Origin of the sequence: Prosthecodimorpha staleyi (assembly GCF_018729455.1) — a bacterium.
Taxonomy (GTDB): domain Bacteria; phylum Pseudomonadota; class Alphaproteobacteria; order Rhizobiales; family Ancalomicrobiaceae; genus Prosthecodimorpha; species Prosthecodimorpha staleyi.
In genome coordinates, this window is record NZ_JAHHZF010000015.1 from 57,672 (window position 1) to 114,481 (window position 56,810).

A 56,810-nucleotide genomic window follows, 5' to 3' on the forward strand; every position below is an offset into this window, starting at 1 on the left:
CCTGACGGATAGGGTGCGGCGCTTGCCGCGGGAAGGTTTCACAAGATGACAACAAGCTGTCATTCGATGACAGGAAGCTGACCAAGTGTGACGAATAGCTGACAGCTTGCGTGCATCGGCGGATCTGGAACATGAAATGCCAGAACCAGCCAGTAAACCGTTTGCGACCGACTGCCCGATCGGCTACCGGTTGATCGAGGTCGACGTCCCCATTCCCGATCGCCCACGGCCCAGCCGGGGCGGTTCGGAGTGGGGAATCCGACCGCAACCAGCCGATCCCGACGCCCCGTTCCCGGACGGGCGCGCGAGGGTTTCGCGCAACCCCATCCTGCGGCTCAAGGATCGCCCATGTTCCAGGACTTCTATCCCGAGCTGATCGCGCTCGCCAACGTCATCTTCATCAACGTCGTGCTTTCGGGCGACAACGCCATCGTGGTCGGCATGGCCGCGGCGGCGGTGCATCCGTCGATCCGCAAGAAGGTCATCCTGTGGGGCATCGGCGGTGCCGTCGTCCTGCGCATCATCTTCGCCCTGGTCGCCACCAAGCTGATGTCGATCGTCGGTCTGACGCTCGCCGGCGGCATCCTGCTGCTCTGGGTCTGCTGGAAGATGTACCGGGAGATCACCGAGACGGTGGAGGAAGAAGAGGCCGCAGTCACAATGGCCGAGCAGTCGCTGTCCGGGACCGAGGGTGCCGAGATCGCGACCGCAGTCGGCGGTGCGGCCGCGGCCGGTGCGGTGGCGACGGAGGTGGCGGGCCAGGGCGCCAGCTTCATGGACGCGATGGTCCAGATCGTCGTCGCCGACGTGTCGATGTCGCTCGACAATGTGCTCGCCGTGGTCGGCGCCGCAGGCGAACATGTCTGGGTGCTGGTGGTCGGCCTCCTGCTCTCGGTTGCCCTGATGGGCGCCGCCGCCACCCTGATCGCGCATCTGCTGACCCGCTATCGCTGGATCGCCTGGCTCGGCTTCTTCGTCATCTTCTATGTCGCCCTCAAGATGGTCTGGATGGGCGCCTACGAGGTCGCCTGCCACGGCAACACCGCGGCCGCCTGCGGCCAGGGCATGGGCCACTATCTGAAGGCCACCATTTTCGGCGGCTGACGCCCGGCCCCGGCGGGCCGGCATCGGAAGACCGGCAGATATCCAACAAGGCCGCGATCGGGCTCCGATCGCGGCCTTTGTCGTTCTGAGCGTACAGTCAGGGCGGGTATGTCCTGCGGTAGACACGCGGTTCCGAGGCCCAGTAATTCCTCGGACATATGACAAGATTCAGACTTCCCAAACATGCCGACCCGCGCATAAACTCGGAGGAATAGGCGTTGCGACGACCCCGGCCGAGCCGAGGCGATCTCAACCCATCCGAGGAGACGGCCGTCGGGGAGGAAGCGATGGCGTTGCTCGAGCTGAGCGGGATTTCGAAAAGTTTCGGTCCGATCAAGGCGCTATCCGACATCGACTTCGCCGTCGGGCGTGGCGAGATCGTCGGCCTGATGGGCGACAACGGCGCCGGCAAGTCGACCATGGTCAAGCTGATCGCCGGCAATTTCCCGCCGAGCGCCGGCCGGATCGTGCTCGACGGCGAGGCGGTGCAGTTCCACCGCCCGGTCGAGGCCCGAGAGAAGGGCATCGAGGTCGTCTACCAGGACCTCGCCATCTGCAACAACCTGACCGCAGCCGCCAATGTCTTCCTCGGCCGGGAGCTCAAGCGTCAGGTCGGCCCGTTCCGCTTCCTCGACCACCGCGCCATGACGCGGCGGGCGGCGGAGCTGTTCGCGGACCTGAAATCCGAGACCCGGCCCGGCGATCTCGTGCACAAGATGTCCGGCGGCCAGCGCCAGGCGGTCGCCATCGCGCGGACCCGGCTCGCCGCCGCCAAGATCGTGCTGATGGACGAGCCGACCGCCGCCATCTCGATCCGGCAGGTCTCCGAGGTGCTCGACCTGATCCGGCGCCTGCGCGACCAGGGCATCGCCGTCATCCTGATCTCGCACCGCATGCCGGACGTGTTCTCGGTCTGCGACCGCGTCGTCGTGCTCCGGCGCGGCCGCAAGGTCGCCGACAAGCCGATCGCCCGCTCGACGCCCGAGGAAGTCACCGCCCTGATCACCGGCGCCAAGGAGACGGCGTGATGGCTGAAACCGGACGCCTTCCCGGGCTCGATCTCGACAATGTCGGCCGCGCATCCTGGTGGCAGCGCGGGCTCTTCGCCTCGCAATCGGCCTATGTCAGCCTGGCGCTGGTCGCGGTCGTGATCGGGATGTCGCTGGCCAGCCAGAACTTCCTGACCGCCGGCAACATCTCCAACGTGGCACAGAACTTCTCGTTCATCGCCATCGCCACGCTCGGCATCACCCTGGTGATCATCACAGGCGGCATCGACCTTTCGGTCGGCTCCGTGATGTGCTTCTCGGCGATCATCTCGGCCATGACCATGACGGCGCTGTCCGACGGCTCGATCGCACCCTGGCTGATCACGACCGTCGACGGCAAGCCGGCCGCGGCGGTACCGGGGCTGATCTTCGCGCTGTCGATCCTGGCCGGCCTCGCCGTGTCGCTGGTGATCGGGCTGGCCAACGGCTTCGCCATCGCGCGGCTCGGCCTGTCGCCCTTCGTCACCACGCTCGGCATGCTGTCGATCGTGCGCGGGCTCTGCTACGTCGTCACCAACGGCCGCGGCAGCTTCCCGAGCGGCCCGGATGCCGATCTCTTCTACGCCGTCACCGCCGGCAAGGTCGGACCGCTGCCGATGCCCTTCGTCTATCTGGTCGGGCTAGCGATCGTCATGGCGATCGTGCTGCACCACACCGCCTGGGGCCGGCACGTCTTCGCGCTCGGTGGCAACGAAAAGGCGGCGGAGCTGACCGGCGTTCCGGTCGCCCGGGTCAAGATCCAAGTCTACGCCCTCTCGGCGCTGGCCGCGGGCCTCAACGGCATCATCGTGTCCGGCTGGCTCGGCTCGGCGCCGGCCAACATGGCCAACAGCTACGAGCTCAACATCATCGCCGCGGCGGTGATCGGCGGCGCCAACCTGGCCGGCGGCATCGGCGGCCCGCTCGGGGCGATCGTCGGCTGCGTCCTGCTCGAGGTCATCCGCAACGGCCTGGTCCTGGCCCAGGTCAGCTCCTACTGGCAGCAGACCCTGGTCGGCTGCATCATCGTTCTCGCCGTCCTGGTCGATCGCCTGCGCACCCGCGGGCCCTGACCGGTCGCGCTCCTCCTTTCCCATACCGGTCCGGCACCGCGCGCCCCGCGCCCGTCCGCAGCCGAGACCGGGTCGCAAGACCAGCGGACCCAAACCGGAGGAAATGCCATGCGGAAATGGATGTTGGCGGCGGCTGTCGCCGTCCTGGCGGCGCTCGGTCAACCGGCCGAGGCCCAGCAGAAGTACCGTTTCGCCGTCGTGCCGAAGGCGATGAACAACCCGTTCTTCGATCTCGCCCGGGACGGCTGCCTGAAGCGCGCCAAGGAACTCGGCAATATCGAATGCATCTATCGCGGCCCGGTCGAGCACGAGCCGGCCACCCAGGCGCAGCTGATCCAGGACTTCATCACCCAGAAGGTCGACGGCCTCGCCATCTCGGTCGCCGATGTCGCCTCCGCGACCCGCTCGATCAAGGCGGCGGTCGATGCCGGCATCCCGGTGATCACCTTCGACGCCGACGCGCCCGGCTCGGCCCGTTCGGCCTATATCGGCACCAACAACAAGGAATTCGGCCTCGCGCTCGGCAAGCAGCTGCTGGCGCTCAGGCCGGAGGGCGGCAAATACGCCATGGTGTCGGGCGGTCCCGGCGCCAAGAACCTGGCCGAGCGCGTGGACGGCGTGCGCGAGGCGCTGAAGGGCTCCAAATGGGTCGAGGTGTCCGGCTCGCCGACCTTCTGCAATGACGACGTGGCGCTCGCCGTGCAGCAGATGGCGGACCTGAAGAGCGCGACCCCGGATCTGGCCGCGATCGTCCCGATCGGCGGCTGGCCGATGTTCGCCCCGGAAGGTTTCAAGGCCTTCGTCAACAAGAACAAGAAGGAGATCGACGCCGGCAAGTTCACGCTGGTCGTCGCCGATACGCTCAAGATGCAGCTCGAGCTGCTGCGCGACGGTTATTCCAACGCCCTGACCGGGCAGCGGCCGTTCGAGATGGGCGAGAAGTCGATGGATGCCCTGCTGGCGCTGAAGAAGAAGGAGAAGATCCCGGAGATCATCTATACCGGGCTCGACACCGTCACCAAGGAAACGGTCGGCCAGTATCTGAAGTGACCGCCACCATGAGCCTCTGACCTCTCGCGACGGCGGCGCCGATGGCCCGCCGTCGCTTTCGTCCGACCGGGCGCCGGACGCATGCGACCTGCGATGGAAGCGTTTCCACCGGAGGCCGCGATGGGCTATGACGGCGGAAACCCGCACGGGAAACGATCCAGGGAGAACGACATGACGGACGCCGCGCGCAATTTCATCGCCGGGGAATGGGTCGCCGCCGGCGATGCCGCTCCGGACATCAATCCGTCCAACACCAACGACGTGGTCGGGCTCTATCCGCGCGCCGGCGCCGCCGATGCCGAGCGCGCGATCGCGGCTGCCCGCGCCGCCTTCCCGGGCTGGAGCCGGTCGACGCCGCAGGAGCGCTACGAGATCCTGAAGCGCATCTCCGACGAGATCCTCGCCCGCAAGGACGAGATCGGCCGCATGCTGTCGCGCGAGGAGGGCAAGACCCTGCCCGAGGGCGTTGGCGAGACCGTCCGCGCCGGCCAGATCTTCGCCTTCTTCGCCGGCGAATGCCTGCGCCTCTCCGGTGAGATCGTGCCCTCCGTGCGCCCCGGCGTCGGCGTCGAGATGACCCGCGAGGCGGTCGGCGTGGTCGGCCTGATCACGCCCTGGAACTTCCCCGTCGCGATTCCGGCCTGGAAGATCGCCCCGGCGCTGGCCTACGGCAATTGCGTGGTGTTCAAGCCGGCCGACCTGGTGCCCGGCACCGCGCATCTGCTCGGCGAGATCATCGCCAAGGCCGGCCTGCCGGCGGGCGTCTTCAACATGGTCATGGGCCGCGGCTCGGTGGTCGGCGAGACGCTGCTGCGCTCCCCCGGCATCGACGCGATCTCCTTCACCGGCTCGGTTTCGACCGGCCGCCGGGTCGCCGCCGCGGCGATCGAGGCGAGCCCGATGAAGAAGATCCAGCTGGAGATGGGCGGCAAGAACCCGCTCGTCGTGCTCGACGACGCCGATCTCAAGATCGCGGTCGAATGCGCGGTCAACGGCGCCTTCTTCTCGACAGGCCAGCGCTGCACCGCCTCCTCGCGCCTGATCGTCACCGAGGGCATCCACGACCGCTTCGTCGAGGCCGTCGCCGAACGCTTGAAGGGTCTCGTCGTCGATGATGCGCTCAAGGCCGGCACCCATATCGGCCCGGTCGTCGACCAGAGCCAGCTCGACCAGAACCTGAAATATGTCGCCATCGCCAAGGACGAGGGCGCGCGGCTGGTGATCGGCGGCGACCGCCTCAACCGCGAGACGCCCGGCTTCTACATGGCCCCGGCCTTGTTCGCCGATGTCGACAACCGCATGCGGGTCGCGCGCGAGGAAATCTTCGGGCCGGTCGGCGTGGTCATCCGCGCCAAGGGCTACGACGAGGCGCTGGCGATCGCCAACGACACCGAATTCGGCCTGTCGTCCGGCATCTGCACCACGAGCCTGAAGCATGCCCAGCACTTCAAGCGCAATGCCGAGGCCGGCATGGTGATGGTCAACCTGCCGACCGCCGGCGTCGACTATCACGTCCCCTTCGGCGGCAGGAAGGGCTCCTCCTACGGTCCGCGCGAACAGGGCGCCTACGCCAAGGAGTTCTACACCACGGTCAAGACCAGCTATACGCTGGCCTGAGGCCTCGGGGGGTTCTGTGGGCCGGGCGGAACGCAAGCCGCCCGCCCGGCGTTCCAGGATCCGGACCGATGGCCGCCGCCATGCGGCCACAGGAAAACGAGCCATGACGCAACCCCACCCGGCCGGCGCCACGCCGGACGGCTTCCGAGACAATGTCGAGCGTAACCGCTTCGAGCTGGAGGTCGACGGTCTCGTCGCCTTCGCCGACTATCGGCGCCGGGACGGGACGATCGTCGTGACCCATGTCGAAGCCCCCATCCCGTTGCGCGGCACCGGTACCGCCGACCGCCTGATGCGCGCCGTCGCCGAGACAGCGCGCGCGGAAGGGTCGTCGATCCGCCCGCTCTGCGGCTACGCGGCCGGCTGGCTGCGGGCTCATCGCGAATTCCGCGATCTCGCGGTGTGAAGGCAGACCGCCTTCCGCAGAGCCAAGCCCGTTCGATCGCACGCTTTTCGGGCCGGCGCCCGGCTATCGGCGCCGGCCCGCCTGCGCTACCGTTACCGAGCGGTCAGGCATGCGATGCGCCCGACTGGTGCAGCGGCACGCGGCAGAGTAAGCCGACAAAGAAGCAAGGACCGGCCACCAGAGCCGGCCGCCCCAAGAAAAGCCGCGCCGAGGCGGGGAGTTCGGACATGTGGAATCTGCCGCACGGCCCGCTTCATGCGGATATGTATGCCTATACGATGGCGCTCGCCCATTTCCGCAAGGGCGACCATGACACGCCGACCACCTACCACGCCTTCGTGCGCAAGAATCCGTTCGGCGGCAGCTACACGCTGGTCGCCGGCATCCACGATTTCCTGCGTTGGCTGCGCGATTTCCGCTTCACGGACTATCGCACCGACTATCTCGCCTCGCTGAAGACCATGAAGGGCAACCGGCTGTTCGACGACGCCTTCCTGAAGATGGTCGCCGAGACGCCGCTTTCCCTGACCATCGACGCCCTGCCGGAAGGCGAGCTGACCTTTCCGAACGTGCCGTTCGCCCGGGTCTCCGGCCCGCAATGGCAGTGCCTGATCGTCGAGGCGACGCTCCTCAACCTGATCAATGCGCAGTCGCTGGTCGCCACCGAGGCCTCGCGCTGCGTCCACGCGGCCGAGGGGACGCCGGTCATCGACGGCAGCCTCCGGCGCAGCATGGATGTCGGCGGCTATGCCTCCGCACGCGCCGCCTACATCGGCGGCTTCAGCGGCACCTCCAATGTCGCGGTCGCCCGGGCGCTCGGCCTGCCGGCGCGCGGCACCTTCGCGCATGCCTATGTCACCTTCCACAAGGAGGAGGAGACCGCCTTCCGCAACTATGCGGAGACGATGGACGACGTGGTCATGCTGCTCGACACCTACGACACGCTGACCGCGGCGCGGCTCGCCACGCGCATCTGCAAGGAGATCGGCAAGCCGCTGCTCGGCGTGCGGCTCGATTCCGGCGATCTCGGCTGGCTCAGCCTCGAGGTGCGCCGCATCCTGGACGAGGCCGGCTTCCGCGACACCTATGTGATGGCCTCCAACGACCTCAATCCGCGCACCATCGCCTCGCTGCGCGCCCAGCAGAAGGCCGGCGAGGCGGCGATCGACCGCTGGATGGTCGGCACCGACATCGGCGCCCCGCATGAGGGCGGCGCGCTCGGCGGCGTCTACAAGCTCGCCGAGGTCGCCGGCCGGCCGGTGATCAAGGTCGCCGAGCGCGGCGTCAGCGCCGCCGACACCAAGACGACCATTCCGGGCCCCTACGGCGTGGTGCGCATGCTGCGCGACAAGGACGGCCGCGAGCGGATCGCCGGCGACACGCTCCTGTCGCTCGATACGCTCGGCCGGGTGACGGGCTGGGGGGGCACCGACAAGCTGACCGGCCCCGACAATGGCCGCTTCCAGCTGACTTCGGACCTGGTCTCGGTCAATCTCGCCGATCCGGAGCGGCCGACCAAGTTCCGCACCGGCCAGCTCTGCTACGTGCCGCACCGGCGCATGATGACCCGCGGCGACATCGTCTATGAGATGCCCTCGCTCGACGAGATCCAGGCTTTCGCCCGCACCGGGCTCGACCGGCTCGATCCCGCGCACCGGCGTCTCGACCAGCCGCATATCTATGTCGCCGGCCTCGACGAGGGCCTCTACGAGATGCGCCGCCGCATGATCCGCGACATCCACCTGTCGCATCAGTGAGCGGCAGCGGCGGCCTTCCCTCCGCCGCTGCGGCAACGGCATCGTGCGCGGATGTGCCGGGCCCGGTTTCCGCCGCGCGCGCGACGGTGTAATGCTCGCACGAGGCCGGTCTCCGGTCCCGATCGGGCGTATGTCCGACAGATCGGGACCGGCTCCGGATCGCCATCCCCGCCTTGCGCGCCCGTCCTGGTCCAGCCCCAGAGGAACTCATGCCCGACCTGAAGATCACCGCCGGCCCGTTCACCTTCGATGCCGTCTTCGAGCACGCCAAGGCGCCGAAGACCGTCGCCGCCTTCAAGGCCCGCCTGCCCTTCATCAGCGAAGTGGTGCATGTGCGCTGGTCGGGCGAGGGCGTCTGGATGCCGCTCGGCGACTACCAGTTCGGCGTCGACTACGAGAACCACACCAGCCATCCGGCGCCGGGCCACATCATCCTGTATCCGGGCGGTCTCTCCGAGACCGAGATCCTGCTCGCCTATGGCGGCGTCAGCTTCTCCAGCAAGGTCGGCCAGCTCGCCGGCAACCACTTCATCACCATCGTGTCGGACCTCGACAAGGTCTACGAGCTCGGCCGCATGACCCTCTACAAGGGCGCCCAGCCGATCCGCTTCGACCTGGTCTGATCCGACCGGCGGCGCCCGGTTGCCGTCCTTGCCCCATGAAAGAGCGGGTCCGGCATGACCGGACCCGCTCTTTTAATGTCTGGACGGGGCGCGCGGAACCGGTCAGCCGGTGCCGCCGGGAACGTCCGGGAGCGGCGGCATGTTCGGCAGCACGTTCGGCGTCTGCGGCAGCGGCCGGTTTGGCGGCGGCGGATTGACCACGCGGTCGAGATTGGCCTTGGCGAGATCGATCTGGGTCGGATCGCCGCTCTTCAGGGCGACGATCAGATCGCGCGCCTCTTGGCTGCCGATGCCGCGGCCCTGGAAGATCTGGTGATTGGTCACCTGCGTCAGGGTCGGCCGCGTGCCGGGCACCGGCGCGAGCAACTGGTTCAGGAAGGTGTCGACCGACGGGTTACCGGAAGATTCGCGCAGCGCGCCCGGCGGCAACGTGCCGTCCGGAAGCTTCTGGGCGACCGCGACATTGTTCGGGTTTTTGCCGAAATCGGCCAGAGCATCCTGGGCATCGGACATGAAGCTGTACTGGCTGCCCCACATCTCGCCGGAGAACAGATCCGCCGCCACCATGCCGAGCGCCCAGACATTGACCGCGCCGCCGACCTGCAGGTTCGACTTCTCGCCCTTGATGCGCGCACTCTCCCGGGCTGTGTCGGGCGACAGGATGTTGCCGCCGATCGACATGGCCGTTCCCTTCTGCAATTTGGGGAACATTCCGTGCACGACGGAGCTCGTCCAGTCTTCGACCTTCTTCAGCAGCCCCATCGGCTTTTCCAACTCGCCGAGCTCGTTCTTGCCCTTCAGGATCTCGGGAGCCAGCCACATCGGATTGTCCGGCATGTCGACTTCGTTCAGCGTGACCGTGTTGCCGCGCCGCGCGGCGCCGAGGTCGATCACCTTGCCGACGCCGTTCTCGCCGATCATCGCGTTGGGAGACTTGAAGTCGAGGTCGATGACGCCGTTGGTGTCCTGGACATGCGCCATGCCTTCGGCGAGGTCCTGGACCAGCGTCAGGCGCAGCACGTCGGCGAGGCTCTTGTCGATCTTGCCCGGTCCGGTGCCGACCGCGCCGGCCAGTTCGCCCGCAAAGTCGAGCACGGTTCCGTGCGGCAGGATCTCCATGGCGAAGCCGAGCTGGCCGTCGCTGTTGCGCGTGGTGCCGAGCAGCTCGACCACGTTCTCGTGGCCATTGCCCTGCGCGGCCAGATGATTGAGCAGTTCCTCGCCGGACGCCTTGGTCTGGTTGTCGAGCACCTCCAGGCGGGCGGTTTCCGACTTGCCTTTCAGGCTGCCCGGTTCCGGGCGCTTGTAGGCGATCTCGTTGCCCTGGCCGCTGACCGGGGCATAGCGGAACACCCGGGCGAAGCCGCCTTCCGCGATATAGCCGACCGGCTTGTACTCCTGGCCGCCGATGCGGATGTTGGGCAGATCGTTGTTCTTGCTGCCGGGGCCGCGGATCGGGGTCGACGTGCCGGCGACCTCGCCGTCCGGCAGCATCTTGCCGGCCGCGCGGTTGAACGTCTTGGCGAGCGCCGTCTCGACCCGGTCGTCATGGGCGAAGGCAAGCCCCGCATCGCCGCCGATCAGGGTCTGCATCATGTCGCGGATTTCGTTGCGCAGGCCCTTGCCGTTCGAGGCGGCGAACAGCACACGTTCGTCCGGCGTGTCGTGGCCGGCGAGCCAGGCGGTCGCCAGCGCGTCGCCGAGGGCCTCCGCATAGGGCGTCAGGTCCTTGCCGGACGCCAACGCCTGCTGGAAATGACCGACGGCAACCTGGATCGTGCTGCCGAAATTGCCCAGATCGGCCAGCTTCGGGCCGCCCTGCACGGTCGCCGCCCGGCCGTGCTCGGCGGTCGATCGGTTCACATAGGCCGTCGCCAGACGCTCCATCTGGGCGCTGCGCATGGAATGCTTGCCGGTGCTTTCGCGCGCCGTGCCGATATTCTCGGCCAGGCCCTTCAGCGAGACCCGCGCATCCTTGCCGAGTGCGGCCATGTCCGACTTCACGGCCTCCTCAAGAAGCCGGTCGAAGGTCAGCTTCGCAGTCTCCTTGCGGCGCTCAGCCTTGCCCGAAATCGTATCACCGAGCGTGGTCTTGCCGCCGACATAGAGGATCGTGTTGCCGGTGGCCTTGTCGACCTTGCCGAGGATCTTGTCGCCCTGGGCGGTGTGGTCCTTCAGGTAGGACTGCAGTTCCGTGAGCGTGGTCTGGCTCGTGACGACCAGGTTTCCACCAACGATCGGCATGGCGCTCTCCTCAGATCCGGATCATGGAATCGACGGCCGGCGCCTGGGCCGGCGCGGCAATGCTGCCGGCATCGGCGGCGGCGGCCAGGAAGACGCGCCAGCTGCGCGTGTTGTCGGCCATGTTGACGACGACGTTGGTCAGCGTCGCGAGGTCGATCCGCGCGGCGTCCAGGTCGAACAGCTGCAGCACATCGCCGCCCGGCTCGGTCAGCGCCATGCGCATGCCGCCGGTCTGGCGCCAGAGGAAGCCGTAGCAGAGCAGCGCCTCCAGGACGGCCTCCCGGTTGCCGGCGAGCGTCGGCCCGATCACGGACGCGAAGACCAGCCGGTCGCGGCTCGCCTGATGCTCGATCTCGATATCGACATCGGCAAAGCGCACCAGCCAGGAATTCGGCGACGTGCGCAGCACGCCGGCGATGGCGTCGTCGCGGGTGCCGACCTCGGCGATCAGACTGGTCAGGAATTCGAGATCGGTCATCAGCCTGTCCCTGGTAGAGTGTGCATCATCGGCACGAGCCCGGATCGGCCCGGCAGGTGTCATTCTAGGGTCGAACCGTGGGCCGGCTGTCGCAAAAGGCACAGAATCCGTACCGAACGGTGCCCCCCGGATTCCGCCGGACTACCCAGATGGTCGGCGCCGGTGCACAAGAGGCTCGATGCTGCAGCGCAGCGAGCCGGACATCCGCTGGCGGTTCGGCAGGACGTCATCCGGTCGGCTGGCCCTGCACCATCCGGCAAGACGGCGGCGCGGCGCCGACAGCCTGCTTACCCGGGAAGGTTCCATGCAGCACGATGCCAACCACGTGAAATATCGACAGCTGATCGCGGCCGCCCAGGCGACCCGGCGGCTCGCCACCGCGGTGGTGCATCCGTGCGACGCGGTTTCGCTCGAAGCGGCCGTGGAGGCGGCCGGCATGGGGCTGATCGAGCCGATCCTGGTCGGACCGCGCGCCAAGATCGCCGCCGCCGCGACGGCGGCCGGGCTCGACATCGCGCCGTTCCGGCTGGAGGACACGCCGCACAGCCATGCCGCCGCCGACCGCGCCGTGGCGCTGGTGCTGGCCGGCGAGGCCGACGCCCTGATGAAGGGCAGCCTGCACACCGACGAACTGATGTCGGCGGTGGTCGCCGCGACCGGCGGCCTGCGCACGGCCCGCCGGGTCAGTCATTGCTTCCTGATGGACGTGCCAGGCCATGACGAGCCTCTGATCATCACCGATGCGGCGATCAACATCGCCCCGGATCTGGCCGCCAAGGCCGACATCGTCCAGAACGCGATCGACCTCGCCCATGCGCTGCACTTCCCCGAGGTGCGGGTGGCGATCCTGTCGGCCATGGAGACCATCAACCCGAAGGTGCCCTCGACCATCGAGGCGGCCGCCTTGTGCAAGATGGCCGATCGCGGCCAGATCACCGGCGCGCTGATCGACGGCCCGCTGGCGCTCGACAATGCGGTCGATCTCGGCGCGGCGGCGCTGAAGCATATCGTCTCGCCGGTGGCCGGACGCGCCAACGTGCTGGTCGTGCCCGACCTTGAGGCCGGCAATATGCTGGCCAAGAGTCTGTCCTTCCTGGCCGGTGCCGATGCCGCCGGCATCGTGCTCGGCGCCAGGGTGCCGATCATCCTGACCAGCCGGGCCGATTCCCGCCTGACGCGGCTCGCCTCCTGCGCGGTCGCCTGCATGCTCGCCGAGGCCCGCCGCAAGACCGCCGCCGTCCCGGCCTGAGCGCCGTCGATCCGCCCTGGGCGGGGGTGATCCCGCCTGTCTCCGGTTCGTCCGGACCGCCCATTCTCTCGGGTCGATCTCTCGGGTCGATTCGGGCGACCGCTTCGCCGGCGAAACGCCCCCGCCGTTCCGACGGTCGTGCCACGCGGACGCCATGGTCCCGAAAAGCCTCGGCTTTCCGGGATTCCGGCGCGGTCGCCGGCCCAGTCATCCACAGGCCCGTGCGGGATGGAAAAATGGGTGTTGCAATGCCCGGCGCCATGGTGCATAGAACCGCCGTCCGGCGCTGCCGGGCGCCGAAACCGGATGCGGGTGTAGCTCAGGGGTAGAGCACAACCTTGCCAAGGTTGGGGTCGAGGGTTCGAATCCCTTCGCCCGCTCCAGTTTCGCTTCAGCCCATGACGAGATGCAACGCCCCCTTTGGGGCGTTTTGCTTTTGGGGCCTACCACGATCCCCGCAATCGTTTCGTGGCCGCAAGTCGGCGGTCGCGATCACGCGCCCCCGCCCGACCGTGCCGCCTCCCGCATCGCCCGTGCCAGCGCGTCGTCCAATTGGGGGTCGGCGCATTGGGTGACGTTGAAGCGCAGGAAGGCGGCGGCCGAATTCGAGACGCTGAAGACGTTGCCGGGGGCGAGGACATGGCCCTCCGCGAGCGCCAAGCGGGCGATCGCAGCGCTGTCCAGGCCGTCGGGCAGGCGGCACCACAGATAGAAGCCGCCGCGCGGCATCAGGACGGGGACGAGGCCGAGCCGGCCGAGGCGCTGCGCCGTCGCGCGGCGGGCACCCGACAGGCGCCGGCGGACCTCGTCGAGATGCTTGCGGTAGCCGCCGCCGGCGAGCACCGCGGCGACCAGATCGGTGGCGACCGGGCTCGGGCCGCCGAAGGCCGTCGCCACCTGCAGGTCGACCAGGCCCTCGATCCAGTCGCCCCGCGCCGCGACATAGCCGCAGCGTACCGAGGCCGACAGGGTCTTGGAGAAGCTGCCGATGCGCACGACCCGCTCAAGCCCGTCGAGCGCGGCATAGCGCGGCGAGGGATCGGGCTCGAAATCGGCGAAGATGTCGTCCTCGACGATCGTCACCCCGTGGGCCGCCGCCAGATTCAGGAGCCGGTGCGCGGTCGCCGGCGCGATGGTCGCGCCGGTCGGATTGTGCAGCGCCGAATTGGTGATGTAGAGCCGCGGCCGCGCCGCCGCGACGATCGCCTCGAAGGCGGCCGGGTCCGGGCCGGCCGGGCCGTAGGGCAGCCCGACGACATCGACCCGGTGGGCCTCCAAGAGGGCGCGGAAATTGAAATAGCCCGGATCGTCGACCAGCACCGTGTCGCCGGGCCGGAGCAGGAAGCGGCAGACCAGGTCGATCGCCTGGGTGCCCGAACCGGTCAGCAGGATCTGATCGGGGCCAACCGCCAGCCCCTCCTCGGCGAAGCGGCCGGCGAGCAGACGGCGCAGGGCCGGCGATCCGTGCGTGCCGCCATAGTCGGTCAACAGCGCATCGGACCCGCGCGCCAGCCCGCGCAACGCCCGGCGCAGCGCGTCGACCGGCATCCAGTCCGCCGGCAGCCAGCCACAGCCGGGCTTGGACGCCGCGGCTTCGGTGTCGAGCGACTGGCGCGAAACCCAGAAGGGATCGACCGCCCGGTCGCGCGCGGCTTCCGCAGCGGCAAGGCGGAACGGTGCCGGCTCGGCCGTTGCGACATGGAAGCCGGAACCGCGCCGGGCCCGGATCACGCCCTCGGCCACCAGCCGGTCATAGGCCTCGACCACGGTCGACGGCGACACCGCCATGCCGGCCGCCAAGGCGCGGATCGACGGCAGGCGGTCGCCCGGGCCGAGGCCACGCGCCGCGATGCGGGTCCGGATCGCCGCCATCACGGCCGCCACGCGCGTCGTCACTTCGCGATCCCCCAAAACTGTACGGTCACCGTTGTCCATACAGTTTGGTGAAATTGTACCAGACTGTGCCTGTCCGGGCCAGCCGGCCGGGGATAGTCCGGTGAACGCACGACCGGGACGGCGGCGCAGTATCGGACCGTCGCGGCGGCATCGGCCGCCAGCGCGGCATCGGCCGCCAGCGCGGCATCGGCCGCCAAGGTGGCGTCGGATTGGGAGACAGGCATGAAGGCGTCGACGGCCGGATGGACCAACGGGCTCCTGGGGGTGCTGATCTTTTCCGGCTCACTGCCGGCGACGCGGGTCGCGGTCGCGGGCTTCTCGCCCCTGTTCCTGACCGCCGCGCGGGCCGCGATCGCGGCGGCCCTGGGCGCGGTCCTGCTCGCGGCCCTGCGCCAGAGCCTGCCGGCGCGGCGTGATCTTGCCTCGCTCGCCATCGTCGCCTTCGGGGTGGTGGCCGGCTTCCCGCTCCTGACCGCGCTCGCGCTGACGCAGGTCACCGCCGCCCATTCGATCGTGTTCATCGCGCTTCTGCCGCTGGCGACCGCCGGGTTCGGCGTGCTGCGCGGCGGTGAGCGGCCCGCTCCGGCCTTCTGGCTGTTCTCGATGCTCGGCAGCGCGGTGGTGGCCGGCTTCGCGCTCGCCAACGATGCCACAGCGAACCTCGGCGGCGATCTCGCCATGCTGGCCGCAATCGTGGTCTGCGGGCTCGGCTATGCGGAGGGCGCGGCCCTGTCGCGCCGTCTCGGCGGCTGGCAGGTGATCTCCTGGGCGCTGCTGCTGGCCGCCCCGGCCATGCTGGCCCTGGCCGCCGTCACCTGGCCGGCCGACTGGTCGCGGGTTGCCCTGCCGGCCTGGCTCGGCCTCGGCTATGTCTCGGTCTTCTCCATGCTGGTCGGCTTCGTGTTCTGGTATCGCGGCCTTGCGCTCGGCGGCATCGCCGGCGTCGGCCAACTGCAGCTGCTGCAGCCGTTCTTCGGCCTGGTTCTGGCCGGTTGGCTGCTCGGCGAGCCGATCGCGGCGAGCATGATTGCCGCCACCGGGGCCGTCGTCCTTTGCGTCACGCTCGCCCGGCGCTACGCCTGAGCGGCGCCGGGCCGGTGGGATGCGGGCGAACGGGCGGCGCGGCATCCGCCGCCGTCCTCGCCGCCTCGGCTCACGGAGCGATCGAGCGCCCCTCCTCGTCGGCCGCCTTCTCGGGGAAGGTCGGGTAGACGCCCTTGACGCGGCCCATCTGCTGGACGAGGGCGAGCACGCTGTCGATGAAGGGCGTCTCCAGGTCGACCAGCCGGCCCATTTCCTGGACGGCGGTCAAAAGCGCATCGATCTCCAGCGGGCGCCCCTTGTCGAGGTCCTGCAGCATCGAGGTGCGGTGCGCGCCGACCTTGGCGGCGCCGTTGATGCGGCGGTCGACATCGACGCGGAAATGCACGCCGAGCCGGGCGCCGATGCGCTGGGCCTCCAGCATCATGTTGCGCGCCAGCGTGCGCGTGCCCGGGTCGGTCGCGACGATGTCGAGGGTGGCGTGGGTCAGCGCCGAGATCGGGTTGAAGCAGAGATTGCCCCACAGCTTCAGCCAGATGTCATTGCGGATGTCGGGATAGATCTTGGCCTTCAGCCCGCCGGCATTGATCGCGTCGGCGAGCTTCTGGACGCGCGGGGTGATCTGCTTGTTCGGCTCGCCGAGGCCGAACTGGTCGCCGTAGATATGCTTGATGACGCCCGGCTCGACGATCTCGGTCGCCGGATAGACGGTGCAGCCGATGACGCGCTGAGGCCCGATCGCATCCCACTGCCGATTGTCGGGATCGACGCTGAGCAGGCGGAGATCGGAATACTGGCCCTCGATGCCGTGGAAATACCACCAAGGCACGCCGTTCTGGGCGGTCACCACGGCCGTGTCGGGCCCGAGCAGGGGCTTCATCGCTTCGGCCGATTCCCAGGCCTGATGGGCCTTCAGGGCGATGATCACATAGTCCTGGTGGCCGAGTTCGGCCGGGTCCTTGGCGGCCGGCATGCGCTCGGTGATCTCCTCGCCGGCCATGCGCAGCGTCAGGCCGTTGGCCTTGATCGCCTCCAGATGGGCGCCGCGCGCGACGAGCGAAACGTCGACGCCGCCGCGCTTCATCATCACGGCCATGTAGCCGCCGATCGCGCCGGCGCCGTAGATGCAAACCTTCATCGCTTCCCCCGATGGTCCGTCGCACGCGGCAGGCTGCCGGCGACCCTGTTGGTATCCCAGATGTGGCCCATGCCGGCCGGCCCGCAAACGCGACCCGCTGCCGCGCCCACGCCGACTGCGCCGCGGACCCGTGATGGCCGCGCGAGCCGCCCGCCGTCACGAGCTCCGTCTTCAGCGAGCCGCCGTCACCGCGCCGCGGCGCCGAGCACCTGGCGCACCGTCTCGCCGACCCGGTGGGCACCGGAGACGACGGTGACGCCGGCCGCCCTGAGCGCCGCCGTCTTGGCGACCACGTCGCCGCGGCCGTGCAGCGTGATCGTGCCGGCATGGCCCATGCGCCGCTCCGGCGGGGCATGGCGGCCGGCCAGATAGGCGATGACGGGCTTCTTCAGCCCGGTCGACTGCAGGAATTCGGCCGCCTCCTGCTCCTCCGTGCCGCCGAGTTCGCCGATCAGGACGACGGCCTCGGTGTCCGGATCGGCGAAGAACAGGTCCAGGCACTCGGCCATGCCGATGCCGTGGATCGGATCGCCGCCGACACCGACCGTGGTCGACTGGCCGAGCCCTGCGCGGGTGATCTGGTCGACAATCTCGGTCGTCAGCGAGGCCGAACGCGACACGATGCCGACGGAACCCGGACGCTCAGAGCCGGTGCCCATGACGCCGATCTTGGCGAGGCCGGGCGCCAGGATGCCCTGCGAATTCGGCCCGACCAGCCGCGTGCCGCTGCCCTTCAGGGCCGCGCGAACGCGCACCATATCCATCACCGGCACGCGCTCGGTGACCGCCACGACCAGCCCGACCCCGGCCTCGATCGCCTCGATCATGGCCGCGGCGGCCTGGGCGGGCGGCACGAAGATCATGCTGGCATTGGCGCCGGTTTCGGCGACGGCCGGCGCGACCCGGTCGAACACGGGCACGTTCAGGTGATGGCGACCGCCCTTGCCGGGCGTGACGCCGGCGACCACGCGGGTGCCGTAGTCCATCATCAACGCCGTGTGGTGCGTGCCGGCCCAGCCGGTCATGCCCTGACAGAGGACGCGGGTGTCGGCATCGACCAGTATCGCCATGATCACCTCCCGTGCCGGGCAATGGCGACCGCGCGCGTCGCGGCCGTCCACATGTCGGGGCATTCCACGATCGGCAGGCCGAAATTGACGAAGCGCGAGCGGGCGAAATCGGCGTTGTTGCCGGCCAGCCGGGCGACGATCGGGATTTTCCGGCCGGAGCGGCGCGCCGCCATGCCGAGCCCTTCCACCACCGTGTCGCAGGGCTGCATGCCGCCGCCATGGATGTTGACCAGGATCGCCTTGACGGCCGGATTGTCGAACAGGAGCCCGAAGCCGTAGGCGATGTGCTGGCTCTTGGCCGTCGTCCGGATGTCCATGAAATTGGCCGGCCGTCCCTGCGCCTCGCGCAGGAGATCGAGCGTGGCGAGGCCGAGGCCGGCGCCGTTGACGACGAGGCCGATATCGCCGTCGAGGCGGACATAGTTCAGCTGATGGTGCTGGGCTTGGACCTCGATCGGGTCGGCCTCCTCGTCGTCGCGCAAGGCCGCGAGTTCCGGCTGGCGGAACAGGGCATTGTCGTCGATCACCATCTTGGCGTCGAAGGCGACCAGCCGGCCGTCCTCGGTCAGCGCCAGGGGGTTGATCTCGATCAGGCTGGCGTCGAGTTCGACGAAGGCCCGGCGCAGGCCGTCGACGATGCCGGCGAGCGCCACGGCCGCGTCGCCGGTCAGGCCGAGCCGCGCGGCGAAGGCAAGTGCCTCGTCGTGGCGCGGCGTCGCGCCGGTGCCGAGCGGCAGCCGCTCGAGCTTCAATTCGCCCTTCAGCGCCCGCTCCTCCAGGTCCTCGCCGCCCTCCGGGCTGCCGAGCACGACCAGTTCGCCCAGGGTACGGTCGACCAGAACGGCCAGATTCAGGTCGCGTTGCGAGGCAAGCCCGGTCTCGACGAAGACGCGGCGGACGATGCGGCCTTCCGGCCCGGTCTGTGCCGTGACCAGCTTGCGCCCGAGCATCTCGGCGGCGGCCTCGCGGGCGGCGTGGGGCGAGGTGACCAGCCGGACGCCGCCGGCCTTGCCGCGGCCGCCGGCATGGACCTGGGCCTTGACGGCGATCATCGGCGAACCGAGGCGCCGAGCCACAGCTTCGGCCTCTTCAGGCGTGATCGCGACCGCCCCGCCCGGCGAGACCAGGCCGTAGCGGGCGAGAATGTCCTTCGCCTGGAATTCATGGAGATTCATGGCGTCGCCTCCCGAACCTGCAGACCGCCGCCCGCGCATCTGACGGCGCGGGTCTCGTGACGGGGCCTTCAGGGTCCGACGGCCCGCGACCGGACCGTTCTGGCATACAAGATACCACTTCGGCTCCCCTTGGCAAGGCGACGTGCTGACGCGGTCGATCGCCTCCAAGACGACCGCTTCCGACACCGCCACCCCCCGTCTACGGCGCGATCGCCTCGACGGTTTGAATTGTCTTCGAGGATCGGCACTATGTCACCCGGATCGGCCACCCTATCGGCATCCGGGCCGCAGGCAGGAGGAAAGCGATGCGCTATCGACGGGCGATCCGGGGCGGGCTGGCAGCCTGCGCTACCGGCATCGCGGCGATTTCGGCCGCATTTTCGCCGGTCCAGGCCGGCGAGCGCGACGGCCTCTATGTCATGACGCGGGTGTGGGGTTCATCGGTGGAACTGGCGGTCTGGTATTTCGCCGGCGACCGATTCGTTCGGGAGCCGAAGACCGCGATCCGCGATTTCGACTTCGCCGGTGCCGACCCCAAATGGTCGGGCACCGTGCTGGTGGAGGGCAGCCGCTGGACCCTGCGCTTCGGCGACGGCCGCGTGCAGGCTGCGGATTTCCGCGCCGCCCAGCCGGCCGGCCAGTGCTTCAACTGGAATGCCGGGCTGTTCTGCCGGGTCAAGACGTTCCAGCCCGGCCAGATGCTCGCCGGCAGCTTCACCGGTGGGCTCGGCAACACCAATGTCGGCAGCACGCGCACCTACCGCTTCGCGCCCGACGGCACCTACCAGATCGACACCAGTTCCTCGCTGTCGTCCTCCGGGGTCCTGTCCGGGGCGACCGTCGGCATCAGCCGCGGTCAGAGTGGCCGCTACAGCCTGGGCGAGAACACCATCACGCTGACCAGCAGCGACGGAACGGTCACGGTGATGACCGCCTTTCCGTACGAGACGACCGCCGATCCGACCCGCCCGGACCGCGTCTATATCGGCGGCTTCATGATGAAGCGCATCTGACCGGCCGACCCGTCCGGCGCCCCTTCCGGAGACCCTCATGGATCCCTTCTCCGCCGTCCTTGCCTTCTCGGTCGCCGCGGCGCTGCTCACCCTGACGCCCGGCCTCGACACCGCGTTGGTGCTACGCACGGCGACCGTCGAAGGCGCGCGTCCGGCCATGGCGGCCGGGATCGGGATCAGCGCCGGCTGCCTGGCCTGGGGGCTCGCCGCCGCGGTCGGGCTCGGGGCCGTGCTGGCCGTTTCGGAAATCGCCTTTCGGGTCCTGCAGATGGCGGGCGCGGCCTATCTGGTCTGGCTCGGCGCCGGCATGCTGTGGGCGGCGATCCGCCCGGGCGATGCGGCCGGCCGGCTGGCGGCGCCGGAAGGCGGGGCGGCCGGCAGCGGCGGCTGGTTCGCGCGCGGGCTGATGACCAACCTGCTCAACCCCAAGGTCGGCGTCTTCTATGTCAGCTTCCTGCCGCAGTTCATTCCCGACGGCGTGCCGGTCGTCGCCTTCAGCGTCGGGCTCGCCGCCATCCACGCCGCCATGGGCATCGCCTGGTTCGCGGCCCTGACCGCGGCGACCCGGCCGATTGCCGCGCTGCTGCGCCGGCCCGCCGTGCTGCGCGGTATCGACGGCATCACCGGCACAGTGCTGATCGGCTTCGGCCTCAGGCTCGCGCTCGACCGGCGGGGCTGAGGCCGGGAAGCACCGTCAGAGCGACGCTGGGCGTCAGAGAGACGCGGTGATACCGCCGTCGACATAGAGGACATGGCCGTTGACGAAGGCCGAGGCGTCGGAGGCCAGGAAGATGCAGGCGCCGACCAGTTCCTCGACCTTGCCCCAACGTCCCGCCGGGGTGCGCTTCTCGAGCCAGGCCGAGAAGGCCGGATCGGCGACCAGGGCGGCATTGAGCGGGGTGTCGAAATAGCCCGGCGCGATGGCGTTGACCTGCAGCCCGTGGCGCGCCCAGTCGGTCGCCATGCCCTTGGTCAGGTTGCCGACCGCGCCCTTGGTCGCCGTATAGGGGGCGATCGAGGGCCGGGCGAGCGCGGTCTGCACCGAGGCGATGTTGATGATCTTGCCGGCACCGCGGGCGATCATATGCCGGGCGCAGGCCTGGCCGACATTGAACACCGACGCGATATTGGTCTGCAGCAGGCGCTGGAAGGCCTCCTCGGGGAAATCCTCGAGCGGGGCGCGATACTGCATGCCGGCATTGTTGACCAGGATATCGATCGGCCCGGTCTCGGCCTCGAAGCGGTCGACGGCGGCGCGCGCCGCGGCATGGTCGGTCGCGTCGAAGGACAGGATGCGGGCGCCCGGGATGGTGTCGGCAGCCACCGCCAGCTTGGCCGTGTCGCGGCCGTTGAGCACCACCTCGGCATGGGCCGCGGCGAGGCCCTTGGCCAGCGCGAGGCCGATGCCCTGCGACGAGCCGGTGACCAGCGCGCGCTTGCCCTTGAGATCGAACAGTTCCAATGCCACCCGGTCCGTCCTCGTATCGTTGGGCGACGGGCGGGCCTTCACGGTGCAGGTGAGGCCCGCCGGCCGGTCAGTCCTCGCTCGCCTTGAAGCGGTTCAGGTTGCGCATCACGAAAGGTGCGATCAGGCACAGGGCCGCGATGCCGAGCAGGGTGGCGGAGCCCGGATTCTCCAGGAACACCATCGGGTCGCCGAGCGAGAGCTGCAGCGAACGCCGCAGTTGGGCCTCCGCCATCGGCCCGAGGATCAGGCCGACCACCATCGGGGCGATCGGGTAGTCCCAACGCCGCATCAGGAGACCGATGAAGCCGAACACGAACAGCATGCCGATCTCGACCACCGACGGCTTGGCGGCGACGGTGCCCATGGCGGCGAAGACCAGGATGCCGGCATAGAGCCAGGGCTGCGGGATGGCGAGCAGGCGGACCCAGAGCCCGATCAGCGGCAGGTTGAGCACCAGGAGCATCGCATTGGCGATGAACAGCGAGGCCACCAGGCCCCAGACCAGGCCCGGATTTTCGGCGAACAGCAGCGGACCCGGATTGAGGCCATATTGCTGGAAGCCGGCCAGCATGATGGCGGCGGTCGCCGAGGTCGGCAGGCCGAGGGTCAGGAGCGGCACCAGCGTGCCCGCCGCCGAGGCGTTGTTGGCGGCTTCCGGCCCGGCAACGCCCTCGATGGCGCCCTGGCCGAATTCTTCCGGGTGCTTGGAGAGCTTGCGCTCGGTGACATAGGACAGGAAGGTCGGGATCTCGGCGCCGCCGGCCGGCAGTGCGCCGATCGGAAAGCCGTAGAATGTGCCGCGCAGCCAGGGGCCCCACGACCGCTTCCAGTCCTCCTTGGTCATCCAGAGCGAGCCGCGGATCGGCACGACCTCTTCCGGGTCGTGCTTGTAGCGGGAGGCGACGTAGAGCGCCTCGCCGACCGCGAACAGGCCGACCGCGAGCGTGGTCACCTCGACGCCGTCGAGCAATTCGGGCACGCCGAAGGTCAGGCGCGACTGGCCGGTCAGCTTGTCGATGCCGATCAGGCCGAGTGCCAGCCCCATGGTCAGGCTGGTCAGGCCGCGCAATGGGCTGTCGCCGAAGGTCGCCGAGACTGTGACGAAGGCGAGCACCATCAGCCCGAAATAGTCCCAGGGTCCGAAATTGACGGCGATCTGCACCAGCCAGGGCGCCAGGAAGGCGAGCCCGGCGGTGGCGATCGTGCCGGCCACGAAGGAGCCGATCGCCGCGGTCGCCAGCGCCGGGCCGCCGCGGCCGGCCTTGGCCATCTTGTTGCCCTCGATGGCGGTTGCCACCGAGGCGCTTTCGCCCGGCGCGTTGATCAGGATGGCGGTCGTCGAGCCGCCATACATGCCGCCATAATAGATGCCGGCGAACATGATCAGCGACCCGGTCGGATCGAGCTTGAAGGTGACCGGCAGCAAGAGCGCGACGGTCAGTGCCGGGCCGATGCCGGGCAGCACACCGACGGCGGTGCCGAGCAGCACGCCGATGGCGGCGAACATCAGCTTGGTCGGCTCCAGCGCGACCGCGAAGCCGTGGGCGAGAGAGGCGAGCGCGTCCATGGGCGATCCTTCAGAACAGGCGCTCGATCGGCCCGGCCGGCAAGGAGAGGGTGAGGATCTTCGCAAACAGAAGATGGATGGCGACACCGAGGGCAAGGCCGATCGCCAGGTCGGCGATCAAGGCGCGCCGCCCGAAGGCCCGTGCCGTCAGCGCGAAAAGCAGGGTCGTCGCCAGGATGAAGCCGCCGCCGAAGGCGATGCAGCCGAGCAGGCTGGCGAGCCCGAGGGCGATCCAGCCAACCGCGATCGGATCGCCCTCTTCGGGCACCGGCAGGCCCCCAAGAACGGCCGTGACCAGATGACCGACGCCGAGTACGGCCAGCATGGCCGAAACGACGTGCGGCATGGCGGCGGGGCCCATCCCGTAGGTGGCGGTGATCGTCTGCTGGCCGGCATCGCGCTCGATCAGTGCGGCAATGGCGATCAGACCGATTCCGACACTCAGCGCACGCCAATCCGGGCGCCCGCGCAAGGCTTGCGGTTTCATGGGGCCATATCCTGGAGGGGAAGAATGGACCGGAGGGCCGCGGGGACCCTCCGGACGGATTTGAGTCACAGATTGCCGGGTACGATCAGGACTTGACCAGACCGACCGAGCGCAGGATGTCGCCAACCCGCGACTGCTCGCTCTTCAGGTAGGCGTCGAAGGTGTCTCCGGCCATGAAGTAGTCGTCCCAGCCGCGCGCCTTCAGCACCTCGGCCCATTCCTTGGACTTGGTCATCTTCTCGATCATGTCGGTGACCGACTTGCGCTGCTCGGCCGTGAGGCCGGGAGGCGCCATGACGGCACGCCAGTTGACCATTTCGACGTCGATGCCGGACTCCTTCAGGGTCGGCACGTCGACGCCCTCGATGCGCTTGGGCGAGGACACCGCCAGGGCGCGCAGCTTGCCGGTCTTGATCTGGCTCTCGAACTCGCCATAGCCGGAGATGCCGGCCGTCACGCGTCCGCCGAGCATCGCGGCCAGCGCCTCGCCGCCGCCCGAGAAGGCGACATAGTTGACCTTGGCGGCCTCGGCGCCCGCAGCCTTCGTGAACAGGGCCGCCAGGATATGGTCGGTACCGCCGGCCGAACCGCCGGCCCAGACGGCTTTGGCGACATCCGCCTTCACGGCCGCGGACAGATCCTGGATGGTCTTGTGCGGCGAGGAGGCCGGCACGACGATGACCAGGGCCTCACCGGTCAGCCGCGCGATCGGGGTGACCTGATCGAGCGTGACCGGCGACTTGTTGGTCAGGATCGCGCCGACCATGACGAAGCCGTTGACGATCAGCTGATTGGGATCGCCCTTGGCGCCGGTGATGAACTGTGCGAGGCCGACCGTACCGCCGGCGCCGGTGACGTTGGTCACCTGGACGCTCTTGGCAAGTCCGGTTTGCATCAGAGTCTGCTGGATCGACCGGGCGGTCGAGTCCCAGCCGCCGCCGGGCGCCGCCGGCGCCATGATCTTGATGTCCTGCTGGGCCAGTGCCGGGCCGGCCATCAGCGCGAGCCCCGCAAAGGCAAGACCTGCAAATACACGTCCGAATAGCTTCATGGTTTCCTCCCTGAACCTTGCGGTGGGCGCCGGAGACTTCGCGTCCTTGGCACCGCTTCCAGCGGACCATATCCCCCCGGACATGTCTGGATCCAGACAGGAAATGCCGTCGGGCCGGCGGAGAGCCCGAATTTTCCCCGATCCCGCCGGACTTTCGGCAGTCCCTTTCGCCGGCTGCGCCACGGCGCCGGTCCCGGACCGGGCGCAAACGCAGGGGCCAGCCGGCGACTGCCTGCGTTTCGACCTCGCATCGGAATCAGGCAATCGGCCTTCCGGCGCTCGACAGTTGGGGATATCTTTGCCCGAAAGTCGATCGAACTGAGAAAATCATACCTAAAATCGTCATAGGACACCGCCACACCGGCATGATTTGCCTGTCCCAAATAGTTTAATCTTCAACTATTCCGCGGTCGAGCGGGACGGTCATGGAGGACGGCATGGCGGTTCAGGGTGCTGCACTCAAGCCTTCGGCTCACACCGACACCTTCGCGCGGGACAATCTTCCCGACCCGGCCCTGTGGCCCCGGCTTCTGTTCGACCTGCCCGAACTGGCCTATCCGGACCGCCTCAATGCCGCCGTCGAGTTCGTCGACCGGCATGTCGCGGAAGGCCGCGGCGAGCGTCCGGCCATCCACCATGCGGGCGGCGTCTGGAGCTTCGCCGAACTCGCGCGCCGGATCGACCGGATCGCCCATGTGCTGGTCGACGAGATGGGCCTCGTCCCCGGCAACCGCGTTCTGCTGCGCGCCGCCAACACGCCCATGATGGTCGCCGTCTATCTGGCGGTGATCAAGGCGGGCGGCATCGTCGTCGCCACCATGCCGCTGCTGCGCGCCAAGGAACTCGCCATCATCGTCGACAAGGCGCGGATCGGCCTGGCCCTGGTCGACGCCCGGCTGGCCGACGACATCCTCAAGGTCCGCGACGGCTCCGACTGCCTCCGCGCCGTCCTGAAATTCGGCACCGACGCGCCGGACGGCCTCGAAGCCCTGATGGCCGGCAAGCCCGACCGCTTCGAGCCGGTCGACACCGCCGTCGACGATGTCTGCCTGATCGCCTTCACGTCCGGCACGACCGGCGTGCCCAAGGGCACGATGCATTTCCATCGCGACCTGCTGGCGATCTGCGACACCTACGCCAGGCATCTGCTGCGCGCCACACCCGACGACCGCTTCGTCGGTTCGCCGCCGCTCGCCTTCACCTTCGGGCTCGGCGGGCTGGTACTGTTCCCGTTCCGCATCGGTGCCTCGACCTGCCTGCCCGACAAGACGGCGCCGCTCGACCTGCTCGATGCCATCGAGCGCTATCGGCCGACCGTGATCTTCACCGCGCCGACCGCCTACCGGGCGATGCTGAATGCCCTGCCGGGCCGCGATATCGGCTCGCTGCGCCTGTGCGTCTCGGCCGGCGAGGCCCTGCCCAAGGCGACCTTCGAGGCCTGGAAGACCGCGACCGGGATCGTCCTGACCGAGGGCATCGGTGCCACCGAAATGCTGCACATCTTCATCGGCTCGACACCCGAGGACGTGACGCCCGGCGCGACCGGCCGGCCCGTGCCCGGTTACCGCGCCAAGGTGATCGGTCCCGACGGCGCCGAGGTGCCGGACGGCGTGCCCGGCCGGCTGGCGGTGATCGGCCCGACCGGCTGCCGCTATCTCGCCGACGAACGGCAGACGGTCTATGTCCAGGACGGATGGAACGTCACCGGCGATACCTATATCCGCGACGCCGAGGGCCGGTTCTGGTACCAGGCGCGCTCAGACGACATGATCGTCTCGGCCGGCTACAACATCGCCGGGCCGGAGGTGGAAGGCGTGCTGCTGACCCATCCGGCGGTCGCCGAATGCGGCGTGGTCGGCGCCCCGGACGACGAGCGCGGCATGATCGTCAAGGCCTATATCGTGCCGAAGCCGGGCTTCGCGCCGTCCCCGGCGCTGGTCTCCGAGCTGCAGGCCTTCGTCAAGGCCGAGATCTCGCCCTACAAGTATCCGCGGGCGATCGAGTTCGTCGAGCGCCTGCCGCGCACCGAGACCGGCAAGCTGCAGCGCTTTGCGCTGCGCGAAATCGCCTCCGGCGCGACGGCCGACGGCGCCTCGGCGGCGGCCTGACCGGCGCGGCGCCGGCGGCCCGGATTGCTGCGCCGGCAAGGGCGCCGAGGCGTATTCCAGGACGCCGCGCAGGCGCCTCCGAAAGGTCGGATTTTCCGGGCATTTTTCCTCGCCCGATGCCCGTTTGGAGTCCCGCGCGCGCGGGGCTATAAGGGCGCGCATCCTGCGCTGAGGCGAGCAAACGAATCGATATGAGCGAAGACATCCCGAACGGCACGACGAGCAACGGATCGGCCGAGTACGGCGCCGATTCCATCAAGGTGCTGAAGGGCCTCGATGCCGTCCGCAAGCGGCCCGGCATGTATATCGGCGACACCGATGACGGCTCCGGCCTGCACCACATGGTCTACGAGGTGGTCGACAACGCCATCGACGAGGCGCTGGCCGGCTGGGCGACCGAGGTGCTGGTGCGGCTCAACGCCGACGGCTCGGTGACGGTGCGCGACGACGGTCGCGGCATCCCGACCGACATCCACGCCGGCGAGGGCGTCTCCGCCGCCGAAGTGATCATGACCCAGCTGCATGCGGGCGGTAAGTTCGACCAGAATTCCTACAAGGTCTCGGGCGGCCTGCACGGCGTCGGCGTCTCGGTCGTCAACGCGCTGTCGACCACGCTCGACCTGCGCGTCTGGCGGAACGGCCGGGAACACTACATGCGCTTCCGGCACGGCGATCCGGAGGCCCCGCTGGCGGTGGTCGGCGATGCCGGCGGCCGGCGCGGCACCGAGGTCACCTTCGTGCCGAGCCCGGAGACCTTCACCCGGATCGAGTTCGACTACGCCACCCTCGAGCACCGCCTGCGCGAACTCGCCTTCCTGAATTCCGGCGTCAACATCACGCTGGAGGACCGGCGCGGCGTCGAAGTTCGCGCCGAGACCATGTGCTACGAGGGCGGCCTGGAAGCCTTCGTGCGCTATCTCGATCGCGCCAAGCACCCGCTGCTGCCGCGGCCGGTGACCATGAAGGCGGAGAAGGACGGGATCACCGTCGAATGCGCGCTGTGGTGGAACGACAGCTACCATGAGCAGACGCTCTGCTTCACCAACAACATCCCGCAGCGCGACGGCGGCACCCATCTGGCCGGGTTCCGCGGCGCGCTGACCCGGCAGGTGGTCGGCTACGGCGATTCCTCCGGGCTGACCAAGAAGGAAAAGGTCGCCCTGTCCGGCGAGGATTGCCGCGAGGGCCTGACCTGCGTCCTCTCGGTCAAGGTGCCGGATCCGAAATTCTCCTCCCAGACCAAGGACAAGCTGGTCTCCTCCGAGGTCCGGCCGGTGGTCGAGAACCTAGTCGGCGAGGCGCTCGGCACCTGGTTCGAGGAACATCCCGCCGAGGCGAAGACGATCGTCGGCAAGGTGGTCGAGGCCGCGGCCGCCCGCGAGGCGGCCCGCAAGGCGCGCGAACTGACCCGCCGCAAGGGCGTGCTCGACGTGGCCTCGCTGCCCGGCAAGCTCGCCGACTGCCAGGAGAAGGATCCAGCCAAGTCGGAACTGTTCATCGTCGAGGGCGATTCCGCAGGCGGCTCGGCCAAGCAGGGCCGCAACCGCGAGAACCAGGCCGTGCTGCCGCTGCGCGGCAAGATCCTCAATGTCGAGCGCGCGCGCTTCGACAAGATGCTGTCGAGCGAGCAGATCGGCACGCTGATCACCGCGCTCGGCACCTCGATCGGCACCGACGAGTTCAATCTCGACAAGCTGCGCTACCACAAGATCATCATCATGACGGACGCCGACGTCGACGGCGCCCATATCCGCACGCTGCTTCTGACCTTCTTCTTCCGGCAGATGAAGGACCTGATCCGGCGCGGGCATCTCTACATCGCCCAGCCGCCGCTCTATAAAGTCGCGCGCGGCAAGTCCGAGCAGTATCTGAAGGACCAGAAGGCCTTCGAGGACTATCTGATCAACATGGGTCTGGAGGAGAGCGCGCTCCGGCTCGCCTCGGGCGAGGAGCGGGCCGGGCTCGATCTGCGCGCCGTGGTCGACGAGGCGCGTGCGGTCGCGGCGATCCTGGATGGGCTGCACCATCGCTACGACCGTGACGTGGTCGAGCAGGCGGCGATCGCCGGCGCGCTGACGCCCAGCGTCCTGAACGACGTCGAGAAGGGGCGCGAGGCGGCCGCCTATGTGGCCCGGCGGCTGGACATCCAGGCCGACGAATTCTCCAAGGGCTGGGTCGGCGATGCCAAGCCGGACGGCAGCCTGCTGTTCACCCGCACCCTGCGCGGCGTCACCGAGGAGCGCTGGGTCGACGCCGCCCTGCTCGCCTCCGCCGATGCGCGCAAGCTCGATGCCCATGCGGCTCATTTGCAGGAAATCTACGAGAAGGCGGCCGAGCTCAAGCGCAAGGATGTCGTGACCCAGATCCGCGGCCCGCGCGGCCTGCTCGAAGCCGTCTTCGCGCAGGGCCGCAAGGGCATCTCGATGCAGCGCTACAAAGGCCTCGGCGAGATGAATCCGGGCCAGCTGTGGGAGACCACGCTCGATCCGAACGCCCGTACGCTGCTGCAGGTCAGCCTGCGCGAGGCCGAGGACAACGATGAGATCTTCACCCGCCTGATGGGCGACGAGGTCGAGCCGCGCCGCGAGTTCATCCAGGAAAACGCGCTCTCGGCCAATCTCGACGCCTAGTCCATCCCATCCGCCGAGAGCACGCGCCGGCCGCCTCGACCGCTCAGGTCGACGTTCGGAGACCCGGCGCTCCCGGGCGCCGGCGGCGGGGCGGCACCGGACGATCCGTGGAACTCGCGGGAGGCGTTGGGGATTCCCAGCCCACCCACCCGAAATGACCGGTGCATCGTCGGCATAAATCATGGATGATCTCCGTTCGGGGAGCGCGGTTTCCCGAGACTCGCATCTGGCCGACGGGAGACCCGCAATATGAGCCTGAGCCGTCGCGTCGTGCTCCTGGCCGGCCTGACCCTGCTTCCTGTCGTGGCCCTGCAGGCGGTCAACGAGTTCGCCCTGCGCGGCGCGCGCGAGACCGAACTCAGAGCCAGCGTCGCACTCCAGGCCCAGCAGGTCGCGGCCGCGCAGGAACGCCTGACCGAAGGCGTCCGGCTGATGCTGACCGCGCTGAGCGAGTCCAAGGACATCCGCAACGCCGAGCCGACCGAGTGCACCGCGATCCTGCGCGCCCTGCGGACCGCGCATCCGGATTTCGAAGCGATCGGCGTTGCCGATCGCACCGGCAACGTCTTCTGCGCCGCCGACCGGCTCGACACGGCGGGACCGATGCCGCCGGTGGGCGACCGGTTCTACTTCCGGGAGGCGATGGCAACCGGCCGCTTCACGGTCGGGACCTACGCGGTCGGGCGGCGGACGGGCGTGCCGAGCTTCCACATGGCGATGCCGTACCGCAACCCTCAGGGCGAAACCGCCGGCGTCATCTTCGTCAGCATCGGCCTCGCGCGGCTCGCCGCCGAGCTGAACGGTCCGCAATGGTCGCTCAACCGCGTCATGACCGTCGCCGATCGGGACGGCACCATCCTGCTTCGCCTTCCCGAGGCGGCGCGGTTCGTCGGCCAGCCCTTTCCGGAGGACATCTGGCGCGAGACTGCGCGGGCCAGCGCCCCCGGGACCATCGACGTCACGTCGCCGCTCGACGGCGTGCGCCGCATCGTCGGCTACATTCCGCCTGCGACCAGTCCGGGCGGGCTCTATATCGGGGTGGGTCTCGGCCGCGCGGAGGCGTTCGGCCCGCTCGACAGCGCCACGATGCGCGGGATCGTCGGGATCGTCGCCGCCGCCGCCGCCGCCATGGTGCTGGCCTGGCTGTTCGGCCGCCGCCTGATCGCCCGCCCCGTCAACCGGATCATTGCGGTCACCCGTCGCTGGCGCGACGGCGACCTGTCCGCGCGCACCGCAATGACCGGATCGACCGAGTTCGCCCAGCTCGGCAGCGCCTTCGACGAACTGGCCGACGATCTCGCCCGCGCCTTCGCCTACAAGGACGTTCTGCTGCGCGAACTCAACCACCGCATCATGAACAGCCTGCAGACGGTGTCGAGCCTGTTCAAGCTGCAGTCCCGGTCGGTGACGGATCCGGAGGCTCGCCAGCAGTTCGACATGGCGGTCGGCCGGGTCAACTCGATGGCCATGGCCTATCGTCGGATGCACGCCTCGGGCGGCATCGAATCGGTCGATTTCGCCGAATTCCTGCGCGAGCTGTGTCACGACCTGTCGCAGTCGATGCTGCCGGACGGTCGCGAATGCGCCGTGGTCGCGGACCCGCTGCTGCTCAATCCCGACCAGGCCATGTCGCTGGCCCTTGTCGTCAACGAACTGGTCACCAACGCCATCAAACACGGCGGTGCCGACCCCGAGGTGGTCGTGGCGCTCGCCGTGGCCGACGGGACCTGCAGCCTCACGGTGCGCAACACCACGCCGCTGCCGCCGGATTTCAGGGTCGACGGCCGCAGCGGGTTCGGCATGCAGATGGTCGGCGCCATGGTGCGGCAGCTTGACGGTCGGTTGGAGCATACCGCCGGCGGCGAGGCCTGCTTCGTCGTCTCCTTCCGGCCCAAGGCGCCGCAGGCAACGGCGCTCGAAACTCCGCATGATGGCCGGCCTGTCGCCTGAAGCGGATCGGCGCGGCCGGCCCGCTTCCGGAAGGCCTGCCCGGCCTGCGCTCGGAGGTCGCGACCCGGGCGACGATGCGATCGGATTCTGTTTGTCGACGTTGGAATATCCGGTGGCGTCCGGCCCCCTCGGGGCTGTTTTCAAGCCCCCTCAGGCACTGCGCGCCGCGGCCGACGCGACTGCCTGCCCGACCAGACGCTGCAGCCGTTCGGGCAGGGCAGGCACCATGGCGGCGGCGGCCTCATGGCCGGCGGCCGACATCTTGACCCAGGTCTTGGCGACGATGTCGACGATCTTGTCGTCCTCGTGCCGGGCCGCAAAGGGCGCGAACTCCTGTTCCAGGAAGACCAGGCAGGCGCAGTCTTCCAACGCCTGGGCCTCCGGATCACGCTTCAGCCGCTCCTTGCGCACGATCGAACGCGCCCGCTGAATATCGTCTTCGCCGTAGCCGACTTCGGTCATGATCCCGGCGATCAAGTCGGCATGGTGATCCTTGAGCCGGTTGCGCCAGGCGAAGTAGCCGGGCTTGTCCATCGGAAATTCGGACCGAGGCCGGTCAAAACGGCGGATATGTTGGCCGCGCACGGCAATCCTGAGCGCATCGGATGCGTCCGGGACCAACCGTTCGAGCCAGGCGCTCATGCGTTCGCCGTAAAACACCGCATAGGGGCGCGGCGGATCGCCGACGCCGGTCGGATCGTCCGCATTGGCACGGTCGATGGCCGCATAGGCGGCGGCGAGACGGTCTTCGGGTCGGAGATCGGACACGGCAGCGACTCCTGCGGCCACCCACGGCAAGGGCGCGCTCGACTGCCTTGATGCCTCGAACGTCGGATGCCGGCAAGCCCACCCGCCGGACCCGGGGTCGCCACCCGTCCGGTTTACCTCGATGCCGCATCGTGGTTTCAGTCAGTCCCCAATCGTCGCCGTCCCTCCGTCGCCATCCCTCCGCCGGTGCCATGACGCTTTCCGACTCGCTCGCCGTCGCCCTGATCGCCCTCGTGATCGAAGCCGTCCTCGGCTATCCGGATGCATTGTTCCGGCGGATCGGCCATCCGGTCACCTGGATCGGCCGCCTGATCGGTATGCTCGACCGGCATTTGAACCGGGACGCCGACCCGCCCGGTCGGCGGCGCATCGCCGGCCTCGCGGCCCTCATTCTGCTCCTCGCCGTCTGCGGAACCGCGGCGGCCGTGCCGGTGCTTCTGGCTCCGGTCGGTTGGACCGGCCTCCTCGTTCTCGGCTTCGCCGCCTCCTCGCTCCTGGCGCAGCGCAGCCTCGATCGGCATGTCGCCGCGGTCGCCGACGGTCTCGTCAGGGGCCTCGACGAGGGCCGCCGCGCCGTCTCGATGATCGTGGGGCGCAACCCGGCGCGGCTCGACGAAGCCGGCGTCGCCCGGGCGGCGATCGAGAGCCTGGCGGAGAACTTCTCCGACGGCATTGTCGCGCCGCTCGTCTGGACCGCGGCGGCCGGTCCGATCGGCGGTGTGCTCTACAAGGCGACCAACACGGCGGACAGCATGATCGGCCATCGGACCCCGCGCCACGAGGCCTTCGGCTGGGCGGCGGCGCGCTTCGACGATCTGGTCAACCTGCCGGCCTCGCGCCTCGCCGCGCTCTGGCTGGTCCTCGCCGCGGCCCTGATGCCGGGCGCCTCTGCGTCGGGCGCGATCCGCGCCGTACTGCGCGACGCTCGCAAGCATCGCTCCCCCAATGCCGGCTGGCCGGAGGCCGCCATGGCGGGCGCTCTCGGGCTGGCGTTGGCGGGCCCGCGCGTCTACGGCGAAATCCTCGTCGACGACGCCACCATGGGCGACGGCCGACGCCTCGCCGACGCGGCGGATATCCGCAGAGCACTCAGGCTCTACCGGTTCGCGCTCGCCCTGCAGGTTTCGGCCATCACGGTGCTGGCACTCCTCCTCTGGCGCTGACCGGGGTCAGGCCGCCGGCCGGGTTTCGAAGAACAGCGCCTGGCTGATCACAGCCCGGACCATGTCGTCCCGGAACGGTTTGGTGATCAGGAAGGTCGGTTCGGGTCGCTTGCCCGTCAGCAGATATTCCGGATAGGCGGTGATGAAGATCACCGGAAGCTCGGCGATCTGGAGTATCTCGTTGACCGCATCGAGGCCGGAACTGCCGTCGGCCAGCCGGATGTCGGCAAGGACGAGGCCGGGCCGGTCGCGCTCGACCAGGCCGATCGCCTCGCCATGGGTGCGGGCATTGCCGGTCACCGTATGGCCCAGCGCCGCGACCAGACTTTCCAACTCCATGGCGATGATCGGTTCGTCCTCGATGATCAGGACGCGGGTCGCCATCTCGGCGCTCATCTGCCGTCCGGCCTCGACCAGCCAGTTGTCGAACTGGTCGGAATCGACATCCAGAATGTCGGCGGCCTCCTCGGCGGTGAAGCCCTCCATGGCGGTCAGCAGGAAGGCCTGGCGCGGCAGCGGTGGCAGGGCCCCGATGCGTCGGTCGGCGGCCGAACCGCCCGATCCGGCATGGACCGGCGCCGCATTCCAGATTTCCGAGAAGAGCCGATAGACAGCCACTCGCGGTTCCAGATCGGCATCAAGCCGGTCCGGGTCGTCGGCCAGGCGCTCGAGGCATTTGGCGACGCGGGCGTCGCCGAGATCCTGGCGCCCCGTCAACGCGCGGGCGTAGCGGCGCAAATAGGGCAGTTGCGGCGCCACAAGGGCGGCGATCGACATGCGGGGTTCTCCGTCCGGCTGTACCCGGTGTACCAATATTTCCGTACGTCAGGGTAGGCCGGGCGCCGTTCCGGGACAACATGTCGATCTGCGTGGAACTCATGCGGGTCGGCCGCGTTAATCCCAGCCACATCGACAGGGCGGTTCTCCCTTGCGATGGGGCGGGGGTTTCGTACCCGGGTCCCCGAGCACCAGCAGGTCACATGAGCAAGTCCAAAACCAGGTCCAAGTCCTTCGGACTTCCGCCGCTCGAGGCGGGATTGCAGGCACATCTCGGCTCGCACTTGCGCGGCATCTATGACCGCGTCCTGTCGGAGCCCATCCCGGAACGGTTCCGGACGCTCATCGATGCACTCGACCGGGCCGAGCAGCCCGCCGGGGACCAGACGCCTGCGCCGCCCGATCCGGCCAAACGTGCCACCGAACTTGGAGGCGCCGCTTGATGGTCGGAACCCAATCGAAAAGTCAGAAGGACGCGCTGATCGCCGAAATTCCGTCGCTGCGGGCTTTCGCGATCTCCCTCTGCGGCGATGCCGATCGGGCCGACGACCTGGTTCAGGAAACCCTGGTCAAGGCCTGGGCCGCCTATCATTCCTTCACGCAGGGCACCAGTCTGCGCGGCTGGCTCTTCACCATCCTGCGCAACGCCTTCTTCTCCCAGTACCGCAAGCGCAAGCGCGAGGTGCAGGATGTCGACGGGATGGCGGCGGCGCGATTGGTGTCCCAGCCGGAACAGCCCTGGCGGCTGGATTTCGACGACTTCCGCGCGGCGCTCGACACGCTGCCGGCCGACCAGCGCGAAGCCTTGGTGCTCGTCGGCGCCTCCGGCTTTTCCTACGAGGAGGCGGCCGAAATCTGTGGCTGCGCGGTCGGCACCATCAAGAGCCGTGTCAATCGGGCCCGCCGTCGGCTCCTGGAAATCCTGGCCGTCTCGTCAAGCGACGAACTCGGCCCGGATCGGCAGGCCCAGGCGGTCGGCTCCGAACACGGTACCGGATCGCCCTGGACCGTCATCTGAGGCCCGATCTCGGCATCGTCCTGAACAACAGCCACCCGAACGATTCGAATCCCCTGACCTGCACCGCCGGCCGATGGCCGGCGGTTTTTTTGCAGTCGTCAGCGCTCGGCAGACTGTCTCGTTCCCTTAACAGAGCTCCGCTCTTCCAACCGTTCCAACCCTGCAGCCATCGCGTGACGGCTGATCACGGGAACCAAATTGTGAAGTTCGCGTTGCCAAACCGATGGGGCAATTCTGCCTCGAACGGAGATGCAATCATGCGCTGGATCGTCATGTTGTTGCTTGGCGTCCCGATCCCCCTGCTGATTCTCATGTACTTCATGGGCTGGTAGCTTGGTGTCTGCTCGAGCCAAAAGAAAGCCCGGGCGGGAAACCCGGGCTTTCTTCTTTCTTGCCGTTTGGGAACCGGTGATTCAGGGACCCCTGATCGGGGCTGGCATGACCGGGGATATCGCCGTGGCCGACCGGTCGCGGCGATACCGGGGCGGTCGCCGATCAGGCCGCGATCTTGCGCGTGGCGCGTTCCTTGAAGAACAGCGCCTGGCTGATGATCACCTTCAGGTTCTGTGGCCGGAACGGCTTCGTCACCAGATAGGTCGGCTCCGGCTTGGTCCCGGTCAGTAGGCGCTCCGGATAGGCGGTGACGAAGATCACCGGCACTTCGAAGGTCTCCAGGATCTCGTTGACGGCATCGAGCCCCGAACTGCCGTCGGCGAGCTGGATGTCGGCCAGCACCAGGCCGGGGCGGCGACGCGCCACGATTTCGAGCGCCTCGCGCTGCGTGCGCGCGATGTCGATCACCGTGTGGCCGAGCTCGGTGGTGAGCGCCTCCAGATCCATCGCGATGATCGGTTCGTCCTCGATGATCAGGATGTCCGTGGCGACCTGCTCGGCGATCTCGCGGCCGGCCTCCTCGATCATGTCGGCGAACTCGGACGGTTCGACATCCATCACCTCCGCGGCTTCCTCCTCGCTGAAATTCTCCAGCGTGACCAGCAGGAAGGCCTGCCGCGACCGCGGCGTCAGCGCCGCCAGGGTGGCGACATGGTCCTCGGACATCTCGGTCGTGCCGTTGGTGCTGATCGAGTTCCAGATGCGCAGGAAGAGATTGTAGATCGCGGTCCTGTTCTCGAGATCCCCGCGCAGCATGGTCGGATCCTCGACAAGGCATTCGAGCATGGCGAGAACGAAGGCGTCACCGCTCTGCTGCGACCCGCTGAGAGCACGGGCAAACCGCCGCAGGTAGGGAAGATGCGCCCCGATCCTGTCCTTCATATTCATTGATGAGCCTCCAAAAGGGGCCGTGTGTGCGCACGGAGATCTTGAAACGCGGTCCCTGCGAAAAAGTTCCAACCGATCGGGAACCAAACCGTGCAGACAGGCGTTGACGGCCGGATGGATGCGAGCCGCGGCTTCGGATTGCACGAATGGGCAGGACAGAGTACCCGGGCGATGACGGTCAGAAGCCGGGTCTGCCCGACGACGTGCTTGCGCGGATCGGCGGCCGTCTGCGCTCTCACTTTGCCGCGGCCGTCGTCCAGCCGATGCCGAAGCGATTCGAAGCGCTGCTCGACGCCCTTGACCGACCGAACGACGCACCGGGTTCCGCTCCGAGCCGGGACGCCGGATCCGAAGGTGGCTGATCCACGGGTGGCAGCCCCGCGTGAGGCAAGGCGCGGCGCGATCGCATTCTTGGGTTCGTTCGAGCGCGGAAATGAAGTAGACTGTTGGAAACGGATCGCCTTGAGACCATGAACGAGACCAAGACCAACGGCGCAGCGCCCGACGCCCGTCTGCCGCGGATCGCCCAGGACGCGATCGGGCGTCGACTGCGCCAATCCTTCGACAAGATCATTGCCGAGCCGATACCCGACCGATTTCTGAGCCTGCTCGACACGCTTGCACAGACGCCGACCGCGACCGACCTCGGTGACGGCGATCCCGGCCATCGCGAAGCCGCATCGATCGCGTCCGCCGCTTCCGTCCACGAAATCGCCGCCGGCAAGGAGTGACGACGGCGGGCACCTTCCCGCCCCGCGCCGGCGCAATCCCGGAACCGTGACCGCAATCGCGGAACCGGGGTCCGTCTCTCGCGTTGACCTGTCGACGAGACACGACAACCCGAGGAGACAGACGATGATCGGAACACGCCTTCCCGTCGCCTTCGCCGCCGGTTCCATCCTTTTTGCCGCGGCCGGCGGGCTGATGCTGAGCGATGCCCCGAGCGGCGCGACCGGCCCGTTCAGAGTTCTGGCCGCCCTGCCCAAGACCGACCGCCTCGATGCCGATGGCGACGCGCGGGTAACCGCAGCCTTCGCGCGTTTTCAGAGCCAGCCCGGACGCGATTTGCAATTCACCACATCCGCAACCCAAGCCGAATCCTGCCTGCCGGGCTGCAGCACGATCGTCTTCAAGTCGAACGGTCCGGACCAGCCGAGCCGTCTGATTCCGGGCACTTCGGCGCCGTGACGCAGCCGACACCCGGCCGAGGCAGCGACGACACTGCCGGTTCGCCGGAACTGCTTCGGGACCGGGCGAGCGCCGCCCGGCCCTCCCCCTTCCGAGAGGCCCGCATGATCTTCACGATCCGCCACCGTACGACCTATCGCTATTCGACCGCCGTCCTGCTCGGCCCGCATCGCCTGATGACCCGGCCGCGCGGCAGCTTCGACATGCGGCTGATCAAGGCCGAACTCGCCACGACCCCGCCCGCGACCCTGCGCTGGCACCACGATCCGCTCGGCAACGCGATCGCGATCGCGGACTTCCACGGCGAGACCGACATTCTCGACATCGTCAGCACGCTGGTGGTCGAGCGCTTCGAATCGACCGTCCCGTTCTTCACGCCTCCGGCGGCCACCGCCTTCCCGATCGCCTATCAGGGCGACGACCTTGCGGTGCTCGAAGCCTTCATGACGCCGTTGACGCCGGATCCGGACGGCATCGTGCAGACCTTCCTGCAGGATATCCTCCAGGAGGCCGGCACGAGCGGGCTCGCCTTCCTGGACGGTCTGAACCAGCGTATCCACGAGCGGGTCGCCTACAGCTTCCGCTGGGAGGAAGGCACCCAAGACCCGGTCGACACGATCCGCTGGCAGTCGGGTTCCTGCCGCGACATGGCCTGGCTGTTCGTGGAATGCGCCCGCCGGGCCGGCTTCGCGGCCCGGTTCGTGAGCGGCTATCTGCACGATCAGGCGACCGATCTCGGGGCCGGCGGACTGACCGGCGGCGGCGCCACCCATGCCTGGGCGGAGGTGTTCATTCCCGAGACCGGCTGGGTCGAATACGATCCGACCAATCGCCTCGTCGCCGGCGAGGCCCTGCTCCGGGTGGCGGTGGCGCGCAGCCCCGGCCAAGCATCGCCGATCTCGGGCAGCTATACGGGGCCGACGGGCGCCGCCCATCCGGTCGAAGTCGAGGTCTCGGTCACGTCGGGGGCGGAGATGCAGACCGAGACCGATCCGGTGCCGGTCGCACTCCCGTCGGCCGCCTGATCGGCGGCCGGTTCGGCATCGATGACCTTCACGGCAGGTCCGACGCTCAGGTCAGATCGATCACGTCCGCGCGGTCGCCGAGTTCGGCCCGGGCGATGGCGGCGACATGGCGGTGGTGGGTAAACAGGATCGGCTGGACCTCGCCGCCGATCGCCGCCAGCACCTGCAGGCCGAAGCCGGTCCGCGCGTCGTCGAAGCTCGCAAACAGATCGTCGCCGAGGAAGGGCGCCGGCTCGGCGCGGGCGGCATGCTCCTCCAGATGGGCGAGCCGCAGCGCCAGATAGAGCTGGTCCGCCGTCCCCTCGCTCATCGCCTTGACGTCGATCCGATCGCCCGACGCGCGCACGCCGACGATGCGCAAGCACTCCTTCTCGTCGTCCCAGTCCTGAGCCAGCCCCTGGAAGGCCCCGCCGGTCACGATCCGGAAGAGGTCCCCGGCGCGCTGTACCTGCGGATCGCGCCGGCTTTCGCGATGGCGCTCGATCGCCGCGTCGATCATCAGGCTGGCGGTCCGGAGCACGGCCCAGTCGCGCGCCGCGACGGCGAGTTCGGCCTCCGCCGCACGCTTGGCCTGCCAGTCGAGGTCGGCGGCGTTGCCCGAGCCTCGTTCGTCGCGCAAGCGGATCGCCTCCTGCCGCTCAGCGTAGAGCCGATTGACGTCCTCGTCGATCCGGCTTCGCGCAGCGGCGAAGTCCTGCCGCTGCGCGGCGGCGAAATCCGGATCGATTGCGGCCATCTCGACGCGCAGGGTCGCCTCGTCACAGCCATCGGCAAGCGGACCGAGCTGGTCCAGAAGATCGGTCAGGCGCCGGTCCAGCTCTTCGGCCCGCGCCAACACCGCAGCCCGGGCGGGCAGGTCTTCGCCCCGATCGAGACCCGCCGCCGCCGCCTGCTCTGCGAGATGGCGTTCCGCGACCGCCCAATCCTGTTCGACACGTTTCAGGCTCTCCTCGGCCCTGACGACACGCGCCTCCGCAACCTTCCGCCCGGCCTCGGCCTTGCGCGCCTCCGCCAGCCGGCGTTCGATTTCGGTGGCGGCCCGATCCGGCGGAAGACCGGCCAGGTCCGGCGCGAGTGCCGCGACGAGCCGTTCGGCTTCGACCCGGAACGTCGTCAGCACCCCGTCGAGACGCGCGAGCTGCCGCTCGCTCTCGCCGATCTTGTCGCGCAGATCCGGCAGGCTCGCGAAGATGGTCAGCACCGCCTCGACCGCGTCGATCCCGGTGTCGCCGGCAAGGCCCAGCGCAACGAGGCGGGGCGCGATCGCTTGCCGCCAGCGGTCGAGCGCGGCCTCGGCCTCCGGCTTCTCCGCCAGCCGCTCGTCCAGGGCCTGCCGGGCTGCGGCGATGCCACCCGCCAGGGCCCGGCTCTCGTCGTAGGCGGCCGCGAGCACGGCGAGCTGTGCATCCAGTCGTCTGGCGCAGAGCACGAAATCCAGGCCGTCGGCCTCCGCCACGCCGGCGGCACGGGCGAGATCGCGCAGCGGCCCGAGCGCGGCGGCGATCTGACGATCCTGTTCGGCCAGTTCGGCGCGGTCTGCCGTCTGCTCCTCCAGGCTGGCGATCAGTCCGTCGAGCTTGGCCGTCCAAGGCTCCATCGCGGGCGGCGGCAGCGGCGCGATGCCGGCCGGCGCCCAGGCCGCCGCCCAGCGCGCATGCAGATCCCGCCAGTCCCGATCGAGCCCGGCGAGCCGTTCGCCGGCGCGGACGCGCCGCGCCTCGGCTTCGCTTCGGCTACGCGTTTCGACCGTGAAGCGGGCGACGCGATCGGCGTCGCGGACAGCGGTATCGGCGAGCCGGTCGGCCTCGGCCTTGGCGGTTTCGAACTCGGCCGTCATGGCGGCCAGCATGCTGCCCGAGGGGGCTCCGGGCTCCAACCACAAGGCCGCGCGCAGGGTCCGCCACAACCGGTCGCGCTCGTCACGCGCCGCGGCGATGGCCTCGGCGGTCGGCACCGGACCGCCGGCCGCGAGCGCCACCAGGCGAGCATCGGCCGCTTCGATCGCGGCGATCTCCGCCTCGAGAGCAGAACGCGCCGTCGTGATCGCGGCCTCGAGCCCGCTCCGTTCGACCGCAAAGGCCTTCTGGGCCGCAACGGACGGACGGGCGCGCACGGCCAGGTCGGCGAGGTCGGCGACCGGGGGATCGAGTTGCGCGGCCTTCTGGGCCAGAATGCGCGATGCCGTCTCCAGTTTGACGCGCTTGTCGGCATGCGCCTGGAGACGATCGATCAGCGGCTTGAACGCTTCGCGGCGGAGCTTCAGGACGCCCGGATCCTCCGGCGCGCCGATGGCCGCGCGCCGGGCCTCCAGATCCAGCAGACGGCGCCGTTCCTCCGCGACCTTGCCGGTCGCCGTCTCCAGCATGGACTGCAGCCGGCGCCCCTCGGCAAGATCGGCGCGCAGAGTGGCGATCGCCGCAGCGCCGGGCTCGGCCGCGGCCAGGCCCGCACCGTCGGCAAAACCAAGCTGCCGGGCCAGTCCGGCCCAGCGGGCGTTGCGACCATCCAGCGCTTCGACGGCGGCCGGGCGGCTGCCGAGCGCCTGGGTGTAGCGACCCAGATCCTGCATCAGGCTCGCAATGGCGCCGCCTTCGGCGAGCAGGGCACGATCGACGACGATGCCCGCCCGCTCGCCGAGCGCGTCGTCAAGCTCGCGACGCGCGGTCTCGACCGCGGCCGCCTTCTCGCCGGCGGTGCGGATCGCCTCCAGGACGCGCGCGGCGGCCCCGGCAGACGCCGTCGGCTGCAGGCCGATGGCGGCCCGCTCTGTCCGGACCCGGTCGAGTTCGGCCAGAATCGGTCGCACCCGCGCGACGCGCTCCAGCCGCTTTTCCTCTCTCTCGACATCGATCCGACGGCCGCGTGCGGCCTCGTAGGCATCCGACAATTCGCTGATCCGTTCGGTCAGCCGCTTCCATTCCTGGGCGCCGAGCTCATGCTCGCGGATTGCCCGACGGGCCGCCTCATAGCGCTCTTGGGCCTGGGTGAAGCGTCGCGAAGCCTTGGCACGGGGGCCGAAGATGTGATCCGCCTCATCGTCGAGCGTCTGCCGCAGAGCCGGCACGCCGTGGATGCCGTAGTCCGCCGCGAAGAACTGGCCGCCGCTGTCCTGGGCCTGCTGCGCCAGTTCCTCGCCGCCCGATTTTAGGGTCTTGGCGGACAGGCCGAAACCGGCGAGAAACTGCGCGCGATCGATGCCGCCGAGAAAGGGCAGCAGCGCATCGTCGGGCAACTCGCGGCCCGACGGATCGACCAGGGCACCCTTGCGCCGCTTGCGCCGCCTGAAGGCCAGATTGCGGCCGGCGCGATCGACGATCTCGGCGCCGATCCAGAGCTCCGGATAGGGATGCAGGAAGTTGTAGACGCTGCGTTCCTCGATGCCGAACAGGAGATCGGCCACGGCGGCGAGCGCGGTCGACTTGCCGGCCTCGTTCGGGCCATAGACCACATGCAGCCGCGCATCCGGCCGGAACACGAGGCTCTTGTCGGAGAACGGGCCGTAGCGGCCGAGATCGAGCCGGGTGATCCGCATCAGAACGCCCCCGGGCCGGCGACACGCCCGAGCACCATGGCGCGGGCCTCCTGGACAATCGCGTCCATCTCGGCGGCGAGCGGCGGTGCCCCCTCGATCGGCGGCAGCTTGGCCGCGACGGTCGCGATCTCGCCGGCGATTCGCTCCCTGAAGGCCGGATCCGCACCGATCACCGCCAGCAGCGCCCCGAAACTCGCAGTATCGACCGGACCGGCGACCATCGACGACGGCTCCCGGGTGGCCAGCTTGACGCTTTCCACCCAGACATCGCCATGGACCCGGTCGGCCGCCGCCTGGATCTCGGTGCGCAGCGTTTCCGGATGCGCGGAGAGCCGCAGGTGCAGGGCCGTCGCCCCGGTCAGCGTCACGCGCAGGACGAGCATCGTCTCCCGGTCGGCGGGAAGCCGCTGCGCGACCGCCGCCTCGACGGCCGCCAGCAGCCCGGCCCCGTCGCCGATCCCGGTCAGGTCGACGGGGGCCAGCGCCCATTCGGCGCGCGCCGTCCGGATGCGCCGGAGATCGACCACGCGGCCGTCCTCCACGTCGACCAGGACAGCCCCCTTGGCACCGCATTCGCGCACGCTGCGACCCTGGATGTTGCCGGGATAGACCACATGCGGGTCGGTCGCGACCACCTCATGCTCGTGGACATGGCCGAGCGCCCAGTAGTCGTAGCCGCGCGACCGGAGGTCGGCGAGCGAGCAGGGGGCGTAGGGGGCGTGTCCGGGGCGGCCGTCGAGCGAGGTGTGCAGCAGGCCGATGTTGAACCAGCCGGGTATCGGATCCGGATAGTCGCGCGCGATATTCTCCTCCACCGCCCGGTCCGGGAAGCTGCGCCCGTGGACCGCGACCCGCAGGGCGTCCAGCCGCAGGGTCTCGGCCTTGCGGGTCGAGAACTGGCCGACGCTCGGCGGCAGCGTGATGGTCCGGGTCACGACGCTGGCGGCATCGTGATTGCCGCGGATCGTGAAGACCGGGATGTCCGCCCGGTGCAGGCGGGCGACCTCCTTGTTGAAGAAGAGGCCGATGGCATTGTCCTGCCATTCGCGGTCATAGATGTCGCCGGCGAGCAGCACGAAGGCGACCTTCTCGTCGAGGGCCCGGTCGACCAATGCCGAGAAGGCCTCCCGGCCGGCCAGGGCGATGCGGCGCGCGACGGTCGGGTCCCTGCCCGCGAGGCCGGCCAGCGGACTGCCGAGATGCAGGTCGGCGGCATGCAGGAAGGTGAAGCGCATGGGGCGGATCTCGGCGGGAAGCGGACCCGGCGGAGGCACCGGGAATCGGGACCGGGAGTTTAAACCGAAACGGCCTGCAGCCCGAAAGCGCAAAGATGGGGATTGATCGCCACGGCGGGTGGTGGTTTCGGCCGGGTCGTCTATAAGGGGCCGGCTGGCGGGGGTGGAGGACGGCAGGATGCCTCACCGCCCCCCGGATGCCCGTCATCGTGGGATATGGCGGGGCTCGGGCATTCCACGATGGCAGTACGTGATCGGCGGCCTAGCTACCCGCCTCGATCGCGTCGTGACCGTCCGACGATACCCCCGCCGGTTTCTCTCCGATCAATCGGCTGTCGTCTCCCGCAGGCCTCGCCTCGGTTTCCGACCGCAGGTCAGCCGATCATCGGCCGCCGTTGCCGGGCGGCGATCCGACCCCTAACCTGCCGCCGCATGCAATTGGGAGATCCCGCCATGGAACTGCGCCGGCTTGGCCGCTCCGACCTGATGGTCTCGAAACTCTGCTTCGGCGGCAATGTCTTCGGCTGGACCGCGGATGCCGCCACCTCGTTCGATCTGCTCGACCGGTTCGTCGGCGCCGGCTTCAATTTCATCGACACGGCGGATGTCTATTCGACCTGGGTCAAGGGCCATACGGGCGGCGAATCGGAGACCATCATCGGCGACTGGCTGAAGGCCCGCGGCGGGCGCGACCGGCTGGTCATCGCCACCAAGGTTGGCTCCGACATGGGCGGCGACCGCAAGGGCCTGTCGCCGCGCTGGATCCGGCAGGCGGTCGAGGATTCTCTACGGCGGCTGAAGACCGACCATATCGATCTCTACCAGTCGCACCGGGACGATCCCGAGACCCCGATCGAGGCGACGCTGGAGGCCTATTCCCGGCTGATCGAGCAGGGCAAGGTGCGCTATATCGGCGCCTCGAACTTCACCGCCGAACGGCTCGGCGCCGCGCTCGACCTCGCCGAGAAGACCGGCCTGCCGCGCTACGAAAGTCTGCAGCCGGAATACAATCTCTATGCCCGCCAGGACTACGAGGCCGCGCTGGAGCCGCTCTGCCGGGAGCGCGAGGTCGGTGTCATCAACTACTACGCGCTGGCCGCCGGCTTCCTGACCGGCAAATACCGCAGCGAGGCCGATGCCGGCCTCAGCGTGCGCGGCCGCACCAACGTCACCCGCTATCTCAATCCGCGCGGCCTGAAGATTCTCGCCGCGCTCGACCGCGTCGCCGACCGCTATGCGACCGAGCCGGCCGCCGTGGCGGTGGCCTGGCTGATGGCCCGGCCGGGCATCACATCGCCGATCGCCAGCGCCAGCCGGGCCGACCAGCTCGCCCCCCTGTTCGCCGCCGCGAAGCTCGACCTCGACGCCGCCGCCATCGCGGAGCTCGACGAGGCGAGTGCCTGATCGGGCCTCGCCCGACCTCTCGGGACGGCGCGAAATCGCCGCGGAAGGAAACGAAACGAACGATCGAAGAAACCGGAAGGAAAAGAAGTTCCGGTAGGGTCCCGTCGAACAGGCTCGCACCGACCGGGTGATGACACCCGGCGGCGCGGGTCGCCCCGACCGCACGCGTGGCCGCCTCCGCGCCTCCTCGACCGTCCGGAGACCCGATGTCCCGCCCGCTGATCCTGCAACGGCGCTTCGCGCCGCTCTTCGTCTGCCAGTTCTTCTCGGCGCTGAACGACAATTTCCTGAAGAACGCGCTGGTCTTCCTGATCCTCTACCATGTCTCGGAGGCGTGGTCGGGGGCGCTGGTCGCGCTTGCGGGGGCCGTGCTGGTCGCGCCCTACTTCTTCCTGTCGGGCCTCGCCGGCGAGATCGCCGACCGCTACGACAAGGCGCGCGTGGCCGAGCGGGTCAAGTTCCTGGAGATCTTCGTCGCGCTCGTCGCCGTGATCGGCTTCGCGCTGCATTCGATCGTGATCCTGTTCGTGGCGCTCGGCGGCTTCGGCGTGATAGCGGCCCTGTTCGGCCCGGTGAAATACGGCATCCTGCCGGATCACCTGGCCGAATCCGAACTGCCCGGCGGCAACGCGCTGATCGAGAGCGCCACCTTCATCGCCATTCTGACCGGCACGGTGATCGCCGGCGTTGCGGCGGCCGGCGGCAGCGACCCGGCGACGCTGTCGGGTCTGATGATGGTCTTCGCGCTGATCTCCTGGGGCGCTGCGCGGATGATCCCGCCGGCCGGCGAAGCCGCGCCCTGGCTGGAGATCGAGCCCAACGTGATGGTCTCGACCCTCGGCCTGATCCGCGACCTGAAGGCCGATGCCCGGCTCTGGTGGCTGGGGCTGGTCACGAGCTGGTTCTGGCTGATCGGCGCGGTGGTGCTGTCGCTGCTGCCGCCCATGGTGAAATCCGTCATCGGCGGCTCGGAGAGCGTCGTCACCGCCTTCCTGGCCATCTTCTCGATCGCCATCGCGCTCGGCTCCGGCCTCGCCTCGTTCCTGTCCAGCCAGCGCATCGTCCTGCTGCCGACGCCGGTCGGAGCGGTGCTGATGGGGCTGTTCTCGCTCGATCTCGCCTTCGCGCTCTGGGGTGTCCGGGCGACGGGTGCGCCGGTCGGCGCCGTGGAGGTGTTCACCAGCGCGCGCGGCCTGCATATCGGCATCGATCTGTTCGGACTGGCGATCGCCGGCGGCCTGTTCATCGTGCCGTCCTTCTCGGCCCTGCAGGCCTGGGCCGGCAAGGACCGGCGCGCCCGGGTGATCGGCGCCTCGAACGTGCTGTCGGGCGCGTTCATCGCGGTCGGCTCGATCTCCACCGCCGTCCTGCTGGCCCTTGGCCTGGGCGTCGCCGGGGTCTTCGCGGTGCTCGGCCTCGCCACGCTGGCGGTCGGCGTGGTCATCTTCCGGACCCTGCCGACGAGCCCGTTCCGCGACCTGCTCTCGATCGTCTATCGCGGCATCTTCCGGCTCGAAGTGCGCGGCCTGGAGAATGTCGCCAAGGCCGGTCCGCGCCGGATCATCGCGCTCAACCATGTCAGCTTCCTGGATGCCGGCCTCGCCCTCTCGCTGCTCGACCAGGAACCGGTCTTCGCGATCGATTCCGGCATCGCGCAACGCTGGTGGGTGAAGCCCTTCCTGAAGATCACGCGGGCCATGCCGCTCGACCCGACCAAGCCGATGCAGACCCGAACGCTGATCCATGCGGTCCGGAACGGCGAGACGCTGATCATCTTCCCTGAAGGCCGGCTGACCGTCACCGGATCGCTGATGAAGGTCTATGACGGGGCCGGGCTGATCGCCGACAAGGCCGACGCCATGGTGGTGCCGGTGCGCATCGAGGGCTTGGAGCAGACGCCGTTCACCCGGCTGAAGCCGCACCAGATCCGCCGGCGGCTGTTCCCCAAGGTGCGCGTCACCATCCTGGAGCCGGTCAAGCTCGATGTCGATCCGGCGCTCAAGGGCAAGATGCGCCGGCTCGCCTCGGGCGCGGCGCTCTACCAGATCATGTCGGATCTGGTCTACCGGACGACCGCGATCGACCGCACCGTGTTCCGCGCGCTGGTCGATGCCGCCCGCCACGAGGGGCCGGGCCGGATCGCGCTCGACGATCCGCTGTCGGGTCCGCTCTCCTATCGCAAGTTCCTGGCCGGCGCCCGGGTGATCGGCCAGCGCCTGATGCCGATGGCCGCGCCCGGCGCCCATGTCGGCGTGATGCTGCCGAATGCCAATGCGGCCGCCGTGACGACGATCGGGCTGATGTCGGCCGGCCGGGTGCCGGCGATGATCAACTTCTCGGCCGGGCCGACCAACATCCTTGCGGCCTGCCGGGCGGCCGTGATCGAGACCGTGGTGACCTCGCGCGGCTTCATCGAGAAGGCCCGCCTGCAGCCGATCGTCGACGCGCTCGACGGCCAGGGCATCAAACTGGCCTATCTGGAGGACATCCGCGCCACCGTCGGGCTGACCGACCGGCTTGCCGCGCTGTGGCACTGGCAGACGCCGCTGGCTTCGCGCGGACCCGACGATCCGGCCGCGATCCTGTTCACCTCCGGCTCGGAGGGCACGCCGAAGGGCGTGGTGCTGTCCAGCCGCAACATGCTGGCCAATGCGGCGCAGGCGGCGGCGCGGATCGATTTCGGGCGCACCGACAAGGTCTTCAACGTCCTGCCGCTGTTCCACTCCTTCGGCCTGACGGTCGGCTTGATCCTGCCGCTGGTCTCCGGCGTGCCGGTCTATCTCTATCCCTCGCCGCTGCACTACCGGATCGTGCCGGAACTGGTCTACGGCTCCAACGCGACCATCTTCTTCGGCACCGACACCTTCCTGACCGGCTATGCGCGCTCGGCGCATCCCTACGACTTCCGCTCGCTGCGCTATGTCGTGGCCGGCGCCGAGCCGGTCAAGGAGACCACCCGGCGGGTCTGGATGGAGCGGTTCGGGCTGCGGATTCTTGAGGGCTACGGGGTCACCGAGGCCGCGCCGGTGGTCGCCATCAACACGCCGATGTTCAACCGCTTCGGCACGGTCGGCCGGCTGCTGCCGGGGCTCCGGCACAAGCTGGAACCGGTGCCGGGCGTCACCGAGGGCGGTCGTCTCCTGCTGCGCGGGCCGAACATCATGCTCGGCTATCTGCGCTCGGAGGCGCCCGGCGTGCTCGAGCCGCCACCCGAGGGCTGGTACGATACCGGCGACATCGTCGTGATCGACCGCGACGGCTTCGTCACCATCAAGGGCCGCGCCAAGCGCTTCGCCAAGGTCGGCGGCGAGATGATCAGCCTCGCGGCGGTCGAGACGCTGGCCTCCGAACTCTGGCCGGACGCCATGACGGCGGTCGTCGCCGAACCCGACCCGCGCAAGGGCGAGCGGCTGGTGATGGTGACCACGGCGCGGGGCGCATCGCGTGCGGCCTTCCAAGCCTTCGCCAAGAGCCGCGGCGCGGCCGAACTGATGGCACCGTCGGAGGTGCTCGTGGTCGACAAGCTGCCGGTGCTCGGCTCGGGCAAGACCGACTTCGTCGGCGTTGCGAAGCTGGTCCGCGAGCGCACGCCCGCCCCGGTGGAGATTGCGGCATTGGCCGCCGATACCGCCCCAGAGGCCGGGACCGTGGTCGTGGCCGCCGCGGAGACTGCCCCGGTTGTCACCGATGGGGCGCCGGGCGCCACCGATGGGGCGCCGGTTGCCAGCGATACGGCCCCTCCGACCCCCGCGGGCACGACGACGACGGCTGCCTGACGGCCGGGCCGGTCGCGGGATGCGGCCGGCTTCACAGCCGTTCGGGGCTAATGTATAGACATATCGACCGAGCCGGTTCGCCGGCCCGGTCGCCTGAGCCCTTGCCGAGACCGCCCCTTGCCGAGACCGGATGCGCCCATGACCGTGCTTCACGCCGACCACGCCTTCCTGCCCGGCGGTTGGGCCCGCGATGTGCGCCTCACGCTCGCCGACGGCGCCATCGCGTCGGTCAAGACCGGCGCAGCGCCGCAACCCGGCGACGTGCGCCATGCGGCGCTGGTGCCCGGCCTGCCGAACTTGCACAGCCACGCCTTCCAGTACGCCATGGCGGGTCTCGCGGAGCGGCGCGGGCCGGGCTCCGATTCGTTCTGGAGCTGGCGCGAGCAGATGTACCGCTTCGCGCTGACCATGACGCCGGACGATGTCGAGGCGGTCGCCGGGGCGCTCTACTGCGCCATGCTGGAGGCTGGCTTCACGCGCGTCGGCGAATTCCACTATCTGCACCACGACCGCGACGGCCGCCCCTATGCCGACCCGGCCGAGATGGCGACGCGCATCGCCGCCGCCGCGGCCACGACCGGCATCGGCCTCACCCTGCTGCCGGTCTTCTATGCCCATGCCGGCTTCGGCGCCAAGCCGCCGGCGGAGGGGCAGCGGCGCTTCATCTCCGATCTCGATCTCTTCGCCCGCATGCTGGACGGCGCCGCCGCGGCGATCCGGCCGCTCGAGTCCGCGGTTCTCGGCATCGCCCCGCATTCGCTGCGCGCAGTCGCACCCGGCCAGTTGGCCCGTCTCGTCGAGATGGCACCGGCCGGCCCGGTCCATATCCATGTCGCCGAGCAGGTGCTGGAGGTGGATGACTGTCTTGCCTGGTCCGGCCGGCGCCCGGTCGCCTGGCTCCTCGACCACGCCCCCGTCGACCGGCGCTGGTGCCTGATCCACGCCACCCACATGCTGCCGGAGGAGACCCGTGCCCTGGCGGCGACGGGCGCAGTCGCGGGATTGTGCCCGGTCACGGAAGCCAATCTCGGCGACGGCATCTTCGATGCGCCGGAATTCCTCGGCGCCGGCGGCCGCTTCGGCGTCGGGTCCGATTCCAATGTCGAGATCGGCGTGCCGGCCGAGCTGCGCATGCTCGAATATTCCCAGCGCCTCGGCCGCCGCGCCCGCAACGTGATCGCCGCCCCCGGCGGCTCGACTGGCGAGACCCTCTATGCCGGCGCGCTCGCCGGCGGTACGCAGGCACTCGGCGCGACGGTCCCGTCACCGGGCGAGCACGCCGCCGGCCTGACCGCCGGGGCACCCGCCGACATCGTCGCTCTCGCCCCGACCCGCGATCTGCCGGCCGCCCCGGAAACCCTGTTCGATTCCTGGATCTTCGCCGGCGGCTGGCGCGTCGACGCCGTCCGCATCGCGGGCCGGCTCGTGGTCGAGAACGGGCGCCACAGGGCCCGCGACGCGATCATGGCCCGCCACGCCGCCACGATGCGGACGCTGCTCGCCTGACGGGGACATCCGGGAACCGACCGCGGCGCCGACACGCGCCACCGACTGGGACCGGCGCAACTATTTCGTCTTGATCAGGTCGAGCGGCTTGCCGCTTTCCTTTTCGGACTTGGCATAGGCGCCGGGCGCGCGCGGGGTGAAGGCGAGACTGTCGCCTTCGAAGCTGTAGAACATCAGATCCATGCCCTCGATCCGCCAGGTCGACAGCTTCAGACGGACCAGGCCAGCATCGCATTCACGCGCCAGGGTCAGCGTATAGCTGCCCTGGTCGCCCGGAGCGGTGCGTTCGAGCAGCGAGACCGTGCACAGCACGGTGCCGCCGGGCCGGCGCATCTGCCATTCGCCGAAGAGATCGCCGGGACTTGGCACGCGGTCCATGCTGCCGCGGGCCGGGAACATCACCAGGGCCTTGCCGGGATCGGCAGGCTCCTGCCGGTAGGTCGCCGTCTCCTGTTCGACCACCTCGAGCAGGCGCTTGCGCAGGGCGTCGCGGAAGACGATGCCGCTCTTCTCGTTGTCGAAATCCCAGGACGCCGCCTCGGCCATGGCGGGCACGGCCCCCTTGCAGCCGGCCGCCCCGTCCAGGCGACGGCCGCCGATGGTGGTCTCGGTCGAAAGCGTGATGACGCAGCCCTTGCCGCCGCCCTCCGGCGCGATCAGCCAGCGGCCCGCCGTCGCCCGGTAGACGGCCTCGTCGACGGCGCCGGCCGACACGGTGGCGCCGGCGCACAGGACCATTCCGGCCGCCGCGGCGAACGCGGAGAGGCAGAGGCTGCGGATCGTTCGGCAACGGGGCGACATGGTCAAATGCTAGCGCCGGCCCGGCGAAAAAACCAGAGCGGGCGGCCGTCCGGATCTATCCGAACAGAAGTTTCAGCGCGATCGCGGCGAGCGCCAGGGCGCCGATCCAGGTCGGCAGGCGGCGGCCTCGCCCCTCCTCGCGGCCGATGGCGCGCGCGGTCTCCTCGTCCAGGCGGAAGCCGTGGCGGGTCATGTCGGCGAGACCCGCCGAGACGGTCTCGACCCGCTCGGCCAGCGCCGGCAGGCGCATCACCAGGCCGCCGACCGCGCCGGCGCTGCCGGCCAGTTCGCCGAGCTTGGCACCCGGGCCGAGATTGCGCTCGATCCATTCGCGCACGACCGGTTCGGACGCGGTCCAGATGTCGAGATCGGGATCGAGCGTGCGCGCGACGCCCTCGACCACCACCATGGTCTTCTGCAGGAGGATCAGCCGCGGCTGCGTCTTCATGTCGAAGACTTCGGTATATTCGAACAGCTGGTTGAGCAGATGCGCCATCGAGATCTCGCGCGCCGGCCGGTCGCGCAGCGGCTCGCCGATGGCGCGCAGCGCCTGGGCGAAGACCTCGACCTCCTGCTCCGGCGGCACGTAGCCGGCCTCGAAATGCACCTCGGCCGTGCGCAGATAGTCGCGCCGGATGAAGCCGAACAGGATCTCGGCGAGGAAGCGCCGCTCGGCCGGGTTGAGCCGGCCGGTGATGCCGAAATCGACCGCCACCAGCAGGCCGTCCGGGTCCACGAACAGGTTGCCCTGATGCATGTCGGCATGGAAGAAGCCGTCGCGCATGGCGTGACGCAGGAAGGACTGCATCACGGTCTTCGACAGCGCGATCCGGTCATGGCCGGCCGCCTCGATGCCGGCGAGGTTGGATACCTTGACGCCGTCGACCCATTCGAGCGTCAGCACCGGCTTGGCGGTACGCTCCCAGTCGACGCCGGGCACACGGAAGCCGGGATCGTTGCGGCTGTTCTCGGCCATCTCGGAGAGGGCGGCCGCCTCCAGGCGGAGATCCATCTCCAGGCGCACCGAGCGGGCGAGCGTGTCGACGACCGCGACGGGCCTGAGCCGCCGAACCGCGGGCACCAGCCATTCGATCAGCCGGGCGGCGAGATAGAAGCTGTCGAGATCACGCCGGAACCGGGCCTCGACGCCCGGGCGCAGCACCTTGACGGCGACCTCCCGGGTCTCCCCGTCGGGCGTGCGGACGCGGGCCTTGTGGACCTGCGCGATCGAGGCGGCGGCGACCGGCGGGCCGATCGAGACGAAGGCCGCCCGCCACGGCCGCTGCAAGGCGCGCTCGATGGTGGCGATCGACTCGGCGAGCGGAAACGAGGCGACCCGGTCCTGCAGCGCCTCCAGGTCCTTGGCCATGTCCCGGCCGACCACGTCCGGGCGCGTCGCCAGGAACTGGCCGAGCTTCACATAGGACGGGCCGAGCCGGTTCAGCGCCTCCGAGACACGGGTGCCGCGGTCGACGCCCTTGAGGCCGCGGCGCTCGATCAGGGCCGCGACGGCCAGCACGATCCGCCCAATGGTCGGCGGGTCGGGCGGTGCCATGGCCCTGAGCACACCCTCCCGCGCCAGGACGAAGCCTGCCCGGGCGAGCCGCAGCAGCGGACCGACGACCGCACCGGACATCAGATCTTCCAGCCCGAATGGATCGCCGCGATGCCGCCGGTCAGATTGGTGTAGTCGACCCGCTCGAAGCCGGCCGCGCGGATCATGCCGGCGAACCGCTCCTGGGGCGGGAACTTGGCGATCGATTCGACCAGATACCGGTACGGTTCGTCGTCGCCGGCAATCAGCTTGCCGAGGACCGGGATCACCTTGAACGAATAGGTCTCGTAGATGCGGTCGAGCACCGGCACGTCGACGGCCGAGAATTCCAGGCACAGGAAGCGCCCGCCGGGCTTGAGCACCCGGTAGGCTTCGGCCAGCGCCTTGTCGATGCGCGGCACGTTGCGGATGCCGAAGGCGATCGTATAGGCGTCGAAGGTCGAGCGCTCGAACGGCAGTTCCTCGGCATTGCCCTCGATAAAATCGACCTTGCCGGCCAGCCCGCGCTTCTCGGCCCGTTCACGGCCCACGCCCAGCATCGAGGCGTTGATGTCGCAGACCGTGACCTTGGCGTTGCCGTCGGCGCGCTCGACGATGCGAAAGGCGATGTCGCCGGTGCCGCCGGCCACGTCGAGCACCCGGAGCGGCTTGCGGGTGGTGCGCGGCGGTGCGAGCCGCGACACCATGGCGTCCTTCCAGAGCCGGTGCAGGCCGCCCGACATGGCGTCGTTCATCACGTCGTAGCGCGCCGCGACCCGGTGGAACACTTCATCCACAAGGCCCTGCTTCTCGCCGATCGGCACGTCGCGAAAGCCGAAGCTCGCCGTCTCGGCCGTGGCCTCGGCCGCCTCCGGCGGAATCCGGCCTGCCGCGGAAACCGCGTCCGGACGGCTCTCGGCCGCCCCGCTCGACGGATGCTGCGTCATGGGGTTCTCCTTTTGGCGCGGGACCATAGCGGAACCCGACCCGGAGCGCTATCGTCCCGGCCCCGTATCCGAGAGCCCGCCGGTCATGCCCGAATTGCCTGAAGTCGAAACCGTCCGCCGCGGCCTCGCCCCGGTCATGGAGGGCGCCGAGGTTACGGGCCTGGACTGCCGTCGGCCGGACCTGCGCTTCCCCCTGCCGGAGCGCTTTGCCGAACGGGTCACCGGCCGCCGCATCGTCTCGCTCGCCCGACGCGCCAAATATCTCCTCGCCGACCTCGACGACGGCGCCGTGCTGATCATGCATCTGGGCATGTCCGGCTCGTTCCGGATCGCCCTGCCGGACGCGACCGGTGCGGAGACGGCCGCGGCCGCCCCGGACGGGCAGACGCCCGGCGACTTCCACTACGAACGCTCCAAGAATGCCGCCCATGACCATGTCGTGTTCACGCTCTCCAACGGGGCGACCGTCACCTACAACGATCCGCGCCGCTTCGGCTTCATGGTGATGGCCGAGCGGGCCGGCCTCGCCGACCACCCGATGATGCGCGGCATCGGTCTGGAGCCGCTCGGCAATGCCCTGACCGGCGCCGCCATCGCGGCCTTGTTCCGGGACCGCCGGACCTCGCTCAAGGCCGCCCTGATGGACCAGCGCCTGATCGCCGGGCTCGGCAACATCTATGTCTGCGAGGCCCTTTGGCGCGCCCGCCTGTCGCCGATGCGGGCGGCGGGAACGATCGTGACCAAGACCGGACGGCCGCGCGCGGAGGCCGAACGGCTGGCGGACGCCATCCGCGACGTGCTCGGCGAGGCGATCGAGGCCGGCGGCTCGTCGCTGCGCGACTATGTCAATGCCGAGGGGGAACTCGGCTACTTCCAGCACCGCTTCGCCGTCTACGACCGGGAAGGGGAACCCTGCCCGCGGATGGAGTGCGCGGGCGTGATCGAACGGGTCGTGCAATCGAACCGCTCGACCTTCTTCTGCCCGGTCTGCCAGCGCTGAGCGACCGGCTCGGGGCTTCCGCCCTTCGGTCCGGCTGAAACCGGGGCAAGCCTCACCCGTTCGGTCCGGTTGAAACCGGATGGGTCCTCCCCCGTTCGGTCCGGTTGAAACCGGATGGGTCCTCCCCCGTTCGGTCCGGTTGAAACCGGACCGGGCCTCGGGTAGCGCTTCTCGGACCAAGACCGGAGCCGCCGCTGCGCGGGCTCCGGCACGATCGAAGGGAACGCCCCATGGCCTACGAACTGATCATCGTCGAAACCGAGGGCCGCGTCGGCCGCATCACCCTGAATCGTCCGAAGGCGCTGAATGCGCTCAACTCCGATCTGATCAACGAGATCAATGCCGCGCTCGACGCCTTCGAGGCCGATCGCGCGATCGGCGCCGTGGTGATCACCGGCTCGGAGAAGTCCTTCGCGGCCGGCGCCGACATCAAGCAGATGGCGAACCTGCAGTATCCGGACGCCTATCTGGACGACTTCATCACCTCCTGGGACCGCATCGCCCGCTTCCGCAAGCCGATCATCGCGGCGGTGGCCGGCTTCGCGCTCGGCGGCGGCTGCGAGATGGCGATGATGTGCGACTTCATCATCGCCGCCGACAATGCCCAGTTCGGTCAGCCCGAGATCAAGCTGGGCGTCATGCCGGGCGCCGGCGGCACCCAGCGTCTGACCAAGGCGATCGGCAAGGCCAAGGCGATGGATCTCTGCCTGACCGGCCGGATGATGGGTGCCGAGGAGGCCGAGCGCTCCGGCTTGGTCGCCCGCATCGTGCCGCTGGCCGATCTCCTGCCGACCGCCATGAAGGCCGCCGCCGACATCGCCGGCTTCTCGCTGCCGGCGACGATGATGACCAAGGAGGCCGTCAACCGCGCCTTCGAGACCACGCTCGCCGAGGGATTGCGCTTCGAACGGCGCATCTTCCACTCGATGTTCGCCACGGCCGATCAGAAGGAAGGCATGAACGCCTTCGCGGAGAAGCGGAAGGCCGAATTCTCCCACCGTTGAAGCCGGGCGCCCGCCCGGGACGGCCGGTTCGGCGTTGACGCGGGCCGGGACCCTGGCTATAAGCTCGCTCCGACCGGTGGCGGCGCGTCCGCCGCCGCTTTCGTTTGATCGGCACCCGGTACGCGAGGCCCGGCGGGAGACCCGCCGAAGCCGCGGACGGAGCGCCTCTCAGGATCGTTCCAGGAAAGGCTCGTCCATGGCCAATACGCCGTCCGCCAAGAAGGCGGCCCGCAAGATCACGCGGCGCACCGCGGTCAACAAGAACCGGCGCAGCCGCGTTCGGACCTTCGTGCGCAAGGTCGAAGAGGCACTCGCCTCCGGTGACAAGGCGGCCGCCGCTGCCGCGCTCCGGGCCGCTCAGCCCGAATTGCAGCGCGCCGCGTCGAAGGGCGTGCTGCACGCCAACACCGCGTCCCGCAAGATCTCGCGCCTCGCCAGCCGGCTCAAGGCTCTCGGCGCCTGATAGGCACGCTGCGATTGTCGAATGCTACGCAAAGCCCGGACCGGTGGTCCGGGCTTTTCGTTTGTCTGGCTAACCTGAAATGCCAGCCCGTCACGATCCGGCCGGTTTCCGCAGAGACTCGGACGAGCCCAGGCCGACCAGAGAAATTGATGATATTCCAATATGTTGTGCGAATGTTCCGACAGCGCCTCGAAAGGCCCGCCACGGCCGAAGAGTCAAGGCCTCGATGGCAAAATTCTTGGCCGGCTGGTTTCCAATCCGACCCCGGAAGCGGTCCCGGCGGAGACCACATTGACTCCACTTCGCTTCTCGATATGAACCCGATCTCGACGATTTTCCGAGTGCGGACTCTCGGCAACACCGGACCCAACCGGGGACTCGTCTCTGTTGCACCCTCCGACCCCGCTGTGTAAAGTTGGGGTCATGAAGGGCCTGCCCTTCATGACCCTCAGACAAAATCCTGGAACACGGAGCTCATGATGAGCATTGGGCGCGTTATGCTCAAAAGTGGTGAGTAAAATGCTCAGTTGAAAGTTCCAGGATCTGGTGTCGCGTTCCGTTCAATTCAAGAATAACTAATCTGCAACGAAGATTAAGGCTGCCATTGCCTTGCTTCGCCAAAGATTTTGGAATATGCGGCGCAGTCCGCATGCGGGGGCCGAGAATGTCATTGACGACTGGGGAAGCCTACGCGGGGGATATCCCCCCTGCGGAGGCCTGGAGATTGTTGTCCGACAACGGGCCGGCGCAGCTGGTCGACGTGCGCACCCGTCCTGAATGGTCTTTCGTCGGACTGCCCGATCTGGGCGAGCTGGGCAAGGCGCCTCTCCTCATCGAGTGGCAGGTCTATCCCGAGATGGCTGTGGACGATGCCTTCATGGACCGCCTGTCGGCGGCCCTCGATCGCATCGGCGCGTCGCGCGAGGATCCCGTTCTTTTCCTGTGCCGGTCCGGCGTCCGCAGTCGATCCGCCGCCATAGCGGCGACCGGTGCAGGATGGCAGCGCTGCCTGAACGTTGCCGGAGGCTTCGAAGGCCCTCTCGATCCGAATGGCCATCGTGGCCAGCGGGACGGGTGGAAGGCTGCAGGGCTCCCCTGGAAGCAAACCTGAACACTCTGATCGTCGGGGACCCCGCGAGGCCGCAGGGTCCCCTTGGCTTCGCGT

At 69.0% G+C, this 56,810-nt stretch carries 47 protein-coding genes and 1 tRNA gene; 30 read left to right on the plus strand and 18 right to left on the minus strand.

Translation table 11 applies throughout. The features are described 5' to 3' along the window. Positions 1–348 precede the first annotated feature (348 nt). The 8 genes from KL771_RS25145 (at position 349) to KL771_RS25180 (ending at position 8,658) form a co-directional block, all read left to right on the plus strand. On the plus strand, positions 349–1,104 hold the full coding sequence (locus KL771_RS25145) for a YjbE family putative metal transport protein (RefSeq protein ID WP_261971259.1): 756 nt from the start codon (positions 349–351) through the stop codon (positions 1,102–1,104). 287 nt (positions 1,105–1,391) lie between these two features. Beyond that, complete coding sequence (locus tag KL771_RS25150) at positions 1,392–2,132, plus strand: ATP-binding cassette domain-containing protein (protein ID WP_261971260.1); 741 nt, start codon at positions 1,392–1,394, stop codon at positions 2,130–2,132. Further along, the gene (locus KL771_RS25155; protein ID WP_261971261.1) at positions 2,132–3,205 is read left to right on the plus strand and encodes an ABC transporter permease; all 1,074 of its coding nucleotides are present in this window, start codon (positions 2,132–2,134) and stop codon (positions 3,203–3,205) included. Before KL771_RS25150 ends, KL771_RS25155 begins: the two co-directional genes overlap by 1 nt. A 108-nt stretch (positions 3,206–3,313) precedes the next feature. After that, positions 3,314–4,255 (plus strand): sugar-binding protein, encoded by a 942-nt coding sequence (locus tag KL771_RS25160; RefSeq protein WP_261971262.1) that lies wholly within the window; start codon positions 3,314–3,316, stop codon positions 4,253–4,255. Positions 4,256–4,426: 171 nt separating this feature from the next. Further along, the gene (locus KL771_RS25165; protein WP_261971263.1) at positions 4,427–5,872 is read left to right on the plus strand and encodes an aldehyde dehydrogenase family protein; all 1,446 of its coding nucleotides are present in this window, start codon (positions 4,427–4,429) and stop codon (positions 5,870–5,872) included. Between the two features lie 103 nt (positions 5,873–5,975). Further along, positions 5,976–6,278 (plus strand): GNAT family N-acetyltransferase, encoded by a 303-nt coding sequence (locus KL771_RS25170; RefSeq protein WP_261971264.1) that lies wholly within the window; start codon positions 5,976–5,978, stop codon positions 6,276–6,278. Between the two features lie 227 nt (positions 6,279–6,505). After that, positions 6,506–8,035, plus strand: a complete 1,530-nt coding sequence (gene pncB / locus KL771_RS25175; protein WP_261971265.1) for a nicotinate phosphoribosyltransferase — start codon at positions 6,506–6,508, stop codon at positions 8,033–8,035. 209 nt (positions 8,036–8,244) lie between these two features. Further along, entirely contained in the window at positions 8,245–8,658 is a 414-nt protein-coding gene (locus KL771_RS25180) for a DUF3830 family protein (protein WP_261971266.1), read from the plus strand. Between the two features lie 102 nt (positions 8,659–8,760). Here the strand turns inward: KL771_RS25180 and KL771_RS25185 are convergent, their stop codons facing one another. Next, positions 8,761–10,902, minus strand: coding sequence for a protein kinase domain-containing protein (locus KL771_RS25185; protein ID WP_261971267.1), 2,142 nt, complete (start codon positions 10,900–10,902; stop codon positions 8,761–8,763). A 10-nt stretch (positions 10,903–10,912) separates the two neighbouring features. Beyond that, positions 10,913–11,380 (minus strand): type III secretion system chaperone, encoded by a 468-nt coding sequence (locus tag KL771_RS25190; RefSeq protein ID WP_261971268.1) that lies wholly within the window; start codon positions 11,378–11,380, stop codon positions 10,913–10,915. Between the two features lie 304 nt (positions 11,381–11,684). Between KL771_RS25190 and KL771_RS25195 the strand changes: the two genes are divergently transcribed. Both KL771_RS25195 and KL771_RS25200 read left to right on the plus strand, forming a co-directional pair. Beyond that, positions 11,685–12,629: a phosphate acetyltransferase gene (locus KL771_RS25195; protein WP_261971269.1), complete on the plus strand. Its 945-nt coding sequence runs from the start codon at positions 11,685–11,687 to the stop codon at positions 12,627–12,629. A gap of 308 nt (positions 12,630–12,937) precedes the next feature. Continuing rightward, a tRNA-Gly gene (locus tag KL771_RS25200) sits at positions 12,938–13,012 on the plus strand. 109 nt (positions 13,013–13,121) lie between these two features. On the opposite strand, the gene KL771_RS25205 is transcribed toward KL771_RS25200, so the two are convergent. Next, positions 13,122–14,501: an aminotransferase-like domain-containing protein gene (locus tag KL771_RS25205; protein WP_261971376.1), complete on the minus strand. Its 1,380-nt coding sequence runs from the start codon at positions 14,499–14,501 to the stop codon at positions 13,122–13,124. Between the two features lie 246 nt (positions 14,502–14,747). Here KL771_RS25205 and KL771_RS25210 point away from each other — a divergent pair, with 246 nt between their 5' ends. Continuing rightward, complete coding sequence (locus tag KL771_RS25210; RefSeq protein WP_261971270.1) at positions 14,748–15,608, plus strand: DMT family transporter; 861 nt, start codon at positions 14,748–14,750, stop codon at positions 15,606–15,608. A 70-nt stretch (positions 15,609–15,678) separates the two neighbouring features. Here KL771_RS25210 and KL771_RS25215 read toward each other — a convergent pair whose 3' ends face one another. The 3 genes from KL771_RS25215 to sucC all read right to left on the minus strand — a co-directional run bounded on the left by KL771_RS25215 (position 15,679) and on the right by sucC (position 18,949). Continuing rightward, positions 15,679–16,704 (minus strand): 2-dehydropantoate 2-reductase, encoded by a 1,026-nt coding sequence (locus KL771_RS25215; RefSeq protein ID WP_261971271.1) that lies wholly within the window; start codon positions 16,702–16,704, stop codon positions 15,679–15,681. A 185-nt stretch (positions 16,705–16,889) separates the two neighbouring features. Beyond that, entirely contained in the window at positions 16,890–17,774 is an 885-nt protein-coding gene (gene sucD / locus KL771_RS25220) for a succinate--CoA ligase subunit alpha (RefSeq protein WP_261971272.1), read from the minus strand. Between the two features lie 2 nt (positions 17,775–17,776). Next, complete coding sequence (gene sucC, locus KL771_RS25225) at positions 17,777–18,949, minus strand: ADP-forming succinate--CoA ligase subunit beta (protein WP_261971273.1); 1,173 nt, start codon at positions 18,947–18,949, stop codon at positions 17,777–17,779. A 305-nt stretch (positions 18,950–19,254) separates the two neighbouring features. On the opposite strand from sucC, the gene KL771_RS25230 reads away from it, so the two are divergent. Together KL771_RS25230 and KL771_RS25235 are read left to right on the plus strand one after the other, a co-directional pair. Then, complete coding sequence (locus tag KL771_RS25230; RefSeq protein WP_261971274.1) at positions 19,255–19,962, plus strand: hypothetical protein; 708 nt, start codon at positions 19,255–19,257, stop codon at positions 19,960–19,962. A gap of 37 nt (positions 19,963–19,999) precedes the next feature. Next, entirely contained in the window at positions 20,000–20,641 is a 642-nt protein-coding gene (locus KL771_RS25235; protein WP_261971275.1) for a LysE family translocator, read from the plus strand. Between the two features lie 33 nt (positions 20,642–20,674). Here the strand turns inward: KL771_RS25235 and KL771_RS25240 are convergent, their stop codons facing one another. The 4 genes from KL771_RS25240 to KL771_RS25255 form a co-directional block, all read right to left on the minus strand. Then, positions 20,675–21,430 (minus strand): SDR family oxidoreductase, encoded by a 756-nt coding sequence (locus KL771_RS25240; RefSeq protein WP_261971276.1) that lies wholly within the window; start codon positions 21,428–21,430, stop codon positions 20,675–20,677. A 67-nt stretch (positions 21,431–21,497) separates the two neighbouring features. Further along, entirely contained in the window at positions 21,498–22,997 is a 1,500-nt protein-coding gene (locus KL771_RS25245; protein WP_261971277.1) for a tripartite tricarboxylate transporter permease, read from the minus strand. A gap of 10 nt (positions 22,998–23,007) precedes the next feature. After that, on the minus strand, positions 23,008–23,484 hold the full coding sequence (locus tag KL771_RS25250) for a tripartite tricarboxylate transporter TctB family protein (RefSeq protein ID WP_261971278.1): 477 nt from the start codon (positions 23,482–23,484) through the stop codon (positions 23,008–23,010). A gap of 85 nt (positions 23,485–23,569) precedes the next feature. Further along, positions 23,570–24,535 (minus strand): Bug family tripartite tricarboxylate transporter substrate binding protein, encoded by a 966-nt coding sequence (locus KL771_RS25255; protein WP_054358741.1) that lies wholly within the window; start codon positions 24,533–24,535, stop codon positions 23,570–23,572. A gap of 437 nt (positions 24,536–24,972) precedes the next feature. Here KL771_RS25255 and KL771_RS25260 point away from each other — a divergent pair, with 437 nt between their 5' ends. From KL771_RS25260 to KL771_RS25270, 3 genes are all read left to right on the plus strand, one after another. Then, on the plus strand, positions 24,973–26,643 hold the full coding sequence (locus KL771_RS25260) for a benzoate-CoA ligase family protein (RefSeq protein ID WP_261971279.1): 1,671 nt from the start codon (positions 24,973–24,975) through the stop codon (positions 26,641–26,643). A 191-nt stretch (positions 26,644–26,834) separates the two neighbouring features. Further along, entirely contained in the window at positions 26,835–29,273 is a 2,439-nt protein-coding gene (gene gyrB, locus KL771_RS25265; protein ID WP_261971280.1) for a DNA topoisomerase (ATP-hydrolyzing) subunit B, read from the plus strand. A gap of 249 nt (positions 29,274–29,522) precedes the next feature. After that, positions 29,523–31,223, plus strand: a complete 1,701-nt coding sequence (locus tag KL771_RS25270) for a sensor histidine kinase (RefSeq protein WP_261971281.1) — start codon at positions 29,523–29,525, stop codon at positions 31,221–31,223. Positions 31,224–31,373: 150 nt separating this feature from the next. On the opposite strand, the gene KL771_RS25275 is transcribed toward KL771_RS25270, so the two are convergent. After that, the gene (locus KL771_RS25275; protein ID WP_261971282.1) at positions 31,374–31,991 is read right to left on the minus strand and encodes a DUF4202 domain-containing protein; all 618 of its coding nucleotides are present in this window, start codon (positions 31,989–31,991) and stop codon (positions 31,374–31,376) included. A gap of 191 nt (positions 31,992–32,182) precedes the next feature. On the opposite strand from KL771_RS25275, the gene cbiB reads away from it, so the two are divergent. Continuing rightward, entirely contained in the window at positions 32,183–33,154 is a 972-nt protein-coding gene (cbiB, locus tag KL771_RS25280) for an adenosylcobinamide-phosphate synthase CbiB (RefSeq protein WP_261971283.1), read from the plus strand. A gap of 6 nt (positions 33,155–33,160) precedes the next feature. Here the strand turns inward: cbiB and KL771_RS25285 are convergent, their stop codons facing one another. Next, on the minus strand, positions 33,161–33,931 hold the full coding sequence (locus tag KL771_RS25285; protein WP_261971284.1) for a response regulator: 771 nt from the start codon (positions 33,929–33,931) through the stop codon (positions 33,161–33,163). Positions 33,932–34,134: 203 nt separating this feature from the next. On the opposite strand from KL771_RS25285, the gene KL771_RS25290 reads away from it, so the two are divergent. Further along, complete coding sequence (locus KL771_RS25290) at positions 34,135–34,374, plus strand: NepR family anti-sigma factor (protein WP_261971285.1); 240 nt, start codon at positions 34,135–34,137, stop codon at positions 34,372–34,374. Continuing rightward, on the plus strand, positions 34,374–34,949 hold the full coding sequence (locus KL771_RS25295) for a sigma-70 family RNA polymerase sigma factor (RefSeq protein WP_261971286.1): 576 nt from the start codon (positions 34,374–34,376) through the stop codon (positions 34,947–34,949). The genes KL771_RS25290 and KL771_RS25295 overlap by 1 nt, the downstream gene beginning before the upstream one ends. 495 nt (positions 34,950–35,444) lie before the next feature. On the opposite strand, the gene KL771_RS25300 is transcribed toward KL771_RS25295, so the two are convergent. Next, positions 35,445–36,230 carry a response regulator gene (locus tag KL771_RS25300; protein WP_261971287.1) on the minus strand — a complete coding sequence of 262 codons (786 nt, stop codon included), beginning with the start codon at positions 36,228–36,230 and terminating at the stop codon, positions 35,445–35,447. Between the two features lie 146 nt (positions 36,231–36,376). Between KL771_RS25300 and KL771_RS28405 the strand changes: the two genes are divergently transcribed. The 4 genes from KL771_RS28405 (at position 36,377) to KL771_RS25315 (ending at position 38,443) form a co-directional block, all read left to right on the plus strand. Continuing rightward, complete coding sequence (locus KL771_RS28405) at positions 36,377–36,592, plus strand: NepR family anti-sigma factor (protein WP_390867707.1); 216 nt, start codon at positions 36,377–36,379, stop codon at positions 36,590–36,592. A gap of 108 nt (positions 36,593–36,700) precedes the next feature. Continuing rightward, positions 36,701–36,961 (plus strand): NepR family anti-sigma factor, encoded by a 261-nt coding sequence (locus KL771_RS25305; protein WP_261971288.1) that lies wholly within the window; start codon positions 36,701–36,703, stop codon positions 36,959–36,961. 46 nt (positions 36,962–37,007) lie between these two features. Beyond that, positions 37,008–37,418, plus strand: coding sequence for a hypothetical protein (locus KL771_RS25310; protein WP_261971289.1), 411 nt, complete (start codon positions 37,008–37,010; stop codon positions 37,416–37,418). Positions 37,419–37,522: 104 nt separating this feature from the next. Further along, positions 37,523–38,443, plus strand: coding sequence for a transglutaminase family protein (locus KL771_RS25315; RefSeq protein WP_261971290.1), 921 nt, complete (start codon positions 37,523–37,525; stop codon positions 38,441–38,443). Positions 38,444–38,489: 46 nt separating this feature from the next. Here the strand turns inward: KL771_RS25315 and KL771_RS25320 are convergent, their stop codons facing one another. After that, entirely contained in the window at positions 38,490–41,975 is a 3,486-nt protein-coding gene (locus KL771_RS25320) for an ATP-binding protein (protein WP_261971291.1), read from the minus strand. Then, positions 41,975–43,210, minus strand: coding sequence for a metallophosphoesterase family protein (locus tag KL771_RS25325; protein ID WP_261971292.1), 1,236 nt, complete (start codon positions 43,208–43,210; stop codon positions 41,975–41,977). Before KL771_RS25325 ends, KL771_RS25320 begins: the two co-directional genes overlap by 1 nt. Positions 43,211–43,663: 453 nt before the next feature. Here KL771_RS25325 and KL771_RS25330 point away from each other — a divergent pair, with 453 nt between their 5' ends. The 3 genes from KL771_RS25330 (at position 43,664) to KL771_RS25340 (ending at position 49,896) form a co-directional block, all read left to right on the plus strand. Further along, the gene (locus tag KL771_RS25330; protein ID WP_261971293.1) at positions 43,664–44,614 is read left to right on the plus strand and encodes an aldo/keto reductase; all 951 of its coding nucleotides are present in this window, start codon (positions 43,664–43,666) and stop codon (positions 44,612–44,614) included. A gap of 206 nt (positions 44,615–44,820) precedes the next feature. Continuing rightward, complete coding sequence (locus KL771_RS25335; protein ID WP_261971294.1) at positions 44,821–48,390, plus strand: acyl-[ACP]--phospholipid O-acyltransferase; 3,570 nt, start codon at positions 44,821–44,823, stop codon at positions 48,388–48,390. A gap of 138 nt (positions 48,391–48,528) precedes the next feature. After that, complete coding sequence (locus tag KL771_RS25340) at positions 48,529–49,896, plus strand: formimidoylglutamate deiminase (RefSeq protein ID WP_261971295.1); 1,368 nt, start codon at positions 48,529–48,531, stop codon at positions 49,894–49,896. A 60-nt stretch (positions 49,897–49,956) separates the two neighbouring features. Here the strand turns inward: KL771_RS25340 and KL771_RS25345 are convergent, their stop codons facing one another. The 3 genes from KL771_RS25345 to ubiE form a co-directional block, all read right to left on the minus strand. After that, the gene (locus KL771_RS25345; RefSeq protein ID WP_261971296.1) at positions 49,957–50,634 is read right to left on the minus strand and encodes a protease inhibitor Inh/omp19 family protein; all 678 of its coding nucleotides are present in this window, start codon (positions 50,632–50,634) and stop codon (positions 49,957–49,959) included. 118 nt (positions 50,635–50,752) lie between these two features. Further along, positions 50,753–52,333, minus strand: a complete 1,581-nt coding sequence (gene ubiB / locus KL771_RS25350; protein WP_261971297.1) for a 2-polyprenylphenol 6-hydroxylase — start codon at positions 52,331–52,333, stop codon at positions 50,753–50,755. Further along, entirely contained in the window at positions 52,333–53,178 is an 846-nt protein-coding gene (gene ubiE, locus KL771_RS25355; RefSeq protein WP_261971298.1) for a bifunctional demethylmenaquinone methyltransferase/2-methoxy-6-polyprenyl-1,4-benzoquinol methylase UbiE, read from the minus strand. Before ubiE ends, ubiB begins: the two co-directional genes overlap by 1 nt. Before the next feature lie 85 nt (positions 53,179–53,263). Here ubiE and mutM point away from each other — a divergent pair, with 85 nt between their 5' ends. The 4 genes from mutM (at position 53,264) to KL771_RS25375 (ending at position 56,756) form a co-directional block, all read left to right on the plus strand. Beyond that, the gene (mutM, locus tag KL771_RS25360; protein WP_261971299.1) at positions 53,264–54,178 is read left to right on the plus strand and encodes a bifunctional DNA-formamidopyrimidine glycosylase/DNA-(apurinic or apyrimidinic site) lyase; all 915 of its coding nucleotides are present in this window, start codon (positions 53,264–53,266) and stop codon (positions 54,176–54,178) included. A gap of 230 nt (positions 54,179–54,408) precedes the next feature. Continuing rightward, positions 54,409–55,182 (plus strand): enoyl-CoA hydratase, encoded by a 774-nt coding sequence (locus tag KL771_RS25365; RefSeq protein ID WP_261971300.1) that lies wholly within the window; start codon positions 54,409–54,411, stop codon positions 55,180–55,182. Between the two features lie 196 nt (positions 55,183–55,378). Next, positions 55,379–55,645, plus strand: coding sequence for a 30S ribosomal protein S20 (gene rpsT / locus KL771_RS25370; RefSeq protein WP_261971301.1), 267 nt, complete (start codon positions 55,379–55,381; stop codon positions 55,643–55,645). A 664-nt stretch (positions 55,646–56,309) separates the two neighbouring features. Next, the gene (locus tag KL771_RS25375; RefSeq protein WP_261971302.1) at positions 56,310–56,756 is read left to right on the plus strand and encodes a rhodanese-like domain-containing protein; all 447 of its coding nucleotides are present in this window, start codon (positions 56,310–56,312) and stop codon (positions 56,754–56,756) included. Positions 56,757–56,810: the final 54 nt, after the last annotated feature.

What these genes read in the sequence shown, in the direction of transcription:
- KL771_RS25145 (WP_261971259.1), top strand. Translation starts at nt 349, where the DNA reads ATGTTCCAGGACTTCTATCCCGAGCTGATCGCGCTCGCCAACGTCATC.
- KL771_RS25150 (WP_261971260.1), top strand. Translation starts at nt 1,392, where the DNA reads ATGGCGTTGCTCGAGCTGAGCGGGATTTCGAAAAGTTTCGGTCCGATC.
- KL771_RS25155 (WP_261971261.1), top strand. Translation starts at nt 2,132, where the DNA reads ATGGCTGAAACCGGACGCCTTCCCGGGCTCGATCTCGACAATGTCGGC.
- KL771_RS25160 (WP_261971262.1), top strand. Translation starts at nt 3,314, where the DNA reads ATGCGGAAATGGATGTTGGCGGCGGCTGTCGCCGTCCTGGCGGCGCTC.
- KL771_RS25165 (WP_261971263.1), top strand. Translation starts at nt 4,427, where the DNA reads ATGACGGACGCCGCGCGCAATTTCATCGCCGGGGAATGGGTCGCCGCC.
- KL771_RS25170 (WP_261971264.1), top strand. Translation starts at nt 5,976, where the DNA reads ATGACGCAACCCCACCCGGCCGGCGCCACGCCGGACGGCTTCCGAGAC.
- pncB (WP_261971265.1), top strand. Translation starts at nt 6,506, where the DNA reads ATGTGGAATCTGCCGCACGGCCCGCTTCATGCGGATATGTATGCCTAT.
- KL771_RS25180 (WP_261971266.1), top strand. Translation starts at nt 8,245, where the DNA reads ATGCCCGACCTGAAGATCACCGCCGGCCCGTTCACCTTCGATGCCGTC.
- KL771_RS25185 (WP_261971267.1), bottom strand. Translation starts at nt 10,902, where the DNA reads ATGCCGATCGTTGGTGGAAACCTGGTCGTCACGAGCCAGACCACGCTC.
- KL771_RS25190 (WP_261971268.1), bottom strand. Translation starts at nt 11,380, where the DNA reads ATGACCGATCTCGAATTCCTGACCAGTCTGATCGCCGAGGTCGGCACC.
- KL771_RS25195 (WP_261971269.1), top strand. Translation starts at nt 11,685, where the DNA reads ATGCAGCACGATGCCAACCACGTGAAATATCGACAGCTGATCGCGGCC.
- KL771_RS25205 (WP_261971376.1), bottom strand. Translation starts at nt 14,501, where the DNA reads ATGGCGGCGATCCGGACCCGCATCGCGGCGCGTGGCCTCGGCCCGGGC.
- KL771_RS25210 (WP_261971270.1), top strand. Translation starts at nt 14,748, where the DNA reads ATGAAGGCGTCGACGGCCGGATGGACCAACGGGCTCCTGGGGGTGCTG.
- KL771_RS25215 (WP_261971271.1), bottom strand. Translation starts at nt 16,704, where the DNA reads ATGAAGGTTTGCATCTACGGCGCCGGCGCGATCGGCGGCTACATGGCC.
- sucD (WP_261971272.1), bottom strand. Translation starts at nt 17,774, where the DNA reads ATGGCGATACTGGTCGATGCCGACACCCGCGTCCTCTGTCAGGGCATG.
- sucC (WP_261971273.1), bottom strand. Translation starts at nt 18,949, where the DNA reads ATGAATCTCCATGAATTCCAGGCGAAGGACATTCTCGCCCGCTACGGC.
- KL771_RS25230 (WP_261971274.1), top strand. Translation starts at nt 19,255, where the DNA reads ATGCGCTATCGACGGGCGATCCGGGGCGGGCTGGCAGCCTGCGCTACC.
- KL771_RS25235 (WP_261971275.1), top strand. Translation starts at nt 20,000, where the DNA reads ATGGATCCCTTCTCCGCCGTCCTTGCCTTCTCGGTCGCCGCGGCGCTG.
- KL771_RS25245 (WP_261971277.1), bottom strand. Translation starts at nt 22,997, where the DNA reads ATGGACGCGCTCGCCTCTCTCGCCCACGGCTTCGCGGTCGCGCTGGAG.
- KL771_RS25250 (WP_261971278.1), bottom strand. Translation starts at nt 23,484, where the DNA reads ATGAAACCGCAAGCCTTGCGCGGGCGCCCGGATTGGCGTGCGCTGAGT.
- KL771_RS25255 (WP_054358741.1), bottom strand. Translation starts at nt 24,535, where the DNA reads ATGAAGCTATTCGGACGTGTATTTGCAGGTCTTGCCTTTGCGGGGCTC.
- KL771_RS25260 (WP_261971279.1), top strand. Translation starts at nt 24,973, where the DNA reads ATGGCGGTTCAGGGTGCTGCACTCAAGCCTTCGGCTCACACCGACACC.
- gyrB (WP_261971280.1), top strand. Translation starts at nt 26,835, where the DNA reads ATGAGCGAAGACATCCCGAACGGCACGACGAGCAACGGATCGGCCGAG.
- KL771_RS25270 (WP_261971281.1), top strand. Translation starts at nt 29,523, where the DNA reads ATGAGCCTGAGCCGTCGCGTCGTGCTCCTGGCCGGCCTGACCCTGCTT.
- cbiB (WP_261971283.1), top strand. Translation starts at nt 32,183, where the DNA reads ATGACGCTTTCCGACTCGCTCGCCGTCGCCCTGATCGCCCTCGTGATC.
- KL771_RS25285 (WP_261971284.1), bottom strand. Translation starts at nt 33,931, where the DNA reads ATGTCGATCGCCGCCCTTGTGGCGCCGCAACTGCCCTATTTGCGCCGC.
- KL771_RS25290 (WP_261971285.1), top strand. Translation starts at nt 34,135, where the DNA reads ATGAGCAAGTCCAAAACCAGGTCCAAGTCCTTCGGACTTCCGCCGCTC.
- KL771_RS25295 (WP_261971286.1), top strand. Translation starts at nt 34,374, where the DNA reads ATGGTCGGAACCCAATCGAAAAGTCAGAAGGACGCGCTGATCGCCGAA.
- KL771_RS25300 (WP_261971287.1), bottom strand. Translation starts at nt 36,230, where the DNA reads ATGAATATGAAGGACAGGATCGGGGCGCATCTTCCCTACCTGCGGCGG.
- KL771_RS28405 (WP_390867707.1), top strand. Translation starts at nt 36,377, where the DNA reads ATGGGCAGGACAGAGTACCCGGGCGATGACGGTCAGAAGCCGGGTCTG.
- KL771_RS25305 (WP_261971288.1), top strand. Translation starts at nt 36,701, where the DNA reads ATGAACGAGACCAAGACCAACGGCGCAGCGCCCGACGCCCGTCTGCCG.
- KL771_RS25315 (WP_261971290.1), top strand. Translation starts at nt 37,523, where the DNA reads ATGATCTTCACGATCCGCCACCGTACGACCTATCGCTATTCGACCGCC.
- KL771_RS25320 (WP_261971291.1), bottom strand. Translation starts at nt 41,975, where the DNA reads ATGCGGATCACCCGGCTCGATCTCGGCCGCTACGGCCCGTTCTCCGAC.
- KL771_RS25325 (WP_261971292.1), bottom strand. Translation starts at nt 43,210, where the DNA reads ATGCGCTTCACCTTCCTGCATGCCGCCGACCTGCATCTCGGCAGTCCG.
- KL771_RS25330 (WP_261971293.1), top strand. Translation starts at nt 43,664, where the DNA reads ATGGAACTGCGCCGGCTTGGCCGCTCCGACCTGATGGTCTCGAAACTC.
- KL771_RS25335 (WP_261971294.1), top strand. Translation starts at nt 44,821, where the DNA reads ATGTCCCGCCCGCTGATCCTGCAACGGCGCTTCGCGCCGCTCTTCGTC.
- KL771_RS25340 (WP_261971295.1), top strand. Translation starts at nt 48,529, where the DNA reads ATGACCGTGCTTCACGCCGACCACGCCTTCCTGCCCGGCGGTTGGGCC.
- KL771_RS25345 (WP_261971296.1), bottom strand. Translation starts at nt 50,634, where the DNA reads ATGGTCCTGTGCGCCGGCGCCACCGTGTCGGCCGGCGCCGTCGACGAG.
- ubiB (WP_261971297.1), bottom strand. Translation starts at nt 52,333, where the DNA reads ATGTCCGGTGCGGTCGTCGGTCCGCTGCTGCGGCTCGCCCGGGCAGGC.
- ubiE (WP_261971298.1), bottom strand. Translation starts at nt 53,178, where the DNA reads ATGACGCAGCATCCGTCGAGCGGGGCGGCCGAGAGCCGTCCGGACGCG.
- mutM (WP_261971299.1), top strand. Translation starts at nt 53,264, where the DNA reads ATGCCCGAATTGCCTGAAGTCGAAACCGTCCGCCGCGGCCTCGCCCCG.
- KL771_RS25365 (WP_261971300.1), top strand. Translation starts at nt 54,409, where the DNA reads ATGGCCTACGAACTGATCATCGTCGAAACCGAGGGCCGCGTCGGCCGC.
- rpsT (WP_261971301.1), top strand. Translation starts at nt 55,379, where the DNA reads ATGGCCAATACGCCGTCCGCCAAGAAGGCGGCCCGCAAGATCACGCGG.
- KL771_RS25375 (WP_261971302.1), top strand. Translation starts at nt 56,310, where the DNA reads ATGTCATTGACGACTGGGGAAGCCTACGCGGGGGATATCCCCCCTGCG.